Below are 56,476 nucleotides of genomic sequence, written 5' to 3'. Positions count from 1 at the left end.
CGGTACCATCGGCTGCGCAGTCGGACGGCCAGGGCCGTCTGCCGTGGTCCGGCTCCTCAGGTCGCGTGCAGCATTTCGCGGAGCCAGGCGCCGGTGACGGTGAAGGCGGCGACGGCCAGGGCGATGGCGACCGTTGCCTCGGTCCGGCCTGTGAGGTGCCAGCCGGCCAGGGCGCCGACGGCGCCGAGGGCGGTGCCCGCGGCGGCGCAGCGAAGTTGCCAGCCGCGGGGGAGCGGGGCGTCGGTCACGGGCGGGGGGTCGGGAGCGTCGGTCCAGCCGCGGGGTTCGCGGGAGCGCAGGCGCCCGGTGGGGACGAGTGAGGTGCCGTCGGGCAGCACCAGGACGACGCGTCCCCCGAGTCGCCGCTGGTGGACGGTGACGCGGGCGCCACCGGCGGCGTCGCTCCCGGCTGCGGCGCGCAGGGCCGCCTCCGCGGGGCCCGACATGACCGGTTGCCACCCCTCGCGCGGCCGTCCCGACGCCAGCTGCCACTGGACGTGAACCACCGGCCGGGAGGACCGCCCGGTCGGGGCCAGGCCGACCCGGGCGCGCCCCTGCCGTGCGGGGGCGCGTCGGGTGACGAGGTGGAGTGCCGCCCTGGTCGTCCAGAACAGGCACAGGGCGATGCCCCCGACCACCGCCAGGACCAGGGGCACCAGGTCCTCGTCCCGCCGGTCGGCGAGGTCCTCGGCTGCGGCCGGCAGGGCGCTGGGCGACGGTGCGGCGGGGTCGTAGTGCAGCGGGTAGTTGTCGCCCGGGCGGTAGCGGTCGGTGTCCGTGAGCGGGAACCGCTGACGGTGCCGGACGCCTCCGGCGTCGGTCCAGGCCACCAGGACGGTCGCCCCGCGGCCGGCGTCGACCCGCTCCACCCGGCCGACGGCGTCGGCGCCGGCCCGGGCCCGCGCGTCGTCCAGGTCGGCCAGCCGCAGCCCGAACACCACCGCGACCGCGGCGCACAGGGCCAGCCCCGCCGCCAGCAGGCCGAACCCGGCCCGAACCTCCACCCGCAGGCCTGCCACCGGTGCCTCCCCGACTTGCGTCCGAGAAGTGTGCACGACCCAATTTCTCGCCCCGCTCCCGGGGGGGGCAGCCTGCGCGCCTGCCTCGGCCGCAGGCCATGCGGGTGCGGGGGTCTCAGGGCGTCCGGTCGGCGTTCCGCTTCCTGGGGGCGCGCTGGGCCGTAATCATGACAGCGAGGCCGGTGAGCAGCATCGCGGTGCCCGAGAGGGCACCCCACTGCCGGGTGCCGGGGGTGTCGATCACGAACACGAAGAACAGTTGCCAGCACAGCGCGAAGGCCGTCACCAACTGGCCCCAGCCGTGGCGGCGCGGAGCGTGGATGTGGCGCCGGTTCATCGGCAGCACCCAGCCGCGGCTGACCGCCGCCACACCGGAAGCGGCGATGAGCAGGGCCACCAGGAGCACGGGCACGGACAGGTAGAGCTTCACGGTTCCGTTCTTCCACCCCCGGTCACGCGCCGAAGGGCAGCGCGATCATGGCACCCGGCGAGCCGGGCGTCCATCCCCGGCCGGTCGTACGTGCCGGGTGCAGGGTGCCGGGTACCGGCGCGGCCCCGGCCGTGGACCGGTTGCTGCCGTTCAGGGAGACTGGCCTGCGCCGGCCATGACAGGCCGTCGGGTCATGGAAGTACGGGGGACGGGTCATCGCACACCATCACATGCGCCGGGTGTGGCCGACTGCGCTGCTCGGCGCGGCGGTCCTCGCCGGCTGTTCGACCGCGACGGGCACCGCCGGTGGCGTCGGCCCGTCCGCCACGGTCACCGCGTCGAAGCGTCCGCTGCCGGCCGACGCCATCGTTCCGGTGGCGGGGGCCGACCTGTGCGCGCTGCTGGGGCCGGCCTTCCTGGACCGGTACGCACCGGGTCACACCTCGGACGCCTCGCGGTCGGCCGCGCAGGTCCGTCCCGAGGACCGGGTGCTGCGCACGGAACGGGGCGGCACCGGCCCGCAGCTGAGCTCGGCCGGGTGCCAGGTCAGTACCGAGAACGGGCCGGGCGGTCTCGGAGTCTCCTTCACCCGCGCGTTGCCGGGGCCGTACACCAGCATGTCGCCGGAGCGGCGGTGCGCCCTGGTCGCCGAGGACCGGCACGACCGGGAGTCCGCCGAGACCTCGTCCTCGGCACCCGGCTTCACCTTCGAGGACATGCCCGCGCTCGGCCCCGGCGGCTTCCGCCAGGTCGAGACCAGGGACGGAAGGGTCCAGTTGGCCAGGGTCCAGGGCTGCCACGGCACCGACTGGGTCATGCTCTCGATCGTTCCCGGCCCGCAGAGCGACGGCAGCAAGGCCGCGAACGACGCGGTTGCGGCCCTGCAGGACATCTACCGTCGCCTGGGCGACGTCTGAGGCCCGCCGCATCCCGGACCCGCCGGCCCCGTGCGCGGTCGCGGGGGCCCTGCGGGAGGGCCGCGTCCCGGGTCGGTGATCCGGACCGGTTGACTTCGCGTGCACTCCAAGATCCACACTTCCTGCCGGGGGCCGTCGTCGGCGGCTCCGGAGGGAGGATCGGTATGGAGTACCGCACGATCGGCACCGACCCGCGGACCCGCCGGGAGGTGAGCGTCCTGAGCCTCGGCGCGATGTTGATGGGGACGCTGACGGACGAGGAGACCTCGTTCGCCGTGCTGGACCGCTTCGTCGAGGCGGGTGGCACGTTCATCGACACGTCCAACAACTACGCGTACTGGATCGACGGGAGTCAGGGCGGTGCGAGCGAGGAGGTCCTCGGCCGCTGGCGCCGCAGCCGGGGCGTGACGGACGAAGTGGTGATCGCGACGAAGGTCGGCGCTCGCCCGCTCGCGCCGGGCACCGGCTACGTGGAGAACGGGGAGGGCCTGTCGGCCGGGACCATCCGGGAGCAGTGCGAACGGAGTCGGGAACGGCTGGGGGTCGAGAAACTGGACCTGCTGTACGCGCACATCGAGGATGCCACGGTGCCCCTGGCGGAGACGGTCGCGGCGTTCGGTGTGCTGGTGAACGAGGGAGCGGTGGGACTGCTGGGTGTCAGCAACCACTGGAGCTGGCGGGTGGAACGGGCCCGCAGCCTCGCGGCGGCCGCAGGGCTGCCGGGGTACGAGGTGCTGCAGTACGGCCACAGCTACTTCCGGCGGCGGGCCGATCTGCCCGGGGCGCTCGGCCCCGACGGTGATCAGGGCGTGGTCGCGGGCGACCTGCTCGGCTACGTCCGCGAGGACCCCTCGCTGACGCTGGTGGCGTACTCGCCGCTGCTCGGCGGCGGGTACGTGCGGGCCGACAAGCCGCTCGGCCCGGCCTTCGACCACGCGGGCACCCGGGCCCGGCGGGCCGCGCTGACGGAGGTTGCGGCCGAGTGCGGGGCCACCGTCAACCAGGTGGTGCTCGCGTGGCTGATCGGCGGTGAGGTGCCCGTCGTGCCCCTGGTCGGAGCCTCCTCGGTGGCCCAGTTGGAGGAGAGCCTGGCGGCCGTCGACCTCACACTGACGGCCGACCAGCGGGCCCGGCTCGACGCGGCCCACTGACCGACGGTCCCGAGCCGTCCGTGGCCGCGGAACCGCGGAAAGGGCTCCCCCGGGGCGGCGGGGAAACCGGCTGCGGGCGCGGACCGGGCGCGGCTAGCCTGGCGGTCCTTGCGGACCGAAAGGGGGGCGCGGTGCTGGTCATGCCCGGTCGGCGGACGTCGACGATGGAGTTGCTGGCCGTTGAGGCAGCGGGACGGGGGATGGAGGTCCGGACAGCGGAGGACCTCGGCCCGGTGACGGGTCCGGCGCACTGGTACGGCGGGCCGATCGCGGGTGCCCGACTGGCCGGCGAGCTCGGGTTCGCCCTGCTCGAACCGGACGACGACTGGCTCGCCCGGCTGCCGGAGGAGTTCACCGGCCGTCGGATCCGGTCGGCCACCGCCGTGGACGCGTGGGCGCTCGACCGGCCGACGTTCGTCAAACCGCCGCGCGACAAGTCCTTCCCGGCCGACGTCTACGCCGACGGCTCCCGCCTGCCCGCGGACCTGGACCCGGCAACACCGGTGCTGCTCTCGGAGGTGGTGACCTTCGCGGCCGAGTACCGGCTGTTCCTGCTGGACGGGCGGATCGCCACGGCGAGCCGGTACGCCGTGTTCGGCCGGCCGGACCCGCGCCCACTGCCCCTGGACGGGACGGACGGCGCGGACGGGGGCGCCGCCGCGGAGATCGCGGAGTTCGTCGACCAGTTGATCGCCACGGCCGGCGACACCCTGCCGAGCGCCGTCGTCCTGGACGTCGGGCAACTGCTCGACCCGTACCTCCCGGGCCACCGCTGGGCCGTGGTGGAGGCGAACATGGCGTGGTTCTCCCACGCGTACGCCGCCGACCCGGGCCGCGTGCTGGACGTGGTGCTGCGCGCGGCGGGTCCGCGCGAGCGGGTACGTCCGGCGGACCTGGCGTTCGTGCGCGGCTGACGGCCGGGCGGCACCCGCTGCGGGACGCCGCTGCCCCGTCTCGGACGGCACACCCGCGGCCCCCGCGCCCGGGTCTGCGGGGCGGCGGCCTCACGCCGTGCAGGGGAAGGCGGAGAGCGTGTACGTCACGAACGCCTCCTCGCCGACGGCGCCCTTCTCGGCCGTGTCCATCAGCTCGAACGCCGGGTCCGCGACGAGGGCGGGGTACGGGGCGGCCGTGGCGGGTGTCTTGCCGATCATCCTGCGCTCGATGTCGTAGAGGAATTCCTCCTTGGTCACGCGCCCGTCCTGGTGGTCCCTTCCGTGTGGGTGGTGCCGGTGCGGAGAACTCTTCCGGCCCGACCGGAGTGATCACCGGTGCCACAGTCACGACGGGGCCCTGTCCACCCGACGGGGTGCGGGGTGACGGCCCACCGGTGGTCGAGGGGGTGGTGCCTGGGGGCCTCGCACCCGGCCCGGTGCCCGGACCGCCGTGCCCGGACCGCCGTGCCCGGGAACGCGGTGCTCCGTACGGCCGGTGCGGCCGTACGGAGCGGGTTCGCCGGGCGGTCGGGGGGGGTCAGTCCTTGCCGGGGGTCGCGAGGATGCAGAGCAGGGAGCAGGCCACCGCCGAGGAGGGCGCGGTGGTGGTGGGGGCCGTGCCCGGCGGCGAGTTCGCGGGGACGAAGCTCGCCGAGGCGGTGTTCTTCAGCGGCAGTGCCACCAGCAGGGAGTCGCAGTAGACCGCGCGGCTGGTCCCGGCCGCCAGGGCGAAGGTGCCGGCGGCCTGCCTGCAGGAGGGCGTGACCGCGTCGTTGACGGTCACCGCGGCGGCGTCGACCGGGCCGGCGTTGGTGACGGTGATCCGCCAGTGCGCGTGCCCGAGCAGGCCCAGCAGACCGACGGGGCTGGTCTTGGCCCAGGGGCCCGGGCCGCCCGGTCCGCAGTCGTGCGGGTTCCCGGAGCCGCAGATCTCCTTCTCGACGCTCACCCGGGGCTGGCAGCCGGCGCCGGGGACGACGGCGGTGGTGACGGTGTTGGAGGTGAGGGCACCGGTCGCGTCGGTGCCGGTCGCCGTGTTGGTGACGGACGCGGTCGCGCAGTCGGCCGTGACCGTGGTGCGGAAGCAGATCTGCGGGGCGTCGCCCTGGTACTCGACGACCAGCGCGGGGTGGTTGTCGGTGCCGAAGTCCGCGGTGGAGGTGAGCACCAGCTGCGCCGTGACGGTGATCGCCGGGTGCGCGGTCGTTGAGACGCCGGACAGGTCGACCGTGCCGTCCGCGGCGAGGGCCGGGGCGGCGACGGGCGTGCCGTCGGGGTCCGTGACGAGGGCGCGGGACGCCGCCAGGTCGACGTGCGAGAGGTCGATGTCGGTCAGCCGTGCCCGGGTGTAGCCCTGGACGTGGCCGGTGGCGCCGTCGCAGTAGAAGTCGGCGGGCTTGAGGGTGACGGCCGCGCCGCTGTGGACGCACGGGGTGGCACCGGACGCCGGGTCCAGGGAGAACAGGACGCCGGCGTCGCCGAGGCCGATCAGGCAGCGGGTCGTGGCGTCGTACGCGTAGCCGTAGTCACGGGTGGCTCCGCCGTTGACGCCCGGGTGGGACGCGGGCATCGGGAACCCCGCGCACGGTGCGGCGGTCGTCCAGTCGTGGCAGACCGTCGCCCCGGCCACGGAGCCGCCCCAGACGGGGAAGTAGCTGCGCGTCCCGGTGTCCGTGGTGACCGTCTCGGGGTTGAAGGTCAGCACGCTGCCGGCCAGCGACGCGAGGGTGGCGGGCGCGGCGTGCGCGGAGCCGTCGAGGCCGTAGCAGGTGGTCAGGACGTGGGCGCCGCCGACGGTGCTGGTGCAGACGCCGTCCGGGTGCCCGGCGGTGTCGTAGGAGGTGTAGGCGTCGTAGGTGTAGTAGCCGGCGTTCGGCCCGGCGGGGTGCGGGGACTCCCAGCCCGCGCAGACCGCCCTGGTGGCCGTGTCGAAGCAGCCGAGCGCGGGCGGTCCGGAGGCCGTGGAGCCGCTGCTCTGCGGCGAGGAGGAGGCGAAGACCTTGTCGCCCACCACCGTCAGCGCGCCGAGGTAGAGGGCGCCCGGGGTGCTCGGCAGGTCGTGGTTGGCGGCGACGACCGGCGCGAAGGGCTGCCCGGCGCACGGGGTGCGGTCGGCCAGCGAGAGGCACAGCACCTCACCGGTGGTCGCGACGCCGTAGACGCTGTCGCCGGCCCGGACCAGACCGGCCAGGCTGTTGGCGCGGCTCGGCGTTCCGCCGGTGTTCTCCAGGGCGACGAAGCCGCAGTTGGCCTGCGCGGCGAGGTCCAGGCAGCCGACGCCGACCGCGGTGGCGGTGACGGCGGGGTAGAGCACCTGGCCCGGATGCTGCGGGTCGAGCACGTACTGCGGGGTCAGCGGGCTGCCGATGTCGCCGGCGGCACCGCTGCCGAGCGGACCGGCCGTGGTGTTCAGCGGCCGCGGCCAGGGACCGCCGGTGCACGGCTGTCCGGTGGACAGGCTGCTGCAGACCGCCTGCGGGGCGGTGCGCGCGGCGTGGTGGTAGATGTTCCACGACTGGACCTCGCCGGACGCCGTCCGGTACAGGATCGGCGTGAACCCGTCGCCGCCGGTGGACTGCGGGGTCGGCCGGACGGGCGCCAGCAGCGGGGCGGCGAGGCTCGTCCCGGTGCCCCGGACCGTCGCGTTCTCCGCGCGGACCGCGGTCGTCGCGGTGCCCGGGTCGGTCGTGGCGAAGCTGCTGCCGTCGGTGGACCACGACGGCGTCCAGCCGGGCGGGACGCGCAGCGAACCGGGGACGTACGTCTGGGCCGTGCCCGCCCCGGTGATCGGGTCGGTGACGGTGGCCGCGGAGCCGGCGGCCGTCACGGCGCCGTCGTACCGGACGGTCCAGTTGACGGTGTCCCCGTGGTCGGCAGCGGCCGCACCGGGGTGGGTGACGTTCTGGGCGCTCTTCACCAGCGCGGACGCGGTGGAGCTGTCGTTCTCGGCCGCTCCGGCGGCACCGGGAGCGGTGGCTCCCAGCCCGAACAGGAGGAGGGCCGAGGAGAGAGCGGCGGCCGTGACGGCTCGCAGCGGACGGATCGGATGGGGCGGACGCGGGCTTCTCAGCACTGGTTTCTCCACCTCGGATCAGCGGCGGCCTGACGGAAGGTCAGGTTGGGCCGTTGATCAGGCTAAGTCGGTGGAAGAAATGTGAAGGGCCCAGTTTTTCGTATTGGTCTTATAGTGACCGAATCTGACTGGACGTCGAATCGAGTGCCAGGCATGCCGGGAGTGCGGCCGCGGCGCCGGCCGTGGAAAGGGCGGATCGGCGGCCCGGTAATTCGCGCACATCTGGGTCGAGCGTATATCTGGTCAGTGGTCCATGAGTTCGATGGCGATTCGAATCCGCGATGTCGGCGCCCGCTCGGGCGCACCGAAGCGGTTCCGGCGGTCGGGCCGGGTGGCGGGAGGGCGTGCTCCGGAGCCTCGTCGTGTCGATCGCCCCGGGTCGGCCGCCTACCGCACCACGCCGGGGGCGGCGCTCGACACCGGACCGCGGAGAGCGAGCTCAGGGCATGTTCTTGATAGATGTTCCAGCCGGTGCCGGCCTTGCAGGTCGAGGCGCAGAGGTACAGGTCGCCGTTGGCGGTGCGGGTGGGCATGTCGGGGCGGCGGTCGCGGCAGCGGCCGGCAGAAATACAACCGCCTCATCGCCACCGGCGACATCACCGGCATGACCACGGTCGGAGACCCGCCGGCGGGTACGGCGCGCCGTCGGCGGTCAGGACGCGCAGGCGTCCGCGGTGCGGTGTGGTCAAGATCCCCCTGGGGATCGAGCGGTGGGAGCCCGCCCGGGCACGTCGGCCGCGCCACCGGGGCGCGCGTCCATGCGTGAACGGCCCCCACCAACTGCCGCGGAGCGTGGGCCGCGCTCCCGGCGGCGGCAGTGGAACTCCAGCCCTCCCGAGCCTGCAGGAGGTTGCCGAGCCGGTGGCGCGGCTGCCCGGTCCCCGCGTGGGAGGGCCGTGGCCTCCGGCGGGTGGTGTCGTGGGCGGGCGAGCCGTCCGTGCAGGGGCTGATGTGCGGAGTGCAGTTGGCGCGGTACCGTGGGTAGTTCGTGCCCGGGGTTCGCACTGCAGCGCGTGGAAGCGAGGCGTCAATGGCCGCAGAGCCCACCACACCACCCGCCGACCTGGATCGTACCGTGGTGGATCCTGCCGATCCGGATTCTGCGGTGCCGGATCCGGGGCTCCTGGATTCCGCCGCATTGGACCGGGTCGATCGTTCGGTCTCGGTCCGGCCTTCGTTGGCCGCTCTTGCGGCCGATGAACGGACGCGCGAGCTGGGGCGGGCGCTCGCGGGTGGCGAGTCCGGCGAGGTGCCGGTCTCGGAGTTCTTGTCCGCGATCTGATCGCCGGGGTCGGGCCGCTCTTCCCACGGTGGCCGTGCGGTGCCAGAGTGTCGGGCATGACCGGTTTCACCGAAGTGGCCCTGAGTGACGGTACGTCAGTACTGCTGCAAGTATTCGACCTTGAGTCGGCATCGCCCTCGCCCTCGCCGTCGCCCTCGCCGTCGTCCCTGTCCGGGACCGGTGGACCTGGCGGCTCCGGGGGCGGCGGGGGAGCGGATCTCCCCGACGGGGCCGGTGAGGTCGTGGCGGTCGGGCGGTTGCGCGATGCTTCCCGTACTACCGGGGAGGCGTTGCGGGAAGCACTCCAGCCACTCGGTTCGGTGCTCGACCTGGTGCACGGTGCCGTTCGTTCGGCCGCCCGGCCGCCGGAGCAGGTGGAGGTCGAGTTCGGCGTCAAGTTGTCGAAGGATCTGAGGCTGGGCATCGTGGCAGCGGGTGGCGAGGCCGCTCTCACCGTGCGCGCGACCTGGCGGGTCCGCCCGGACCGCGCTGTGCCGCCGCCTGCGTCACCCGTTGAGGTGGCGGTGTCGACGGCGTCCTGACGTCACTCATCGGTGGGAAGCGTTGTGCAGGGGCCGGCTGCGGGTCGTGATCCGGACGCGCCCGTCAAGGCCGCGCATGTCGCCCTGTACCGGGCCGGCGAGGAACGGGCTTACGGCGGCGGTCTGTTGATTGCCGACGGCCGATTGCTGACCTGTGCGCACGTGGTCAACCAGGCACTGGGGAGGCATCCGTTCGAGCAGTTGCCGCCGCCGGTGGACGGACTGCGGGTCGCGCTGCCGGGCCAGGCCGCAGCCGGCCGGTTGCGGGTGGTGGTCGAGCAGTGGTGGCCGGCCCGCCGCAGCGGTGACCTCCCGGCGCGGGAGGGCGACAGCGAGTGGTCCGGTGATCTGGCGCTGTTGCGGGTGGTGGACCGCCTTCCGGACGGCGCGGCCACCGTCCCGTTCGGATACCACCGGTACGGGCCGACAGCGTTCGCCTGGTACGGGAGCGGGCACGCCAGCACGGTGGCTGCGGTCGTGGTCCAGGGCCGGACCGAGGACTGGCTGGTGCTCGACACCCCCGCCTCCGCCCAGGGGGTCGTGGAGGGGTACAGCGGCAGCCCGCTCTGGGACCGCGAACGGCAGTGCGTGGTCGGCCTCGTGGTGAGCCGCCGACGCGAGCGGGCCTTCGCGATCCCGACCGAGGCGCTCCAGGCCCTGCTGCCCGACCTCACCCCCGTCCCGGGCCCGGTCGCGGCCGGCTCGGTCGCTGCCGGACGCCGCGAAGACGCGCACGGGACGGACCGTGCGGCCCCCTACCATGCGACCATGTCGCTGCAGCTCATCGATCCGGTCGGCCGGATCCTCGTCGATGCCGCCGACCGGGCAGACTGCGCAAGGGAGTTCGCCGAGCAACTCGGCGTGGCACTGCCCACCGGCGACCCGTCGGCCGAGTGGTTCGTCCTGACCGCTCTGACCGCCCGGCACGGCATTCCCACACTGGCCGCTCTGCTGTCCGACCGCACCCCGGGCCCGAAGGAGCGGCTCGGTCTCCAGATCCAGGCGCTGTACGCGGCCCCCGACGAACTGCTGACCTGTGCCGAGAACCGTCAGCTGCTGGACCTCCTCGCCACCCACCCGGCGAGGCCGCGGCGAATCGCCGCCCGGGCGCTTCCACTCGGACCGGCACTCGACGACGTCGACTGGCCCGAACTGGTCCGGCTGCTGGAGAGCTACCGGCCGCGTTTCGGCAAGGTCCCGAGCCTGCTGCGAGTCGTCGAGTTCGCCGCGGCGGAGGCCGCCGACATGGCCGCCCGCAGCGCCCTGCGCGCCTGGAACGACGCCGTCGCCGCGCGACTCGAACTGGCCGAGGAGCTGGCCGAACACCGCATCACAGCGACAGAGGCCACCCACGGCCGCCGCGCCCGTACAGGAGACGAACCACCGGCCGTACAGGTCCAGCTGTGGCGTTCAGGAGCCACCGACAGCTTCGGCTGCACCGTCCGACTCCACGGCGCCGACGGCTCGACCGTGCACCGGAGCTTCCACGACGCGCCGATCGGCCGGACGGCGCTGCTCGATCTGCTGGCCGAGGTGCTGGCCCAGGTCACTCGGGAGAGTGAACCGGGTGCGCTGCCGCGCGTGGAGTTCTTCGTCCAGAAGGACGAACTCGACCTCGACGTGGACCAATGGGTCTACCGGCCCGACGAGTTCTTCCCCAGCGTCCTGGGCCAGGACTTCCTGGTCGTGCTGCGCTGTCCGGAGCTGCGCCGCCCGGAGTACTGGCCGGAGCTGCGCTACCGCTGGCAGACCCGGCACACCGGGGACGTCCTGGTGCAGGAACGGCGCGACCCGGCCGTCCAGGAACGGGGCCGGGCGACACCGGTGTGCGGCGTGGCCCTCTGCTGTGCCCCGCCCGGGACGAGACCGCTGCGCGCGATCGCCCTGGCGGTCGGAGTGCCCGGCGTCGTGTGGCCCCGGCCGGGCGCCGACCCGCGGGCGGGTACGCTGCTGCGCGAGTTGGCCGCAGGACTGACGGCATCCCAACTTCCGCGCGCCGTATACGAGGCGCGGATTGCGGCGGCCGGCGGCGAGGGAATAGGGCGGCATCTGGCGTGCGTCTGGGACGGCCCGACCGGAATTCCGGCGTCGCTGCCCCTCAGTGACCCTCCGGAGTGACAGAGTGTCGGTGGCAAATCGCCCGTGACGGGCCGAGCACGAAGAGAGGGTCAGCGAGAGATGAACGCCGATCGGGGAGACTGGCGGCTGTACCGCGCCGACCGGGTGCCGCGCCCCCGCCCCCTCCCGAAGGCCCCGCCCTGGCGGCGCTTCCCGGCCGACGACGTCCAACGGCACGCCCTCCACTACCACATCACCGATGCCGAGGCGGACATCGTGAACGCGGCGCTCCACCTCCGCCGCCCGCTCCTGGTCACCGGCGCGCCGGGCACCGGCAAGTCCTCCCTCGCCGCCTCCATCGCCTACGAGTTGGGCCTGGGCGACGTCCTGCGCTGGCCGGTCAACAGCCGTACCGCCCTCGCGGACGGCCTCTACCGCTACGACGCCGTCGGTCGCCTGCGCGACGCCAACCGGGCAGGGCAGCACGGCGACGATTCGGACATCGGAAGCTACCTGCGCCTGGGCCCACTGGGCACGGCACTGGCCACCGGAACGCCCGGCCGGCCACGGGTCCTGCTGGTGGACGAACTCGACAAGGGCGACATCGACCTGCCCAACGACCTCCTGGTGGTCTTCGAGGAAGGCACGTTCGAGATTCCCGAGCTCGCCCGGCTCGGCGAGCGGCACACGGACGTGGCGGTCATGGTCGACGGCACCTCGGACCGCCACACCGTGCGCCACGGTCGCATCTCCTGCCAGGAGTTCCCCGTCGTCGTACTCACCAGCAACGGCGAGCGCGACTTCCCGCCCGCGTTCCTGCGCAGGTGCGTGCGCCTGGACCTTAAGCAGCCGACCGGCGAACAACTGCGCAGCATCGTGGCGGCGCACCTCGGCCCCGACGGCCTGTCGGCCGCAGACGACCTCATCAACACCTTCCTGGAACGTCGCGACACCGGCCAGGCCATGCTGGCCACCGACCAACTGTTGAACGCCGTCCACCTGAGGGTGAACGGTGTCGACCTCGAACGCGAGGGCCTGGTCGCAGCCGTCCTGCGCTCCCTCGACGAGGCCGGGCCCCAGGAGTGACCCGACGTTCCCCGGTGGAGCGCCTGCAGGACACCCTGTCCGCGGCCGGCCTCGGCCTGACCGCCCTCGAACTCGCCGAGGTGCTCTGGCTGGCGGCCCGCATCCCCGCGCCAGGAGCCGCCGGCGCCACCGGCACACCGACCGCCACCACGTCCCCACCACACCGCCCGCCCGGCAACCCATCCGGAGCGGACGCCCCTGCCCACGGTTCGGTTCCCGGAACCGCCGGAGGCACCGACGTGTACGCCATGGCGGGAGCCCCGGTCGAGGGCACCGCCGCCACCCCCGTACTGGTCAGGGCCGAGCGGGCACTACCCGCACCCAGGCGACTCGCCCGGGCCCTGCGCCCGCTCAAACGCCCCGTCCGCTCCCCGCGGGAACAGGAACTGGACGAGCGGGCGACGGCCGACCTGGTCGCCGACACCGGCGTGTTCGACCTCGTCACGCGCGCCCGGCGGGAGCGCTGGATGGACGTCGCGCTGGTGATCGATGACGGCCTCTCCATGCACATCTGGCGCGAACTGTCCGCCGAACTCCGAGTACTGCTGCAGAACGCCGGAATCTTTCGCCGGGTCCGCACCTACGGCCTCGACACCCGCCACCCCGAAGGACCACGGCTGTACAGCCGGCCCTTCGACCCGCACGGGGTTCGGCTCCCGGCCGGTTCGCCCTGCCCTTCGGACGGACGCGGCCTGGTGCTGGTCCTCTCGGACGCCGTCGGCGCCGGCTGGCGCGACGGCCGACTGGACCGGCTGCTCGCACACTGGGCCCGCAGCTGTGCCACCGCAGTGCTCCAGCCGCTACCGAAACGCCTCTGGCCCGGCACCGGGCTGCGAACCGAAACCAAACAGCTCCGGGCCGGCCGGGCAGGAACCGCCAACTCCGCCTGGCGCGTCACCGACCCCGTCCTGCCCGCCGACCTGGCGCCGTTCAGCGGACTACCCGTCCCCGTCGTGGAACTCGACCCCGCGTCCATCGCGGCGTGGGCCCTCCTGGTCGCCCACGGCACCGGGACCTCCGTCCAAGTCGCAGAGGTCACCCCGGCAGCACCGCAGGAGCGGCCCACACCCGCGCCGGCCGGCACCGGCCCGGCCACCGACATGCGCTCCCGACTGACCCTGTTCCGTTCCGCGGCCTCCCCGGAGGCCTTCCGGCTGGCCGGCCACCTCGCCGCCGTCCGCCCGCTGACACTGCCGGTCATGCGCCTGGTGCAGCGCGCCGTACTCGGCAACCAGGGCAGCCCCGCCCACCTCGCGGAAGTACTGCTCGGCGGCCTACTGCGCCGTGCCCCCGCCGATCCGGCACCGACCGGTCACCCCCACCCACAGCGTTACGACTTCCGTCCCGGACTGCGCGAACTGCTCCTCGAGTCCGTGCCCACCGGGGCGGCCCTGTCCACAGCGGCACTGGTCACCGACCTATGGCGCAGCCGGACCCCCGACGGACGCGACACACCCGCCCTGCGCGCCGCACTCCACGGCACCGGCGCCCTACCCCCGGGCGCCGGCGCCTTCGCCCGCACGGACACCCCGCTGCTCGGCCACTTCGGCCCCGGCGGCCCGCCCTCCACCGGCGACCCGATCGACGACGTGCCGTTCGGTGCCCTGGCCGACCACCACCCGCAGCTCGCCACCCTCGTCGCCGACCAGCGCTGGCCGGAGGCCGTCGAACTCGGGGAGCACGTCCTGGAACAGTTGCTCACCGAACTCGGCCCGCACCATCCGACCGTCCTGGGCGGCCGGTTCGACCTCGCCGAATGGATCGGCGCAGGAGGAGCCCAACAGACCGCCCTGCAACTCTGCCGTGAACTCTGCACCCACCTCGCCGCACGACTCGGTCCCGACCACGACCGGGTCCTGACCCTACGGGCGAGAACCGGCCACTGGACCGGCCTCGGCGGCGACCCGGCCGCTGCCGCTGCCGTCTTCCGCGAGCTCCTGCCCGACCAACAACGACTCCGCGGCCCCGACCACCCCGACTGCCTCACCACCCGCCACCAGATCGCCTTTTGGACGGCCCAGAGCGGCGACGTGACCACCACCCTCGCACTCTTCCAGGAGCTGCTACTGCTCCAGAGGAGAGTGCTCGGCCCGGACACCCGCGAGACGCTCAGTACCAGGGCCAACATCGCCTCCTACACCGGCCAGTGCGGCCGGTCGGCCGAAGCCCTGGAACTCTGGCAGGCCCTCCTGCCCGACATCCGCCGGGTCCTCGGTCCGGACGACCTGCTGCTGCTCGTCACCGAGGCCGAGATCGGCCACTGGAGCGGCATGACCGGCGACCCGGCCGCCGCTCTGCGACTGATCCCACCTGCCATCCCCCGCCTCACCGAGCTGCTCGGCCCGCACCACCCGTCCCCGTACGGCTTCCGCCGCAGACTCGCCCAGTGGACCGGCGAGCTGGGCGACACGACCGAGGCCCTCCGACTCCTGCGCGACCTGCTCGGAGACCTCGGCCGTGGTCTGGCCCCCGAACACCCCACCTTCCTCGGGGTGCGCGCAGAGTTCGCCTACTGGACCGCCCGGTCGGGTGACCTCGACACGGGACTGCGCCAACTGCGGGACCTCCTACCCGAACTGACCGGTATCCTCGGCCCCGACCACCCCGACACCCGCTGGGTCCGGGAGACGATCGACCACCTGACCACCCCGCAGGACTGACGGCCGAGCGGAACGGGCCCGCGTCGGCCGGGACGAGGCGGAAGGCTGACCCGGAGCAGGTGCCACCGTCCCGGCGGGCTCGAAGTGCAACCCGCCGTCCGGCCGGTCCGCGATGCGCGACGACGGTTCCGGGAGCAGCGCCCCGCCGTCACCGTTCCGGACGGTGATCGGCTCCCCGCGCGGTGTGCGGCATGATCGCGTCGTCCGGGATCACCCCGAGCCGGCCTGCCTCGTAGTCCTCCATGGCCTGGATGACCTCGGCCTTGGTGTTCATCACGAACGGCCCGTAGTGGAAGACCGGCTCCCGGATCGGCTCGCCGCCCAGGATCAGCACGTCCAGGTCGGCCGTGCCGCCGTCGGGCCGGCTGCTCGCCGTGACGGTCAGGGCGCCGCCCGGGCCGAGGACCGCGAGCTGGTGGGCGGCGAGGGGCCGGTCCTCGGCCCCGACCGAACCGTGTCCCGCCAGCGCGTAGACGAGGGCGTTGAAGTCGGGGCGCCAGGGCAGGACCAGGCGGGCTCCGGCGGTGATGGTGGCGTGGGCGAGGGTGATCGGCGTGAACGTCGAGCCGGGGCCGGCGTGTCCGTCGAGTTGCCCGGCGATGACCCGTACCAGCGCGCCGCCGTCGGCCGAGGACAGCAGGGTGACCTCGCGCCCCTCGATGCTCTGGTACTTGGGCGGGTTCCACTTGCTGGCCCTGGGCAGGTTCACCCACAGCTGGATGCCGTGGAACAGGCCGCCGGAGAGGACCAGGGCCTCGGGCGGCGTCTCGATGTGCAGGATCCCGCTCCCGGCGGTCATCCACTGCGTGGCGCCGTCGGTGATCAGACCGCCGCCGCCGTGCGAGTCCTGGTGCTGGAAGAGGCCGTCGATCATGTAGGTGACGGTTTCGAAGCCCCGGTGCGGGTGCCAGGGCGTGCCCTTGGGTTCACCCGGTGCGTAGTCGACCTGGCCCATCTGGTCCATGTGGACGAACGGGTCGAGCGACCGGGTGGGAACGCCGGCGAAGGCCCGGTACACCGGGAAGCCCTCACCCTCGAACCCGCTGGGCGCAGAGGTCACCGCCGTGACCGGCCGCTGCGGGGCGACCTGCGGATCGGGCTCGGCGATACGCGGCAGGTCCAGCACGTTTTCCACGGTCACAGCGGGCATGACACCCTCCCCGAGGGGGTCGGAAGGTCCGGTCCAGTCTAGTGGCCGGGCGGCCCGCGGGCATGTCACGTCCCGGGTATTCGATCTTCACGACCCGGGCCCCTGGAGCGTGCCACCGCCTCCGAGCGGTGGGTCCTGGCCTCCGTGGTCCGCGCGTCGCACCCCGGGTGGTCCGAGGTGTCGATCCGGGCACGGCCGAGCAGCTGCGCATGAACGGTCGATCCCCGGAGGGGACGTCGGGAGGCGTCCCACGGGTGGACCGCACCGCGCTGTCCGGCCGCGGCCGGTCGGGGCTCAGCCTGCCCGGACGCACTCCGCGCGGGCGGTGGAGAGGTAGGTGCCTGCGGTCAGGTCACCGCCCACGGACAGCATGTCGATCTTGTGCGTGCCGCCCGGGCCGTAGCCGAGCCCGGTGATCCGCCGGCACAGCACGAGGGTCTGCGCGCGGGTGGTGCCCCCGACGACGTTCACCATCAGGGAGCGCCGAGGCATCGCGGCGTCTCCCGTGGCGGCGGGGATCCCGCCGTGCGAGACCGACGGCAGGCATCGGATCTCGTCCGGGAGTCCCTCGCTCGCCAGGCCTTCGACGGACCCGGCGGACGGCTCGCCGTCGGCCCCGGACTTCGGTGCGCAGGTCGCCGGCGCCGAGCTGCTGCCCGGCGTACCGGCCGCGCCCGCCGTGCCCGTCCGATCGCCCGGCTCGTCCGCCTGGCATCCCGCCACTGCGGCCAGCACCGAGATCGCCGCGCACGCCGCCACCAACCGCCGTGCACGCACGCCGTGGACCCCCCGACATCCCGTTTCGATGATCATACTGGCGTCACGGCGGCCCCTGGCTCCCCGTCACCACCTCACCCGATCGAGGCGCGGGCCGTTCTGCACGGCGCCCGCACCCGGCCGGACCGTCGCCCGCCGGGGTGTTCGCGGCGGGGCCGCGCCGCGGTCTGACATACGGTGAAGGGGGCGCGGGGGACTCCCGGGCCGGGGGGAAGGGATGAGTTCGTGTGGGAGATCGAGGCGCGCCCGGGGACGGTGCGCGGTGCCGTGTCCGGGCCGGGGGAGGCCGGCCGTGGCGAGGCCGGGGACCCGCCGACGGCGGTGGGGCAGATGCTCGCGCTGTCCGGCTGGGTCGGCGGGGGCAGGCAGTTGACGACGACGGGGCAGCTGCTGCGCGCGGATGCGCGGGAGCTGGTCGAGCTGCTGGAAACCGGCAACGACGAGAGGGGTACGCGCTCGGTTGCGCCCCTGCGCGGCGTACAGGTGCTGATGGCGTGGGCGCACTTCGCCGGCCTGGTGACGACGGACGGTCCGTGCCTCGGCCCGGGGCCGGCTGCCGCGCGGCTGCGGGAGGATCCCGGTGCGCTGCGGGACGCACTGTTCACGGCCGTGCCGCGGCTGGAGGACTCCCGCAGCGGCTGGCAGTCCGTGCGCCTCCACCTGGAGGGCTCGGTGGACTTCAGCGCGGGCCTGCCCGCCCTGTGGCGGCGTCTCGACGCCGGGTCACTCACCGAGGAGGAGGCCGCGTGGACGGTCTGGGACGAGCTGACGGGCCGCCACCACGTCGAGGAGCGCCAGCCGCCGGGCCTGACCTCGTGGAGGGTGGTGGTCGCCCGGGACGTGGCCAGGGCGCTGGGCCTGTACCGGGCCGTGGGCGCGGTCCGGTTCGACGACGGCCGCATCGCTCTCACCGGCTACGGCCGCGACCGGCAGCCGGTGGCGGCGCGCCACGCGCCGGCGGGCGTCGGGGGAGCCGAGGGGGCTGTCCGGGGAGGATGAGGGGGTGTCGCCGACGGTGTCGTGCCTGGCGGGGTCCTGAAGCACGACAGCGCCGTCCTTCACGGAACCCGGGCTGATACCGGTGGCGGTCGCCGTGTCGGGTTGGGCGGTCACGGTGCGCCGGCCGACGGCGGGCCGACGGGCGCGGTCGACCAGGCCGACGCCCTCCACCGGCTCGCCGCCGGCTGCCCCAACGAGTCGCCCACCGTCACTCCGGCCCGCTGAGCCTCCTGGCCGGGCCGGCGAGGAGCGGGCAGGTCGGCGTGGTCCGGTGGAACGGCGGCCCGCAGCCGGGTGTGCTGCGGGCCGTCCGGGCCCGGGTGCATCGCATCGACGGTACGCACGGCCGGACCTCGCATCCGCGCATGGACCCGGTCGACTCCTCCGGCCCCTCGGAATGGAGAACCGGGGGGACCGGGAGGCGCTCTACCGGCGTACCGCCGAGATCAGTCCGCCGGGCCGCTCCTCGCGCTGCGGCGGGGTTTCGACCGGGCGGCCGTAGGCGGCCGCGCGCTCGCGCAGGGTGTGGCCGTCGGCCTCCCAGCCGTGCCCGGCCAGCCAGCCCACCGGGTCGTCGGGCATCTCCGAGACCCACATGGAGGCCGCCGATCCCGGCACGGCGTCCGAGCTGAAACGCTCGATCACGCCGCGCGAGCCCAACGTCAGCCCCAGCCGACTGCCTGCCGCCGACTGCGCACCGATCCGGGCCAGCAGCAGTTCCACCGCGTCCTCGGGCAGGTAGATCAGCAGTCCCTCGGCGATCCACACGGTCGGCAGCGCCGGGTCGTGCCCTGCGGCGGCCAGCGCGGCCGGCCAGTCCTCGCGCAGGTCCACCGCGACGGTGATCCGCTCGCAGCGCGGGACGGCCCGCTCCTGGCGCAGTACCGATGCCTTGAAGTCCAGTGGCACGGCGGTGTCGACCTCGAACAGCCGGGTGCCCTCGGGCCAGTCCATCCGGAAGGCCCGGCTGTCCATGCCGGCGCCGAGCAGTACGACCTGCCGGACCCCGGACGCGGAGGCCTCCAGCAACAGATCGTCGAGGAACTTCGTCCTGACGACGATGGAGAACGACACGGCCAGTCGGCGGCGTCGCGCGGCCTCGTCCTCGGGTGGCGGCGAGGACGGCCACAGCCCGCCGGCGGCGGCGAAAGCCTGTGCCAGTGGGTCGCGGAACAGCGGATTCTCCCGCTCCGTCTCCAGCGCCCGCACCCTGGCCACCCCCACCGCCGTGGCCCACACTCCCGACGGCTGCACCCGCCCCTGCTCATCAGTCACCCGCCCAGCCTAAATGATCGATTTCCAGGGCGACCTGATGATGAGTCGGATTCATTCGTGGCCGGCCGGTCAATCCGTGCACTGACCACCTACCGTCACGAAGTCGCCATGAGGCGACATCGACAGTCACCCTGCGTATGCGACCGTACGGCAGGGGGATCTCGTCGGATTGCACTGGTCCAGCGGGGAACCCGGCGCGCCGAGACCGGAGTTCAGATCGTGGGGCTCGTCTGCAACGGGCGGGGGGCGCCCCACCCGCCGTTCCGCGCGGGCCGTCCCGTTCACGGCGCCCGCCCGACCGTCGAGGAGCAACCGCCGGATGCCGAACCACACCACCGGCCCGGCCGCCCCGACCCCGGAGGAGGCCTGCGCGGACGCCCCCGAGCCGCACGTGGAGACGGCGGCGATGCTCAACCTCGCCCGCGCCCACCACGGCACCCCGCAGATGCACGACCGGGAGTGGGTGCCGCGCCACGCCGCACTGCTCGACCGCATGCTGCTGCCCGCCGGGACCCCGGTCGGGATGGCCGGCCGGCCGAACCCGGCTGCCGTCGGCGTCGCGGTGCAGCTGCGGCAGATGGATCGGCACGGCGGCACCGGCCGCGGCCCGCCCGGCCCGGCCGCGGCCGCGTGGGACGGCGAGGACTGCGAGGACGGCCCGATCGGACACCTGCGGCAGGAGTACCCGGCCCGGCGCAGCGGACAGCTGCCGGACGTGGCCGCGGTCGGGGCAGCGGTGCGCACCATGTCCGAGGTCGCCGGCGGCGATGTGGGTTCGGGGCGGGCGGCCCACCGCGCCGAACCCCGGCCGCACGGGGAGCTCCTCGATCTCACCCGGCGGCGGCTCGCGGCGTACGTGCGGGCGGTGGACTTCGGGATCGACGCGGTCGACGACCGGCGCCGCGCCGAGCGGGAACTCGGGGAGCCGGCGGCGGCAGCCGGCGACGCCCGCGCACAGGCGCCGCCGGCTGATCGGCCTCCGCGAGGAGTTTGCCGCCGGCGTCGACCTGGCCGACCTGTACGGCACCGAGGTCGAGGACGATGTCCGCCGCCGAGTGGAGACCCTTGCCGGGGTTGCGGCGGTGCTGCGCGTCGCCGGGGCGGCGGTTGCGGCCGGAGCCCTGCCCGACGGCCGGGATGTCGACCCGCCCGGCCCCCGTTCTGCTGCCCCGTCCGGGTAGGGCTGGGGTTGGGCGGCCGCGCCGCGTGGGACATGCGGGGGATGACGAGCTCACCTGCACAACGCCCGCAGCACCGCCGTCCGGCCCCACGCACCGCCGCGCCCGCCACTGAGCCGCCCGCGGCAGAGGCGTCCGGCCAGCCCCCGGCGGTGGTCTGCTGTCGGACCTGGAACACGGAGCGCCTGCTCCCGGGCGGGGCCGTGGTGGCCACCACGTGGCACGAACCGGTGTGCCCGGCCGCCCGGACCCGCCCGTGACCGGCGACGCCCCGGCGGAAGGTGACGATGCCGGCACCTGGGCGACGCCACGTACCGGCCGACTGCCCGGTGACATCGCGGCCAGGGTCCGGGCGGCTCGGGAAGCGGGCGTGGAGGAACGCCACATCCGCCTCATCCTCGCCGAGGCCTTCGCCGTGCCCGGTGCCGCTGCCACGGGACCCGATCAGGGCCGGGTGCGTGATCGCCGCTGAACCCTTGCCGGACACCGGGCCGGGGCCGAGCGGCCCCGGCCCTCGGACATCGCCGCCCACCGGCGCTCCGACGGGCACTCCGCGGTCGCCGGCCGACGGTGGTAGGGGCCGACGGTGGTAGAGGCCGGCGGTGTGCTGAAGGTTGCACCGGAGCAGGGCGAGCGGGCGTGCCGAAGTCGCCGGGGGACGGCCCGGCGACGATGACCAGGGCGGACGTACGACACGGCCGGGTGGCCGTGGTTCGCCTGTGCACCCTGCTCCGCCGGGACCCCGGGCGCCCCCGGCGGCGACTGCTCGGGACTACTGGCAGAACTCCTCGAACACGGCGGTGAGGTCGGCGGCGACCGCTCGCGCGTCGCGTCCTTCGATGCGGTGGCGGGGGATGAAGTAGACGAGCTCGCCGTCCTTGAAGACGGCGAACGACGGGTCGGAGGGCGGGATGTCGGGGAAGTAGCCGCGCATCTTCGCGGTGGCCTCCAGGTCCTGCTCGGCGAAGACCGTGAACAGCCGGTCGGGGTGCTTCCCGTCGCCCTCCAGGGCGAGGCGGACCCCCGGGCGGGCCATGCCCGCCGCGCAGCCGCTCACGCTGTTGACGGCCACCAGGGTCACGCCGGTGTCCGCGCCGTCCATGGCGGCATCGACGTCGTCCGCGGTCAGCAACTCCTTGAACCCGATCGACGTCAGCTCTTCCTTCATCGGCTTGATCAGCAACGGCGAGTACGGCATGGCACACGCTCCTCACGCAGAGAGATGGATCCTGCACGAAGAGTATCCGCGGCTCGGCCGCCGCGCCCGTATCCGGCTGCCCGGCCCGGCCGGCCACCGACTGCCTCGCGCGGGTGCCGGACGGGTCACCGGCTCACCGCTGCGGGCAGGGTGGTGCGGAACGAGGTGGTTCCGGACGGGTCGTCGACGACGGTGAGGGTGCCGCCGTGGACGGTGGCGATGTCGCGGGCGATGGGCAGGCCGAGGCCGGTGCCGCCGTCGTTGCGGCTGCGGGCGTCGTCGAGGCGGGTGAACCGTTCGAAGATCTTTTCGCGGTCGTCGGGGTCGACGGGCGGCCCGTCGTTGGTGACGTCCAGGACCGCCTGCCCGGATTCGCCGTCCACCTCCAGACGCACGGTGATCCGGTGCCGGGCGTGGCGCTGGGCGTTGTCGAGGAGGTTGGTCAGCAGCCGGCCCAGCCACAGCGGGTTGCCGGGGACGGTGATCTCGGTGGTCGCCCGCACGGTGACCGGGTGCTGTTCGGTGCCGCGGGAGCGGACGGCGGTGTGGACGAGTTCGGTCAGGTCGACGGGCTGATCGGGCCGGTCGTGCGCCCCGTCGAGGCGGGCGAGGAGCAGCAGGTCGGTGGCGAGGGCCTGCAGGCGTTCGGTGTCTTTCAGGGCGCCGGCGACGAGGTCGGCGCGCACCTCGGGGTCGGGGTGGGTGAGTGCGACCTCGAGCTGGGTGCGCAGGACCGCGAGGGGGCTGCGCAGTTCGTGGGAGGCGTCGGCGATGAACCGGCGCTGGCGTGCGCCGGCGGCTTCGAGGCGTTCGAGCATGGCGTTCATGGTGTCGGCGAGGCGGGAGATCTCGTCGTCGCTCCGCGGGTCGGGGACACGGCGGTCCAGGGCGCGGTCGCCGATGGCAGCGACCTCGGCGCGGATCGCCTCGACCGGCTGCAGTGCGCGGCCGGCGGCGCGCCAGGTGAGGAAGGCGACGGTGAGCAGCAGGACGGCGGAGAGGGCGGCGAGGGCGGCCGTGGCGAGGTCCTCGGCGGTGTCGGCGGTCCGCAGCGAGGCGCCGACGTGGATGGTGACGGGGCCGGTGGGGGTGCTGGTGGTGAGGGTGGTGACCCGCTGGTGGTGTTCGTCGCCGAGTTCGTCGAGGTCGTAGCTGGAGTGGCCGTTGCGGGGGCCGGCGGTGGTGAGGACGGGGCGGCCGGTGATGTTCTGGCTGGCGGCGACGACCTTGCCGTCGGCGTCGAGGACCTGGATGAAGTCGGTGCCGTGGTCGAGCGGGAGGGTGTCGGTGAGGTGCCCCTCGTTGGCGAGCCGGGCGACGGCCAGGGCCTGTTCGCGGGCGCCGGTCTGCACGGTGCGTTCCAGGGTGCTGCGCAGCAGCAGGAGGACCGCGGCGGAGGCGATGAACAGGACGATGGCGACGCTGGCGACGGCGGCGATGGTGGTGCGGGTGCGTACGGAGCGCGGCTGCAGGCGGCGGACGGCTGCGGCGACGCGGGGGTGCCGGGCGAGACGGTGCAGGACGGCCCGGACACGGCGCCGGCCGGCGCGCAGCGGCCCGCGTGCCGAGGCGGGGCCCGAGACAGGGGCAGGGGTCGAGCCCGAGACAGGGGGCGGGGTCGGGTCAGCCACCGTCGGCCGCCAGCCGGTAGCCGGCGCCGCGGACGGTCTGCAGCGCGGAGCGGCCGAACGGGGTGTCGATCTTGCGGCGCAGGGAGCTGACGTGGACCTCGACGGTGTTGGGGTCGCTGTCGGGACCGCTGTCCCAGACCTCGTCGAGGATCTCCCGCTTGGAGACGGCCTCGCCGGCCCGCCGGGCGAGGTGGTCGAGGATCGCGAACTCGCGGGGCGTGAGGGGAACGGTGACGCCCGCCCGCGTGCAGGTGCGGGCGGCGGAGTCGACCACGAGGTCGCCGAGGACGGTGCGCCGCGGTGCCCGGCTGCCGATCCGGCGGGCGAGTGCCTTGAGACGGGCGACGAGGACGACGAAGGAGAACGGCTTGGACAGGTAGTCGTCCGCGCCGGTGTCCAGCGCCTCGGCCTCGTCCCACTCGCCGTCCTTCGCGGTGAGCATCAGGATGCCGACGTCGTTGCCGGCGGCCCGCAGCCGTGAGCACACCCGGTAGCCGTTGAGGCCGGGCAGCATGATGTCGAGGACGATCACGTCGTAGGTGTGGTCGGTGGCCCTGGCCAGGCCCGACAGGCCGTCGTGGGCGATGTCGACGGTGAAGCCCTCGGCCGTCAGACCGTGCTGCAGGGCCAGGGCCAGCCGCTGTTCGTCCTCCACCACCAGTACGCGCATGACCACCAGCGTCGCAGGTCGCAGCCGCTGGAAGCTGAAGGAACCTTCAGGTCTTCAGCGGGTCTTCAGCAGCGTTTCGCCATGCTGACCTTGTTGCCCGGGGTCGGCCCGGGCCATGCCGAAGATCGGGGTGGGTACCGTGAGCGAGTCCGTTGGCACCGGGGGACCGCAGGAGCAGCCGGGACGCAAGGCGCGCGCCGGCCGGTGGGTGCGCGGCCGCTCGGCGCGCTGGGTCGCGGTCGGCGCGGCCGTGGTGGTGCTCGGCGGCGGCGCGGCCGCGGCCGCGATACACCACGAGGAGGAGGGCCACGGCGACCGCCACAGGGTGTCCGCGGCCGACGGCAGGCACCACCGCATGGTGACCGGGGGCGACGAGGAGGCCGGCGGCACCCGCGGTCCGGAGGACGGTCGCAGGGGCCCCGACGGCGAGGCCCGGGACGAGGTCGGCGCGAAGGCCGCCCCGGCGCCGCTGCCGTCGCTGGCGGCGGCGGACGCGCTGGCCAAGGCCCAGGCCGCCGTTGCCGGCGGCCGGGTCGAGTCGCTGACGACGGTCGCGCAGCAGGGCGGCGGCCGGGCGTGGCAGGCGGTCGTCGTCGGCCCGGACGGCGTCCGGCACGTGGTGACCGTCGACGGCACGAGCGGCGCCCTGACCGGCAACACGGTCCTGAACGGCTGACTCGACGGATCGGCGCGGCGGGGCCGCGCCGTGCAGAAGGGAGTGCGCCGTCTTGGGCGCCACGACAACCCCCATCGCGGCCCACCGCCGCCAGGACCTGTCCCCGCGGCCGGTGTGGAGCAAGGTTCCGCAGGTCACGGCCGTGTTCTGGATCGTCAAGATCCTCACGACCGGGATGGGCGAGACCACCTCCGACTACCTCGCCCGCACGCTGGGGCCCGTCCCGGCGGTCGGTGCTGCCGGTGTGCTGCTGGCCGTCGCCCTGTTCGCGCAGGCCCGCACCCGCCGTTACGTTCCGGTCGTGTACTGGGCGGCGGTGGTCATGGTGAGCGTGTTCGGCACCATGGCCGCCGACGTCGCGCACGTCGCGCTCGGCGTGCCCTACACCGCGTCCGCGTTCGCGTTCGCCGTGGCCCTCGCCCTGGTCTTCGCCGTCTGGCGGTGGACCGAGGGCACCCTCGCGGTGGAGAGCGTCGCCGGCGGGCGCCGCGAGGTCTTCTACTGGCTGGCGGTCATGGCCACCTTCGCGCTCGGCACGGCCGGCGGCGACCTCACCGCCGCCACCCTCGGCTGGGGCTACCTGCCCTCCGGGCTGCTGTTCGCCGCGCTGATCGCCCTGCCCGCGCTCGCCCACCGCCTGGTGCCGGGCCTGTCGCCCGTCCTCGCCTTCTGGTGGGCCTACGTCCTCACCCGGCCGCTGGGCGCGTGCTTCGCCGACTGGGCCGGCGTCAGCCACCGGCGCGGCGGCCTCGACCTCGGCACCGGGCCGGTCAGCCTCGTCCTCGCCGTCGTCATCGCCGCTGCCGTCGGCGCCCTCGCCGCCGGCGAGCGGCGCGCACCCGCCGCGGCCTGAACCCACCGGGTGAGCGGGTGCGACGGGCACGCCGCACCCGCTCACCCCCCAGGAAAGGCGCCCATCGATGCACCTCTCGTCCACCCTGCTGGCCGTCAACCCGCTGGACGCGGGTTCCCTCCTGGGCGCGTTCGGCGCCCTGGGCATCGCCGCGGTGCTCTTCGCCGAGACCGGCCTGCTCGTCGGCTTCTTCCTCCCCGGCGACTCCCTGCTGTTCACCGCCGGCCTGCTGTGCACCACCGGCGCCCACAACGGCCCCCACCTCGACCTCGCCCAGGTCCTTGCGGCGGCCGCCGTCGGCGCCCTCGCCGGCGCGCAGGTCGGCTACCTCATCGGCCGCCGCGGCGGCCGCACCCTGCTCGCCCGCTCCCGCAACAAGCACCTCCACGAAGGCGCCGTCCGTGCCGAGGAACTCCTCGACCGCTACGGCCACGGCAAGGCCGTCGTCCTCGCCCGCTTCGTGCCCGTCGTGCGCACCGTCCTCAACCCGCTCGCCGGCGCCCTCGGCGTCAACGCCCGCACCTTCACCCTCTGGCAGGTCGTCGGCGGCCTCGTGTGGACCTTCGGCCTCGTCCTCGCCGGCTACGCACTCGGCTCCTCCGTACCGAACGTCGACCACTACCTGCTCCCGATCGTCGCCGTGGTCGTCGTCGTCTCCCTGCTGCCGCTCGCGCTGGAACTGCTGCGCTCCCGCCGCCAGGCGAGGGCGCGATGACGGCCGCGCACAGTCTGCTCGCCTTCGACGGGCGCCCGATCGACGGCGGCCTGTACCTGCGCGCGGACCACTTCGCGCAGCACCTGCCCGCCGCCGCGCGGGAGGCGGTCGCGGTGTTCTCCGCCTGGGGCCTGGGCCTGCTGGCGGTACTGATGCTCGCCGCGTGGTGGCGGGCCCGGCGCACCGACAGCGCGGCGATGTCCCGGGCCCTGGCCGCGCCGCTGTGCGTGATCGCGGCGTTCGCCGCCGACACCCTCCTCAAGAGCGTGCTGCGCGAGCCTCGCCCCTGCCAGGTCCTGCCCGCCGGACCCACGCTTGAGGCGTGTCCCGCGCCGGGTGACTGGGCGCTGCCGAGCAACCACACCGTCATCGTGTTCGCCGGCGCGGCCGCCCTGTGGCTGGTCGACCGCCGCATCGGCGCCCTCGCCCTGCTCCTGGCCGCGGCCATGGGCGTCTCGCGCGTCCTGGTCGGCGTGCACTACCCGCACGACGTCGTGCTCGGCGCGCTGGTCGGCACCGCAGCGGGCTACGGCCTCGGCCTCCTGGCCGGCCGTGGACGGGCGCTGGTCGACCGCGTCCGGTCGGGCCGCCTGCAGTGGTGGCTGGCCGCATGAGTGGCATCGGGCGCGGCGGCCCGGCCGCCGGGAAGGCGGCGCCGGCCACGGGTGTCGCGGGTGTCGCGTGGGCGGGCTTCGCGGCGCTGGCCGTGCTGCTGGCAGGCCACGGACGGGCACCGTTCGGCTTCGAGCAGGACGCCGTCGACTGGGCCGTCGCACACCGGCCGCCCGCCGCCCGGGCCGCGGCCCTCGCCCTCACGTCGCTCGGCACCGGCGTGTTCCCCTACCTCCTGGCCCTGGCCGCCGGAGCCGTCACCCTGCGGGACGCACCGGGCCCTCGATCCCGTGCCCGCACGGTGCTGCTGCTGGCGGCACCGGTGCTGTGGCTGATCGCGGGCCAACTCCTGCGCCAGGGGTTCATGCACGCCTTCGGCCGTCCCCGCCCACCGGCAGCCGACTGGGCGACCGCGGCGGCCGGCTTCGCCTTCCCCTCCGGGCACGCGTTCACCTCGGCCGTCAGCGCCGGCCTGCTCGCCCTGGCCGTCGCCCGCACCGGACCCGCCGCGGCCCGGACCGCAGCGGCGATCGCCGCCGTGTTCGCCGCCGCGATCGGACTCAGCCGGATCTACATCGGCGTGCACTGGCCGCTGGACGTCCTCGGCGGCTGGCTCCTCGCCACCGGCTGGCTGGCCGCCGCCGTGGCGCTGCGCGGCCGCTGGGGTGCCGTGCCGAAGCCTCGACCTGCACCGACGGAACCCGGCGACGGTGACGGCGCCGGTTCCGTTCACGCACGGGGCCGGTCCTGACACCCCCGCGCCGGTCCTGACACCCCGTGCCGGCCCTGCCGCTGACGCTCGGATTCCTCGGCCGCGGTGACGCGGGCTGCCCGATCCGCACGGCCCGCGACCTGTCCCGGCGTGACCGGGGGTTCCTCAACCCGCCGGGCCGGCGGGTCGGTTGGAGACGGTCGGTGGTGCGAACAGCGCCCGGACGATGTCGGTGGCCGTCTCCCGCAGCCAGGTGTGGGCGCGGTCGTCGTCGTAGCGCTGGTGCCAGAGCAGGTACAGCGGGACCTCGGGCAGCGGGAACGGCAGTGGCAGTGTGGCGAGGCCGAGGTGTTCCCGGGCCGCGCGGGTGACCGCGTGGGGGAGGGTGACGACCAGGTCGGTGTCGCGGGCGAGCTGCAGTGCGAAGGCGGCGGTGGGCCCGGCGGCGACGACGCGTCGCTCCAGGCCGTGGGTGGCCAGGGCGTCGTCGATCGGGTCGTGCAGGCTGCCGCGTCGCGAAACGGTGAGGTGTTCGGCGGCCGCGTAGCGCTCGATGCCCAACGGGCCTTCGGTGAGCGGGTGGCCCGGTCGGACGGCGACCACCAGCCGGTCGCTGCCGACGAGGCGGTGGCGGATGTCGGGGAGCGTCGGAGGGCCGGCGCTCGATTCGAGGTCGACCTCGCCCCGACGCAGTTCGGCGTCGTCCGTGCCGGGTTCGGCGGACAGACGGAGCCGGACACCGGGAGCCCGGCGGTGAACGGCGGTGATCAGGGCGGTGCCGCAGGCGGTGGTCAGCGCGTCGTGCCAGCGCACGGTGAACACCCGGTCCAGCGCGGCCAGGTCGAGTTCGTGCTGCGCGGACAGCAGCTGGTGGGCCTGCTGCACGAGGGTGTGGACCTGGGCGCGCATGGCCAGTGCGCGGGTGGTGGGGACCATGCTGCGGCCGGTGCGGACCAGGATCTGGTCGCCGGTGGCCTTGCGGATGCGGCCCAGGGAGCGGCTCATCGCCGGCGCGGTGACGTGGAGGCGGTCGGCGGCGCCAGCCACGCTGCCCTCCTCCAACAGTGCGTCCAGGGCCGTGAGCAGGTTCAGATCCAATTGCATGAAAGTCAATCTACAACTGAACAGCATGCACTTGTTGTTAATGATCCGGGCGCCTACCTTCGAAGTGCAGGCGCGGGGCAAGCCGCCCGCCCACATCGAATCCAGGGAGCCCCTCATGAGCACAGCCATGCCTTTCGCCGCCGACACGACGCTCCTGACCGAGGTGACCGCCGCGGTGGAGACCGCGGGCCGCACCCTGCGCGACCGCCACACCCCGCACGCCCGGGGCGTGAGCCTGGACGAGGTCGTCGCCGAGATCCACGCCAACGACGACGCAGTGCTGGACGTCCTGCGGGAGCCGCTGCTGCGGGCCCGGCCCGGATCGCAGTGGGCCGAGGACGAGCTGGCCGGCGGTGAACTCCCGCCGGGGGAGTGGTGGGTCGTCGACCCCGCCGAGGGCAACATCAACCACGTCCACGGCATGGAGGACTGGGCCGTGACCGCCACCCTGGTCCGCGACAACCGGCCGGTGCTCACCGTCGTCCACCTGCCACTGACCGGCGACACCTACACCGCCGTCGCCGGCGGCGGCGCCCGCCTCAACGACCGACCCCTGACGGTCTCCGCCAAGACCGATCTGGGCGCCGCCCTCGTCGGCACCGGCCAGGGCCGGCCCGGCGAGGACGAGCGCACCTTCCGGCGGATCGGCGACTCGGTCACCGCCATGCTCGTCAACGGCCTGGTCGTACGCGTGTCCGTGCCCGCCACCATGCAGCTCATCCACGTCGCCGCCGGACGCACCGACGCCTTCTGGCAGTTCTCCGACGTCCGCTCCGGCCTCGTTGCCGGTGCGCTGCTGGTCTCCGAGGCCGGAGGCTCCGTCACCGACCTGACGGGCGAGCCCTGGAACACCGGCAGCCGCGACTTCCTCGCCGCCGCCCCCGGCATCCACCCCGCCGCCCTCGAAGTCCTGGCACCGATCGCCTGACCGGACACCCCGGACCGCCCCCCTCACACCGCAAGGAGCATCACCGCATGACCAGCATCGGCATCCTCGGCGCCGGCCGCGTCGGCGCCAACCTCGCCGGCAAGCTCTCCGCAGCCGGACACCGCGTCACCCTCGGTGTCCGGAACCCGGAAGTGACCGCGGCCCTCGCCACCGGCATCGACCCGCGCATCGCCTTCGCCGACCAGCGCACCACCGCCCGCACCGCACACATCGTGATCAACGCGACGCCCGGCGACACCTCCCTCGACCGCCTCGCCGGCCTGCGCACCGAGCTCTCCGGCAAACTCCTCGTCGACGTCTCCAACGCCACCCACGACGCCGAGGACGGCCTGCCCGGCGACCTGTGCTACCCCGGCAGCAGCCTCGCCGAGCGACTCCAGGCCGCCCTCCCCGACACCCAGGTGGTCAAGACCCTCAACACCATGCTGTTCATGGTCATGACCGCTCCCGACCTCCTGGCCACCCCACCGACCGCCTACCTCTCGGGCGACGACCAGAACGCGAAGAGGACCGTCACCGGCCTGCTCGGCGACCTGGGCTGGCAGCCCGCATGGATCGAGGACCTCGGCGGCATCACCACGGCCCGCGCCACCGAGGCGATGGTCCTCGTGGTTCCCCCCGTCCTGCGCCGACACGGCTTCAAGCCCTTCGCCGTCTCCCTCGCCCGCTGAGCCCCACGTGACGCCGGTACTCCTCGGCAGGAGCGCCGGTCAGATCGCGGTCGGTGCCTGCTCCTCCAGCTCCAGGCCCTCCGGCAGGGCCGCACGGTGCACCACACCCAACCGCTGCGTGGCGCGGGTCAGGGCGACGTACAGCTCCGCGCGGCCGAAGTCGGCCGGCTCGACCACCAGCACGCTGTCGAACTCCAGGCCCTTCGCCTGTGCCGGGGAGAGCAGGACCACCGGGCGGGCGAGGTCAGGCTCGGGCCCGGAGTCGGCCTCCGGCAGCGCCGCCGCCAGGCCCCCGAGCAGATGCCTCGGCGCCACCACGGCCAGCCGCCCGCCCGTCCCGTCCGCCGGGACGGGCTCGGCCGCGACGCACGCCGCCACCACGTCGGCCAGCTCCGCAGCGTCCGCCACCCGCCGCGCCCACGGGCGGACACCCGTGGACCGCACCGAACGCGGCGGCCGGAAGCCCGGGTCCGTCGCCCGGACCACGCCCGCCGCGACGTCCATGATCTCGGCCGGGGTCCGGTAGTTGACGTCCAGCAGCACCCGCTCGAAGCGCTCGCCCACGTGCGGGCCCAGCGCGGCCGACCAGGTGCCGCAGCTGCCCGGCTCGGAACTCTGCGCCGGGTCGCCGACCAGGGTCATCGAACGGGTCGGGCAGCGCCGCATCAGCAGCCGCCACAGCATCGGGGTCAGCTCCTGCGCCTCGTCGACGATGACGTGGCCGAAGGCCCAGGTCCGGTCCGCCGCCGCACGCTCCGCGGCGCTGCGCCCGTCCGCCTCCTCCTGACGGTCCGCCAGCCGTTCGGCGTCGATGAGGTCGTGGGCGGCCAACTGCTCGGAGTCCTCGTCCTCGCGGTCGGCGAACTCGTGGCTGCGCGAGCCGTAGGAGAGGTCCAGCACGCCCTGGGCGTAGGCGATGGCCTCCTGCCGCTGCGCCTCCTCCGCGGCGAGACGGGCGGAGTCGTCCTCGCCGAGCAGTTCCGCCGCCTCGTCCAGCAGCGGCACGTCCGCCGGGGTCCACGGCCAGGCCGTGAAGGGACCGCACGGGGCGCGGCGGATCGCCGCCGTGTCGGCCTCGGAGAGGTGGGTGGGCTCCTCCAGGAAGTCGGCGACCAGTCGCTCCGGCGTGAGCAGCGGCCACAGCTCGTCGATCGCGGCGTGGACCTGGGCGCTGGCGGCGACGCCCTTGCCGATCAGGGCCCGGTCGTCGGCGCCGAGCAGGTTCGGGCCGCCGTAGGGGTCGGCGCCGATCCGCTCCACCAGCTGGGCGGTGAGCCCGTCGATGACGGCGAAGGCGAAGTGCGGCCTGGCGAGGTTGTGCGGCAGGTGCGTCCTGCGGGCGCGGTCGCGGGCGGCGGTGACCAGCTCGCGGTCCAGTACGAGCTCGCCGTCCTCGTGGTCGATCCGCAGCTCCGGCCAGCCGGTGGCCTGCCGGTCGCTCAGGTGGGCGGCGAGGGCGTCGGCCATGGCGGCACCGCCCTTGACGGCCGCCGCCTCGGGCGTGTCCGTGCCGGTGGCGCGCACGCCGGGGAAGAGTTCGCCGGGGGTGGCCAGCAGCACCCCGGTCTCGCCGAGTGCGGGCAGCACCTGGCCGATGTAGCCGAGGAAGGCCGGGTTGGGCCCGACGATCAGCACCGCGCGCCGGGCCAGCAGCTCGCGGTGGGCGTAGAGCAGATAGGCGGCGCGGTGCAGGGCCACCGCCGTCTTCCCGGTGCCGGGACCGCCCTCGACGACCAGCACGCCGCGGTGCGGGGCGCGGATGATCCGGTCCTGCTCGGCCTGGATGGTCTGCACGATGTCGTGCATCCGGCCGGTGCGCGCGGCGTCGAGCGCGGCGAGCAGCACGGCGTCGGCGGTCGCGCCCTCGTGGCCGGTGCGTTCGGTGTCGTCGAGGTCGAGGATCTCGTCGTGCAGGGCGGTGACCCGGTTCCGCTCGGTGGTGATGTGCCGCCGCCTGCGCAGGCCCATCGGCTCGTGGCCGGTGGCGAGGTAGAACGGGCGGGCGACGTCGGCGCGCCAGTCGACGACCAGGGGCGTCCGTTCCTCGTCGTCGGCGCGGATCCCGATCCGGCCGATGTGGTGGTCGGCCCCGTCCCGGAAGGCCAGCCGGCCGAAGCAGAGCCCGTGCTCCCCGGAGGAGTACAGGGTGAGCAGCCCGCTCTGCTCGGCCACCAGCACGTCCCGCTCCAGCAGCATCTGGGCGTTGGTCGCCCCCTGCGCCAGTGCGGCACCGACTCCGGCGGCGGCCCGCGCCTCCAGCTCGGCGAGGCGTCCGCAGAGCAGATCGATGAATTCCTGTTCCCGGAGAATTTCGCCGTTTGACAATTCCGCTCCCGCTCGCATATACTTACGCCATAAGGTTTCCGGAGTTCGCATTTCGGGTCGTTCCGAATGAACTCGTGGAACCCACTAATCTACGAGGGAAATGCCCGGGACGCCAGTGCGCCCGGGTTTCTTGTTGTCCGGAAACCGTGCCTGTTTGCCCGGAGGCCGCGTCCGGCCGCGGGTCGGCGCGGGCGGTCACGGCTCGACGGACAGGACGCGGATGTCGTCGCGATGGCGGCGGCGCCGAACTCCCGCTCCGGGGTGTTGAAGCGGGTGGGGGTTCGCGTCCGGCGGCATGCCGGTGATGGCCATTCACGTGGCGCCGAAACGCTGCTGGGCCGTGATGCCCGCCACGTCGAGGCCATGGCCGGCGATGTCGGTCGACCGACATCGACGTGATCTCCCTGGAGGCAGCCCGGTCCCGGATGCAGGTCGCCGGCGAACTCGGCGAAGCCGGCTGTCCGCGCGAGGTCGGACCGGGTGTGTGGGGTCTCCGTTCCCCGTGGATCCCGGGCGCCGGGGAGGTCGTGGAGGTGCTGCGGGGCCGGGCCCGTCGCGATCCCGGCCGACCGGCTCCGGGCCAATTCGGACTGCGGTCTGAAGGCCTGCGGGTGGCCGGAGACCCGTGCATCGGTGGACTGCCTCGTTGCCGCAGCCCGGCGCCTGCGCAGGGAGCTCGCGACTGACCCGCCGGCCGGCCTCCGCGTTGCGACTCAGGACACCGGCTGTGGCGAGTGGGCCGGCCGTGATCGATCAGAACTTTGCCAACAGTTGTTCCTCATGTCCTGGATTGTTCAACATGGAACCTTTACGGTTGTTTGCATGCAGATAGCCTTCCTGGCCCCAGCCTTCGGCAGCAGCCCGTCCGGTCCCGCTCCGGCGCGGGACTGCTGTGGGTGCAACGGCTGGGGCACCCTGGTCGCGCCGGACGGTCGAGGGCTGATCGTCTGCCCCGAGTGCCGGGGGAACGGCCACTGACCGGTGCCCCACCGGGCGGCCGCGCCGGCTCGCTGTGCTGCCGCCCTGTGACGGCGGCTCCGGTCCCGGCGTGTGGGCGGTTCCGGTAGGGCGCTGCTGCAATGCGCCCCCCGGCGTGGAACTGGTTGCCGGCCCGCCGTCCGCGCGCCACCCGCCACGCCTACGGGTCGGCTGTGCTCGTCGTCGCCGCCCGCCAGGTGGTCGACACCGCGCCTGACGACGTCCCCGCCGAGTCACTGCACCGGCCCGCCCGGCTGGCGGCCGACTACGACCGGCAGCCGGGCGCCCCGCCGAGGGCGGCACCTCCGGCAGGGTGAGCCGCGCGGCCGCCGGGAGCGTGTGCGCCCTCGGGGGCGCGGCGAGATGGCGGGCGATGTTCGGCGACGTCGTCAGCGTGTGGGGGGTGTGGGGATCTGTTCGACGAGGGTGGCGGTGGCGCGGTCGAGGAACTCGCAGAACTGCCGGTGTTCTTCGGGGCCGAAGCGGTCGGTCGGGGCGCGTTCGAGCGCGATGACCTCCCGGTAGGCGCGGTCGAGGAGGGCGCGGCCGGTGTCGGTGAGGGTGGCGAGCATGACCTTGGCGTGGGCCTCGGGCGCGGTGCGGGTGATGAGGTCCTTGGCCTGCATGCCGTTCAGGACGGTGGCCATGCTCTGCTGGGAGGCCCCGCAGGCGCGGGCGAGCTGGGCACCGGACCGGCCGTCGCCGCGGGAGAGGGCGAGGAGCACCGTGTACTGCGTCATGGTCAGCCCGTAGCCGCGCAGGACCGCCTCGTGATGGGCCATCAGGGCCTGTTCCGCGACGCTGGGCAAGAGCATCGTCCGCATCCGGTAGCGCCGCACCGCCGCGTCGGCCGCAGTCCATCGGCCGTGCGGAGAGCGGCCATCGTGCCCACCGTGACCGCGCCGCGTGGGCCTGACGTGGGCGCCCGCCCCAGGCCCAGCCGGGACGGGGCCACCCGCACGGCCGGCGCAGCTGGGCCCGAGGGCTCCGCGTCGTGGTGCCCGGGCTCCTGCTGTCCGGGTCCGGCCAGAGCCCGCAGCGCGCCCGCGGGCCCGGCTCGATGCCGATCGCGGTCAGCAGGTCGTACTGGCCCCTCTCCGGGCCGGGCCGGGCCGGCCGGCTCGCTGCGCCCGGACCCGGCGGCGGAGCTGCTTGCCCTCGCACGCGGTCTCCTCGGGCAGCTGCGCCCAGTCCACGTGGCCGTCAGTCCGACAGAGCGGTGGCCAGTGATCGTCTGCGCCACGAGCTGCTGCAGCTGCTTGCCGAGCTCGACCGGGTGGGACAGGTCTGCGGCGAGCAGGCCGGTCCGGGCGCCCGGTGCGCCGTAGCGCGGAGCGCTCGGCGGAGTTGCCGAGCCGTTGGATGCGTCACCTACTTCTCGTTCGCGCAGACATAGCCCCGATCCGGCGTCGTGGGCTGATCTCCCGAACACAGGAGGGTGTCGTACAGGTTGGCACCCGCGAGGTCTGCGTTGACCAGATAGGTACGGTCGAGGTCTGCTCCATAGACGTAGGCGTTCTTGAGGCTCGTGCCGGAAAGGTACGCGTCGGTGAGGTTCGCACGGAGGAGTTGGGCATCGTCCAGGTGTGCATCGAGGAGCGATGTCTTCGTGAGGTCCGCATTGTTGAGGACTGCCTCGCTGAGGTTCGCCTGGTCGAGAACGGCGCCCGCGAGGTGCGCATACTGGAGATCGGCGCCGGCAAGGTTCACGGCGCCGAGCTTCGCAGCCTCCAGGTGCGTGCTCTCGAGAATGGTGTTCGTGAGGTCCGCGCCGGTGAAGTTCGCGTTGGTGAGATAGGTGCCGGTGAGGTCTGCGCCGACGAGGTTCGCGTTGGCCAAGTCGGCGTCTGCGAGTTGAAGACCGCTGACGTCCATGTGGGAGAAGTCGGTGCCGTGCAGGTCGATGGACGCATAGGCGTCGTGATCGGGGTTACGGCCGCTGAGGACGTCGAGAGCGGCGTCGACGTCGGTGGGCGGGCTGTTGACGGTGGCGGCGCCGGGGCTGCCCGGCGCGTGATTGCGGATGAAGGCGCACAGGACCGAGACGATGGTGGGCTGGTCCGCAGGGGAGTTGTTCATGATCCGTTGGAGGGCGTAGATGCCACCCAGCCGGACGTCGGGGACGGTGGACCCGAGCTGGCTGATGGTAGCCGTGTACCGCTGGGTGATCTGGCCCTGCTCGGCGATGCTGTTCTGATGGGAGTTCTGGCAACTGGTCAGGCCGAGCGAGATCGATGTGAGGACTAACGCGCCGATCGCGGCGATGCCGGTGGCGGTCTGCCCCCAGCGCCCGTCCGAACGGTCCTCCCGCTGGCGCCGACGGTGGATGCGGGCGCCCGGCCACAGGCGTCTGCGCCTGACAACGCGGGGCTCGTGTTCGGGACGGCGTGCGTTGCGCGGCCCGGGACGTGCGGCCACGTTGTCACCCCCTGGGCGGCCGTGGGAGCGTTTGTGCCTCTTTTCCAGCGTGCGCCGGGTCGGTCGACCGCTCCACTTGAGACAGGTCGCGGACCGTGGTGTCCAGCAGTGGAACCCCGTCCACGAGACCGCCTGGTACCCGGGAGGCGTCCGTACCGGCACCCGGACCCCGACAAGCCTCACCCCCGCCAAGGCCCGCCTCCTGGGCATCGCCGGACAGCCGCCCACCACACCCTGAGCAGCCGCCCCGAAGCCCGCGAACGCCCCCTTCGCCCCCTGGGTACGACGGGCCGGGGGAGGGGGTGCCCACGGGCCGAAATTCCCCTGCGCCCCTGGCCTCGACCAGGCCGCGCCACCGTCCCGAGAGCACAACCTCAGCCCGCCACCACGGACCGCATCGACCGCTTCCGCAAGAAGGGCTGGACGACCGTCGGCACCATCACCTACGCCGCCGGGAATGAGGCACGCCGCGTCGAGTGGACCGTCTCGCGGAAGCTGCGCACCGAGAACGAGCTCACCGCCCACCTGACCCTCGCCCAGACGGCCGCCGTGGGCGGCAGCACGGAGGCCTTCGACGCCCTGGACCTGCCACCGGCAGCCCTGTCGGATCCGGTCCTCAGGGCCGCCGGGCGGGTTACGGTGCAGCACCCGACCGGACCTCGGTCAGTCGATGCCTTCGACGATCCGGAAGTCGCGCTCGACGCCGTCGGAGAGGGCGACCAGCGCCTCCTGGTAGGCCGCGCTCTCGTGCGCCGCGACGGCCTGCTCGAAGCTGTCGAACTCGACCAGGACGGTGCGCTCGGCGATTCCGGCGTCATGCGCCACGACCCGACCGCCGCGGGTGAGGACCCGACCGCCCCCGGCCGCGACGGCCGGGCCGGCCAGCCTGTTGTAAGCAGCCAGCTTCTCGGGGTCCGAAGTGGCGCGGTAGGCGCTGACCCAGTAGCCCTTGGGCATGGAACCTCCAGTGTTGGGACGAGTGCGTCCGACTTACGGGTTGGTCGCGGACGGGCGTCGGCGGGCGAGGGCGAGGCCCGTCAGCATCGTGATCGCCATGGCGCCGATGCCGACCAGCGCCGCGGTGGTGTAGGCGCCGTCGTCGGGGAAGAGGTGGCCGGGGCCGGTGCCCGCGGCGAGGATCAGGCCGCCGACGGCGCTGCCCAGGGAGTACCCGACGCTGCGGACGACGTAGTTGAAGCTCATGGCGCTCGACGTCTCGCTCTTGGGGGTGACGGCCAGGATGACGCCGGGCATCGCGGCCGAGAAGCCGCCGACGCCGAAGCCGAGCACGCCCATCGCCGTGAACAGTTCGGCCAGGTCCGACCGGGCCGCCGCGAACAGGGCGAACCCGCCGCCGACCACGACGGCGCTGCCGGCCAGGAGCAGGGGGTCGGCGATCCGCGTCCGGACCCTCGGCGTGAGCCTGCCGGCGACGAACCCCAGCACCGAGAACGGGATGAGGACCAGCCCGGCGACGAAGGTCGTCAGCCCGAAACCGTAGCCGGCGTCGTACGGCGTCTGCGCGTACCGGGTGATGAGCGTGAGCAGGAGGTACATGCCGATCCCGCCGACGAACATGGCGAGGTTCGCCCCGGCGACCGCCGGGTGCCGCACCGCCCGCACATCGACCAGGGGCGTCGTGCTGCGCAGCTCGATGACGGCCCAGACGCAGAGCAGCACCACCGCGACGACCGCGAGGCCCGCCGCCACGGCGAGGTGCCGACCCCACAGATCCCGTTCGCCGGCGAGGAACAGCACCAGGAGCAGCGCAGCGGCCAGGACGACCGCGCCTGCCACGTCCACGCGGGCGGAGCGGCCTTCGGGGGCTTCGGGCACGGAGCGCCACGCGGTCAGGAGGGCGGCGGCGGTGACGACCAGACCGAGGCCGTAGGCGGCCCGTACCCCGCCGAGCTCGGCGAGCAGTGCGGCCAGCGGGTAGCCGACGCCGGCCCCGATGATCGAGACCACCGAGATCAGGGCGATCACGGCCGCGCTGCGCTCCTCGGGGAGGTGGTCCCGGGCCACGCCCATCATCAGCGCCGTCAGCCCGAGCCCGACGCCCTGGGCCGCCCTGCCGGCCAGCAGCCACCCGAACGGCAGCGGCAGCACGGTGAGCGCGCTGCCGGCGACGACGACCGCCAGCGTGGCGAGGATCGTGACCCGCCGGTGCGGGCCGGCTCCGAGCCGGCCCAGGACCGGCGTGGCGACGGCGCCGCTGAGCAGCGCGACGGTCAGCGTCCACTGCGCGCTGCCGAGCGGGACGTGGAACGAGGTCGCCACGCTGGTGATGAGCGGCGTCCCGAGGCTGGCGACCGCCGCCACGACCAGGGCGATGAACAGCAGGGCGGGGACCAGCAGCCGCGCCTCGGAACGCGCCACCGGGAACGCCTTCGCCGCGACCCCGCCGGCCGGCTGCCCGGTCACTGCTTCGGCCCTTCGCGGTCCTGGCTCTCGAGCTCTGCCAGATGCTGCAGCGCCGGAAGGGCCGCCACCAGCGCCTCGACCTCGTCGCCGGTGAGCCCGCCGATCAACCGCTCGAACGCGTGGACGCCCGCCTGACGCCGCGTCCGGACGTAGGAGGCGCCGGCCTCGGTCAGGCACACCAGCGCGACCCGCCTGTCGGACGCGTCGCCCCGCCGCTCGACCAGGCCGGACTCCTCCATCACCCGGACCAGGGCGGTCATCGCGGGCTGGGTGACGCCCTCGACCGAGGCCAGATCGGTGATGCGCCGCGGCCCGGTCCGGTCCAGGGTGGCCAGCGTGGCGGCGGACGTCAGGCTCATGTCCCGCGGCAGGCGTCTCGCGGCCCTGGTGGCCAGGCCGTAGAGGGCTGCCCCGATGGCGGCGGACGCGCCAGGAGCGGTGTCTTGACGACTCATGGCCGAAGCATAGAAGTTTTATATTCATTGTTTATGTAAGTGCCCGGCCGGTGCGGGCTGCGGACGTGCTGCCCGGCCGAGTGCCGGACCGCGTCCCGCCGCAGCGAGGCCGCCCGGCGGCGATCCGGTCGCGGTCCGAGGCGGGCGAACGGCGGCCGTACCGGTGACGGGACGCCGACGCGGCGGCGGAGGCTGCCGAACGTCCTCGGTCCGCCGGTTCCTGCGCGGTCCGGGGCCGTCCGCGCCCACGCGGCGGAGTCGCCGGTCGACGGAGTCCCCGGTCCCCGGCGGCATCGCCTCGGCGCCCGCGGTGCGTCGCGCGCTACGGCAGCGCTACCGGGACGATACGGGCCGTCCCGATGATGGGGCCGCAGCCGCCGGGAGGTCGCCGACGGGACCGCTCGGACCGAACGCCGGAGGTGCCGGCGTCGTAAGGAGGAACCGGATGCGTATCAGGAAGCTCCTCACCGCGGCCGGCGTGGCCGCCGCCGTTGCCACGACCGGCCTGGCCACGGCGGACACCGCCTCGGCGATCAACTACGACTGCAGTGGCGAGACCCACGCCGTCTGCCTCTACTACAACTCCAGCGCCTACGGCTACGGCGCCTACTTCCAGCAGAGCGGTGACATCCACGACTACGGGGCCTACTGGTTCCAGCCCGGCCTCAACGGCAGCAACGGTGTCGGCAACACGGTGAAGAACCACGCCGCGGCCGTGGACAGCTGGTACGGCGGCAACTTCGTCGTCTACTACAACAGCTGGTACGACTGCAGGTACGCCTGCCAGACCATCCCTGCCTGGAAGACCGTGGACCTCAACAGCGCGCTCAAGAACAACAACGCCTCGGGCGCCTTCCACTGAGTCCGTCGGAGCCGGCCCGGGTCCGCGTCCGGGGCCGGGCGGCTCCCGCGGTGGTCCTCGGCCGTCCCACCGGCCGAGGACCACCGCGGCTGCCGATCCACCGAGTCCTCCTCGCGAGAGAGATCCGACCCGTGTCACGACGCCCGCGCCGTACCGCCCTGCTGACCGCCCTGCCGCTCCTGCTGGCCGGTTGCGCGGGCGCAGTTGCGGAGCCGAAGCCCGGCACTGCCTTCCCGTCGCGCACGGACCCCGTTCCTTCGGTCCCCGCCGTGCCGGTGCTCGACTCGGCCAACGACAAGCCGCTGCCCCTCGACGGCTACCTGCTCACCTACGAGCAACAGACCCAGGTCGAACAGGCGCAGGCCAAGCTGGTCACCGCCTGCATGACCCGGCTCGGGTTCACCTTCACCTTCCCCGCGTCGCCCAGGGAACTGCGTGGCAGCGACGCTCCCACCACGCGGATCGACGGCCGCTACGGCCCGCAGAACGCCGCGACGACGGCGACCTGGGGCTACCACCCGGAGGGCGGCGTCCCCGCGGAGAAGATGCAGCCCCGTTCGGCCCCGGCGCCGACGTCACGGGAGGAGACGGTCGCGGAGACCGGCTCCTCGGACCCGAAGCAGCGGTTCGGCCCGGGAGGCCAGGTCGTCAACGGCCGGAAGGTGCCCGACCACGGCTGCTTCGGTGAGGCCAACCAGCGGCTCACCGGTGCTGTGGACGGGCAGATCGGCGACCCGCAGACGGCCGTGACCCTCAAGTTCCGCACACTGAGCGAGTCCCAGCAGGACACGCGCACCCAGGCCGCGTTCGTCCGGTGGTCGCAGTGCATGAAGGGGAGCGGCTTCGACTACCCGGACCCGGTGGCGGCGATGGGCGACCCGGAGTGGAACAGGACGCCCATGCCCACCCCGCACGAGATCCGGGTGGCCGCGGCGGACGCGGCCTGCCGGCACGAGCACAACGTGGTGGGCATCTGGTACGCGGTGGACTACGCCTACCAGCAGGAGGCGATCGCCGCCGAGGGGAAGGCGATGGCCGAGACCAAGGCCGCCCTGGAGACCCAGATCCGGGCCGCCCGTCAGGTCCTGGCTTCCTGAGAAGCCATCTCATGCGGGCCTGTGGGCTGCTCGCGTGGCGATCGTGGAGCGCCCGGTGCCGGACGAGTTGGGGGAGTCGTTTCGGCGGGTGGTGCCGGTGGCGCCGACGCGCCCGCAGGGCGGTGGCCGTCGGCGTTGCGGGATCGGGAGGCCGGCGGCGATCGTGTTCGTGGCCACGTCCGTGTGCACGAGGGAGCAGTTGCCGCCCCGTTGTGGGCCGTCCGGGCCGACCGCGCACCGCCGGTTCGCGGAGTGGACCGCGGCCCGGGTGTGAGCGAAGCTCCACCGCCCGGCCCCGGGCGAACTCGGCGCCCGGGGCGGGCTGGACCGGTCGAGGTGCGCGGTCGACTCGGTGAACATGCGCGCCACGAAAAAGGGGACCTGACGGGTCCGAATCCTGTCGATCGGGGCAAGTTCGGGTCGAAGATCCACTTGCTCACCGAACGCACCGGTCTGCCCGTCTCGCTCGCGATCTCCGGCGCGAACCTGCACGACAGCCAGGCCCTGATCCCGCTCGTCGAGGCGATCCCGCCGATCCGCTCCCGCCGCGGCCCGAGGCGCCGCCGGCCCGGCAAGCTCCACGGCGACAAAGCGTACGACCACCGCTTCATCCGCTCCTACCTGCGACGACGGCAGATCACCCACCGCATCGCCCGCCGCGGCATCGAGTCCTCGACTCGCCTCGGCCGACACCGCCGGGTCATCGAGCGGCCGTCGCCTGGCTCGGCGGCTTCCGCCGACTCCACCGCCGCTACGAACGCAAGGCTGACCACTTTGCGGCCTTCGCCACCATCACCGCCGCCCTCATCTGCCACCGCAGAATCACCAAATGAGATGACTTCTTAGCGCGGCCAGTCGGGTGCGGGGTCGGTGGCGAGCAGTGGACGGACGGCGCCCAGCACGGCGCCGATGCACACGTCGCGCAGTTCGGCCCGACTGCAGGTCTGCTGTGTGAGCCAGTCCACGCACAGCACCTGGACGAAGACCAGCCAGCTCTTCAGGACGCCGGAGACCGCCTCGTGAGCGCCGTCGTCGGCGAGGGGGAGCACGCCCAGCAGCCGGGTGCGGAGGGCGTCGAGCTCGTTGGTCATGATCGTCTGGATCACTGGGTCACCGGCCAGCACCCGGTTGGCGGCGAGTACGGCGTTGCGGTTCGCGACGAAGTAGTCCAGGTGGGCGTCCAGGCCCTGGCCGAGCTGCTCGACGAGGGAGTCTGCGGGGTCGAACCGGGTCTCGGCGAGCAGCTGGTCGGCCGCCTGCTGGTAGACCGCCGCGAAGAGCTCGTGCTTGCCGGCGAAGTGACGGTAGAGCAGCGCGCGGGAGACGCCGGCCTGCTCGGCGACCTCCTCCATCTGCACCTCGTCGTACGGGTGGGCGGCGAAGAGCTGCGCGGCGACGGCGAGCAGCTGGGCGCGGCGGTCGGCGGGGCTGAGCCGTTGGCGGGGAGACACGGCTGAAGGTTACTTGACACGTGTCTACCGGCGCGCCCTACCCTAGTAGACGTGTGTCAACTAATGCTGGTGGCGGGACTCGGGGAGGGGCCATGGCCAGGACGCTGAGGGTGCTCGTGCTGATGATGGGGATCTCGTGCGTGGCGATCGGGCTCGGACATGTGCTGCTCGGCAACGCCTCCATCCCCGGCGCGGGCGCCGCCGGGACGACGATCGACAGTCTGGGGCGCTTCTTCGGTGCGATCTTCGCGGGGTACGGACTGGCCTGGCTGTGGGTCGCCCGGCAGCGGCCGATCCCGGCGACGGCCGTGCGCCGGCTGGCTGGGGTGTTCCTGCTGGGCGGGGTGAGCCGACTGCTGTCGCTCGCCCGGTACGGCTGGCCGCACTGGTTCCAGGTGGTCCTGACGGTGATCGAACTTGCTCTGCCGCCGGTCTACTTCTGGCTGGCCGACGCCGAGGAGCGGGTACGTGCGGGGCGCGCCTGATCCCCGCCCGTCCGCGGCGCGTGGCGCCGGGTCGAGTACGCGCGGGACGCCTCGGTGGCCGTCGGCTGCCGGCGCGGAGTCATCCTGTGGACAGGGCCCGGGCTTGTCGGGGTCGGCCAAGGTGTACCGGGCCTGCCGAGTACGTGGTCTCGCACCGGCCTGTGCTGGTGGGTCCGGCTGTTCGATGTTGCGGAGCGCCGGGAGATCGGGGGCTCCGCCGACGGCCGCAGCCAGGACCAGCCTGGTGGGTTGTGCGACTGTGCACCTGTTCGCCCTGTGCAATTGGTCCACAGGCGCAGGCGCGCACCGACCGCGGTCGGCGTCGGCGGTTTCGGTGGCCGTGGGGAACCTTCGCGTCGCTTCTGCGGGTGCGCGGTTCTGTCTGCGGTGGGGGTCGGGTCGGGTGGCGGTCCGTGCCGGTCGTGGCCGGCCGGGCCGCCGGGCAGGTGCCTGGTTTGCGGGTGTGGTCGCTTGCGGTCAGTGGTCGGCCTCGGCACTTGCGCGGGTCTGTTGGTGTGGTTGCCCGGGGGTTGTCCGGTCGGGTTTCCGTGGAGGACTGCGCTCGGTCCGCGCAGGGGGTCGGGTTCGTGTCGGCCTGCCGGCCTCCGTGGGTTGATGTGCCGGGGCCGGCCGCCCCTTGTGGGGGGTGGCCGGCGGTGGTGGCTGGTGGCGTGAGTGGGGGTCAGAGGGTGAGTACCTGGTCGGGGTAGATGAGGTCGGGGTTGTTGCCGATGGTTCGGATGTTGTTGGTGTACAGGCTCTGCAGGTCGGTGTGGAAGGTGTGGGCGATGTCGCTGAGGGTGTCGCCGCTCTTGACGGTGTAGGTGCCGTCGGGGGTGGTGTTCCTCGGGGGGTTGGTCGGGGCGGGCGAGGTGGTGCGGGCGGAGCGCGTGGCGTCGGCGGAACTCGGGTCGGACTTGTGGGCGGGCCGGTTCTGGGCGGGCCGGGACTTGGCGGGCTTGGGTGCGGTGGGCTTGGCCTTGGTGGTGGTGTCGACGTGGGCGGGTGCGCCGCCGCGGGAGAGGCCGGCTTTGTGGGAGCAGACGGGCCAGGCGCCGGGCCCCTGGGAGGCGAGGACCTTTTCGGCGACGGCGATCTGCTGGGTCCTGCTGGCGCGGTTGGCCTGGGGGGCGTAGGCGGTGCCGCCGTAGGCGCGCCAGGTGCTGGCGGTGAACTGGAGGCCGCCGTAGAAGCCGTTGCCGGTGTTGATCGACCAGTTGCCGCCGCTTTCGCAGCGGGCGACGGCGTCCCAGGTGGTGGTGGAGGCGGCCGAGGCCGAGGGGGCCGGGACGAGTGCGGCCACCGGGAGTGCCGCGACGGCGGCGCCGGCCACGACGGCGGCGCGGAGTCGGTTGCGCTTGGTGGTGATCCTGGTGGGGGTGGTGGCTGCGGTGGTCTCGTGACCGGGTGTCATGAACGTCCTCTCGACGCGCCCCGGGCGGGCGTGCGGAACCAGGCCCCGGTGGGGCCCGTGTTCCGTTCGCCTCTCTCGACGGGCGGCGGGCACGTGGTGGACGTGCCGTGCCGCGCCGGTCTCCCCTGTTCGCCGCCGGCCGTTGCGGGCTCGGCCGGGCGGCGGGCGCGGCCCTGGTGCCGGGGGTCGGCCGGCGGGCCGTGCGTCGGGGTGGACCCGGGTGGTGCTCGTTGCACCGCCCATGAAGCTACGGGTGATTGCGGTCGGTCATCAAGCAATTCCTTTACGGTGCAGGTCAGTTGACTGTTACCGGCGGTAGGGATCAAGAAATCGTGCCGGGAATAGAAGCTTTTGCGGCGTTTTTCTTGATCGAAAGGGCCGTGAATGCGCCCCCGGTCACACCAATGCCTCGGCGAAGCCGCCCGCCGGCTCGACCCGAAGTGGCCGTCGTGTGACGTTCCGTCACGGATGTGGGTGGAGTTCCCGGTTCCGGTGCCTGTCTTGGTGGCACCGGCCACAGCAGTCACCCGTCGCGCCCAAGGCCGTCACGGGATGTGATGGCCCGTCGGGCTGAGCCCGGCGCAGTGGGCCGGGCGCCGCGCCTCGGGCGGGAGGCGTGCGCCCGTCGACGCCCCCCGGCCACCACCGGGAACTGCCGTCACGTCGGCGATGCCACGCACGCCCCGGCCGCGACCCCGGCCCCCACCCACACCACCCCTGTGGGCCACGCTGCCAACCCGGTCGGCCGTGGTGCCGGCCCTGCCGTGTGCGGCCGTCGCGCCTGCGGGGACGCCTGCACCTGCGTGGACGCCGGCCGGCGCAGCTCCCGACGGCCCCCCATGCCGCGACTGTCGTCCGCCTGCGTGGGCGCCGGCCGGCGCAGCTCGCAACGGTCGGCGTGCCCCGATCACCACCGGCGGGAGCGCCGCGACCGCCGGCGTCCACGGCTGGAACCCGGCGGGCGCGTGCGACGGCTGCGCCCCGGCCGGGTGTCGTGCGAGCGCCGCGCACCGCCGGGGGACACGTGGGAGGGCCTGGGCGCGCCGGGTGAACGGCGCCGCTGTTCGGGATGGTTCTGTGCTCGGGCTCGATCGGTGGTCGGATTGCGTGTTGAGTGGCGGGGTGGCGCGGGTACGTCGATCCGTTCGGGCCCTCACCACTCGTCCCGCAGTACTCGTCCCGGAGTGGACTCCGTGCGGCCGGTCGTCCTCGCCTTTGTCGACGCCTGCTTGATCGTCGGAGCTGTCGCCTGCGGTGCGGCACCGACCGGTCCCGCCTGGAGAGCGCTGTGGTGGCCGTCATCGACCGGCTTGGACCCCTGCCGTTGGCGGCTCTTGTCGTGGCGGGTGGCGGGGCGCGCGATTGCTTGAACTTGTTGATGCAGCGTCCGACGGTGTTGCGCTGTGTGTGGGCCTTGCGGTCGAAGGCGGGCGGTTGCCCGCCGTGCGCCGGGGTTTCGGCGTTCGGCGGTCTGGTGGGTTCGGGTCGTTGTCGGTGTCGGATTGTGCAGGGAGTGGAGTGCGGTGAGCGCGTGCTCCCGGGTCTCCCGTGCGCGGCCCGGGTCTGCAGCGGGTTGTGGGCGTCTTTCCGGGGGCCGGACTCCGGGGGTGGGGCTGTCTGCGGTGCCCCGTGCGGCAGGTCCGTGCGATCGCGTCGTTCGCCTGCCGGTGCCCCCGCCGGCGCCCGCCCGTCCTCGGCGGCGGGTCCGGCAGCAACGGCTCTGTCCGCGTCCACTGCGCTGCGCATCGGGCGACGGCACACGTCGACCGGCGTTCGGATGATCCGGAGGTGACTGCGTATGGCTCCGCGGCGCCGAGTGGCGGAAGGCCCTCGGCGCCGCTACCACTGCCTGACGGCCGCGCAACTTCCGCAGGTGCCGGTTCTCATGCTCGGGCTGGTGCGACAGGGTCTGGGCCGCCTCGTGGTCGGGCCTCGGGCTCGGCGCCCGGGCCCGTTGGAGAGATGCGTCGGTATGTCCTTCGGCCCTGGCGCCTGGACCTGTTCGGGGACGGCGTCGGGATCTCGGGGGCAGGTTCGGCAGCGGCCCGGCTGTTGCAGTTCGGGTGCAGTGTCTGTGTTCCGGTGTCCTGTCGGGTCGGTGGTGTGGGTCCTGATGGTGTGTGGCCTGATGGTGTGTGGCCTGGTCAGCCTTCGGCGTAGACGGTGTCCTCGGGTTGTGCGGTCATTCGGACGGCTGTGTCGTTGATGATCTGGACCAGGGGCGCGAGGCTCAGCTGTTTCGTCCTTGTCGACAGGATTTCGACGTTGTCCTCCTTGCCGGCGAGGTAGGCGGGGAAGCAGGTGAGGGATTGTTCGACGAGGTTGAAGTGGTCGACGAGCCTGCGGAACAGCTTGGGGAGGATCACGACTTCGGTGAGGGAGGGCATTCCGGTGATCGGTGCTCCGCCCGGGGTGGTGGTGGTGTCGAGCGGCCACAGGCCGAGGCCGGCTTCGCGTGCCTGGCGGGTGACGGCGGCCAGTTCTTCGCGGAGGTTGCGGAACAGTTTGTCGTAGAAGCCGGGGTAGACCAGGCCCGTCTTGAGCAGGTGGTGGTTGACGGTGGTCTGCAGCAGCGGGGTGTCCACCTGTACCTCGGTGCCGTCGGCGCCGGGAGGGGTGCCGGTGCCGAGCAGGGCGACGCAGCGCTTGAACGGGTCGCCGCCCTGGGTGAGGACCCATGCGGGGGTCTGTGGCGGGTTGGCCGAGACGACCTTCTGTCCGATGCGCTGGACGTCGGTGAATCCGAGGAAGGTCAGGAGTTCCTGTGCGGCCCTGTCGCCGAACTCGGCGGGCTGGCGGATCCTGGGCCCCGTCCGGTCGTAGTGGGTCTCCAGGGCGTCGATGCCTTCGAGTCTGAGCCTGGCGATGCCGTTCTTGACCTCGACGGGGGCGTCCTTGAGCTTGTCGAAGGCCAGCGGGTTGGTGGGGACGAAGTGGATGGTGTCGCCGTCCGGTTCGGTACCGATGATCCGGCACTCGCCGAGAACAAGCAGCATGGACATGGCATCCCCTTGGATGGGAGGGCGGCGCCGCATGCGTGATCTGTCGGCGTCCGCCGGTTCGTGCGGTGTAGTTCACCGTGGGTGTCCGCCTCGTCACGGGATGACGAAGGCGTCGCCACTGTACGTTCGTATCCGATCGGCCTCAATGACCGCCGCGCCGTCGGCGGATCGCGGAGCCGGGTGGTGCCGGCTGCGGCGGCGCGGGTTGCGTCGGTGTGGGGCGGCCCGGTCGGTGTTCGGCGGTCGGTTGCCGGATGCGCTCGGCGCGGGGTGGGCCCCTCGTGTGGTCTCTCTTGCGGCTGTGGGCGTCGTGATGTCCCGGTGTGGCGGCGGGTGCACGGCATGCAACCGCGCCCCGTTGGAGCTGTGTGCGCCGGCGGCCGGGAAGGAGTCGGCGACCTGGTGGGGCCGGTATCCGCTTCGGTTCGGTGCGGGGCTGCGACGCCGGGTCGCCGGTGGTGCTGGTGCAGGCCCGTCATGGCAGGGAACGTCACGCCCCTGGCGGGGCCGGCTGTAGGCGGTGCGGGCAGCCCCGCAGCCGGGCACCGGCGACAGCCGGCCGACCCGGCCGGGCGGCTTGGCGCCCGTTCCGGCTACCGGCCGCCGTGCGCCGGCTACCGGCCCTCGGCCGCCGTGCGTGGTGCGTGGCGTGGATCTGAGTGCGCGTCACCGGGGCGCTGCCCGGCGCGGTCCCACTGTGTGCCGGGCAGCCCTGCGAGGCCGGCTCTCCGTCCGGCGGTGTCCGCGGACTCGATGGCCGGCGAGCGGTTCGCCGGGCTCGGCCCTGCGGAGCGGGCGGCTGCCTTCCCGTCGTTGTCCGGTGTTGCGCCGCTGCCGAGCAGGAGTCGGCCGCCGAAGGGGCACATGGTGGCGCAGTCCAGGTGGTGCACTCACAGGGGGTCTCCAGGCGTCTCGGACGCCTGCGGGCGTCGTAACCGGCCACCGTGACCGGTCGTCATGAGCTGCGGACGGTGCAGGGCGTCGATGCCGCGCGGCTGCGTACCGGCGGGTAGGAACCGGCGGCACCCACGCATGCCCGGCGGCCGCGCCCTGCACGCCCTGCTGCCGGCCTTCGCGACCCGGACCGGCATGCTCGGCGGGCGGACGGCCGGGGACATCGTCAGCCGCTCCGCCGGCGGCGCCGGCCATGCCGGGTCCTGGGCCCTCGGCTCGGAACGCGGCAGCCCCGGCATCTGAACCGGCGGCCGGGTCGTCGGTGTCACCGCTTCGGTGCCACTACTGGGCGAAGTGCTTCTCGAGCCAGGTCAGGAGGGTCGCGAACGCCGGGGACATGGCCGCGTCCGACTGGGTGAGAACCGTCAAACGGCCGCCCTCCTCGACCGTGATCGTGTAGCTCATCGCATCCCTGGCACGGCCGGTCCCACTCTCCTGGGGCATCACGGCGGCCTCCGCAACCAGCCGGGCGAGTTCCGTTGCGGTGTTCTCGGGCAGGGCGTCGCTGTCCAGCGCCCTGGGCCGGTGGCCTTGGTCGACCGCCGCCGCCAGCCCGCCGTGCTCCGCCAGCGTCACCTTCATCGCGCACTACCTCCCGGTCGATCGAGCGGCGCTCCTGCCGTCACGATCGTCCGAGGACCGGTCCGCGGCAATTTCTGGTGGTCACCCGGCCCGCTTCAGTGCGGCAACTTCCCTGGCCAGTTCCGTCACCTGTGCGCTCAGCGCCCCGAGCTGCCTGTGGACGCCTGCCAGGCCGTCCTCCCGACCCGCGGCACCGTTCCTGTCGACCTCGAGGATCCGCGCCCGGGCGACCCCGGCCGGGATCCCGCTGATCTGGATCCCCACTTCCTGCCATGCCGCCAGCACGGCCAGCTGCTCGGCGCTGCCGTCGCCGTAGAGCTCCCCGGCCTTCCGGTACGTGACGTCCGCGAAGTCCTGGAACTGGAAGTGCGCTTCGGAGGCCTTGAGCGACTCGTACCAGAGGTGCCCGGCACGCTCCCAGGCGTACCCGCCGATGCGCATCGCGGTCAGGTAGAACGCCTTGTTCGGAATGCCGGAGTTGTAGTGCACGGCGCCGTTGTCGCCCTCCTCGGTGTCCGGCATGTGGACAAACTTGCTCATGCGGTCCGGCTGCGGGTCCCGGCCGAACAACGGGTTGTCGTACGCCGTGCCCGGGGCCTTCATCGACCGCAGGGCGTCGGCGTCGATTCCCGGGGTCCACACCTCGGTCCCGATCAGCCAGTCCGCCTCCTCGACCGACTGCTTCAGCGCCCACTGCTTGACCAGCGTCCCGAAGACGTCGGAGATCGACTCGTTCAGGGCGCCGGACTGGTTGTGGTACTCGAATTCCGCGGTGAAGTCGGTGACTCCGTGGGTCAGCTCGTGGGCGATCACGTCGAGGGAGCCGGTGAAGTCGCCGAACTTGACTCCGTCGCCGTCACCGAAGACCATCTCCTGTCCGTCCCAGAACGCGTTTTTGTACTTCACGCCGAAATGTATGTACCCGTTCAGACGCATCCCCCGGCCGTCGATCGAATTGCGCTGGAACACCTCGCGGTAGAAATCCCGGGTCAGACCGAGGGCGTCGAACGCCCGGTTGGCGGACGCGTCCGCGGACTCGGGTCCGTCCTCCGACCGGGCGAGGTCGGCGAGGTCGAGGAACCTGCTGTGCTTGCAGTCGAAGATGGTCCGCCGACCGTCACCGGGGGCGGCCGCGCCGGCGAAGGACGACCGGACCGCCCGCTCGCCCCGCAGGCGGGCGGTGGTCAGCAGGGTGTCCAGTGCGTCCTGGCGCACGTCCCTGTCGTCGCTCTCCAGGAGCTTCTCGAGAATGTACGGGGGGATGATGCAATTGACGGGGCGGGTCCCTGTCATGGGACACCTCCTGGGAATGGAAGCGGAGGTTGAAGGATTAACGGCTCCGGCTGCGGGCTCGCGCATGCTCATGTCGCCGCCCGGGCAGGTGGAGCTCGAGAAAGCCTTCGGGCCGGCGAACGCGGGATCGGCGACCGGCTCTCACCACCGGCGCACGACCGGTTTCAGCGGCAGGGCCACGCTGATATCCCCAGCTTCCTGCCGCCGGTGGCGACCGGCAAACGAAACGCGGGACACAACGGATCAATTCCGCGCATCTCCGGGAGAATTCGACTACGCAGCGGCAGCGGTTCCGTGGTGACGGGACGTCGACCCGACCGGCATGATCCGTCGACCGGTGCCGACAACGGCCTCGTACCGGCCCTGCAGCGGCCCGCGGGTCGTCTCCGGGCCGGGAGCGGGATTCCCCGACGGTCACTCACCGGCACCCACGCGCAGAACGTAAAGATCCAGCAAAACATCCCGCGGCCCGCGGCGAAGGTTGCCGGCATCGACCTTGCTGCCCGGTGCCGGGCGTGCGGCGGCGACCATGAGTCGGGTGTCGGCCTCGATGACGACCTGCACGTTCGCCGAGAACCGGTAGTTGCGGCCGGAGGCCCCGACGGTGCGGTCGCGCACCGGGACCAGGGTGCCGTCCACGATCCACAGCCGCTCGACGCCCGGCTGCCGCCGTAGTGCGGGCTCCAGCGCGAGCAATGGACCGAGGCGCTGCACCACACGGCACACCGTGGCGGTGGAGATCCCGAACAGCGGCGCCAACTGCCGCATGGTGAGGTTCGTGCGGTAGTGGACCGCCACCGACAGCACCCGGTCCGCCAGCGGCAGACACCACGGCCGACCCCCACCCGGCCCGTTGCCACCCCGCTCACGGACCACCCGCACCAGGCCCTCGAACTGCCGCATCCGCAGACCCGTGAACGTCTCCACCCACACCGACTCGGCCTTCAACACCCCACCAATACAAGGGAGATGCCCCCCAGAGACATCTGCAACAAGCTTTGGGGCGAGGTGATCGGGCCCTGTGGGACGGCCGCAGGGTCGCAGTCGGCGCGCCGGCCAACGTGCCGACCGGCGAGGTGTGCGGCTGCGCGCAGCGGCCGCGACGGGCAACTGGGCTGACGTGCTGTTCGCGGCCGGGCCCAGGCGCGGGAGGCGCCTGCAGCGGCCGGCATTTCGTGCGGCTCGACCCGGCGGGACGCCGGACTTCGGCGCCGGACCTGCATCCTGTGGAGGTGCCTGGCGCCTGGGATCACAGAATGGGAGTCCGGCAGGGTGGCGTAGAGCGAGCCGACGGACCGGCGCGGGTGAGAGGCGCTCCAGCCTGCCTGCACGCTGGGAGGATCGCGGTGGCCACGGGCACGGTCGGACGCCCGCTCGCCAACGATTCCCGGCCGCCGTCCATGGCGGGGGTGGTCGTGTCGAGTCGGCCGGCTGCAGCCGTGACCGGCAGCCGATGATGGAGCACCCCGGGTGAGTGGGCGTCAGGACAGGCGGAGGGCCCGTCCCGTGTTCATGGACGTGTGGCCGGTGTCCGTTGCGCGTGGTCACTGCTCGTGGGCGGCTGCGCGGGTATGCGCCCGGTTCACCGCACCTGCAGGTCCCGGTCGGTTGATGTCCCGGCAGGTCGGTGTGCACGCTGCCGGCGCCGGTCGGGCCGCCCGACTGCTGCTGTCCGGCGAGCACGGCCGGGTCGCCCGATGAGGAGCAGGCGCGTCATACCTGCTCTGCCCGCTGTCCCCATCTCGTACCGGCCGCCACACATGCGGATACCCAGTCAGGCGGGGCGGGCCAACCTGTGCCGGAAGGAGCCGTGAGGCGTCGACCGGACCGTACGGTCGGCCGTGTAGTAGCGCTGGGTAGACTTGTCATGTACCTTGCGTAGCGGCGATGGGCAAGACGAAGGCCGCCTCTGCCTCCGTGGGGGGAGCGCTGGGCGGCCCTGGTCCCTCGCCTGGGCCCGGCTGTGTGTTCCGTGGGGGAGTGCCGGCCGGGTCCGACCTTTGACATACCCGTTCGAACCCCAGGCCATGCCGACGACCGCGGTGTCGGCCCGAAGACGCTGTCGCCCGGGGCCGGTTGCTGCCCCTCGACAGGTACAGTCCGCGGTCCGACAGCGCCGGCTCCGGCGGAGGGGCCACCCCGGAACCGCCCTGCTTGTGCGGCCCGAATCGAGGTCCAGCACATGGCAGCGGGCCCACCATCGGTCTTGGACCGAGCCGGCCGGCTGGTTGCCGCAGGGTTGGCCCGATTGAAGCGATGTCGCTCTACCCGGTGTTCTGGCTGAGAATCTTCGAGGGGCGGGGCGACGGGGTCGGGCGCCGGTGACGTCGGTCGGGGGGAGTCGCGGCCGATCGGCGGGACAACCGTCCCCTGGCCGAACCACCTGGGGAAGATTCGGCCGCCTGCGATACAACGGCTGCGTGTTAGTCGGACGGCGGTTCCGGCCACGGAATCGCCAGTGTGACGGCGATCGGACGGCTCGGCGGTGGAGCGGCGTCGGTATCGCCTCGGCACCGAAGGGCGGCCCGCCTCCTCCCGGGGCACAGTGGAGCCAGCACACCCGGTGGGTGAAGCCACCGACGTGGGACCGGGAGGTCACGATGACGTTCGTGCAGATCGTCGAGTGTCGCACGGAGCGGCCGGACGAGCTCAACCAGCTGATGGACACCTGGATCGAGCAGACCCAGGGCAGGCGCACCGCCACCCACGCGATGGTCGGATCGGACCGTGAGGACGGCCGGCACATCGTGGAGATCGTCGAGTTCCCCTCGTACGAGGCCGCGATGCGCAACTCGGGCCTGCCGGAGACCGACCGGATCTTCCGGGAGATGGTGGCCCTGTGCCAGGAGCCGCCCACGTTCACCAACCTCGACCTGGTCCGCGACGAGCAGCTCCTCAAGGACGCGGCCCGCCGACTGCTGATGGAGCCCGCGGCCGGCGACATGACCGCCATCGACGAACTCGTCGCTTCGGACTACCGGGACCACGACCCGTCGATGGACGCCGACATGGTCGGCCCGGCGGCTGTCAAGGAGATGATCGAGGGCTACCGCCGCGCGTTCGACTTCACCTTCGACATCCAGAGCCAGATCGCCGAGGGGGACCAGGTCGTCACCCGCTGGATGTGGCGTGGCACCCACATCGGCGAGTACATGGGCATGCCGGCCAGCAACAAGACAATCGAGGCCGCAGGCATGACGATCTGGCGGTTCGAGGACGGCATGGCCAAGGAAGGCTGGTGGAGCTGGGACGCCGTCGCAATGATGCGGCAGATGGGCATGATGCCCGGCTGACCGGAGCCACCACACCCGCCTGGCCGCGAGCAGTGTGAGCAGCAGGTGAAACGCGGTCCGGCGAGGCTGCTGACCGGCGCCGCCTCGCGCGAATCCCACCACTTTTTCCTGCGGGTGGAGAGTGAGGAGGACGTGGTCGCCGTCGTGGTCTGCCGCAAGTCCGCCCACGCCGCGATGCTGTTCGCCCGGGGCAGGCGGGTTGTGAAGCGCCACGGCCACATCTGATGCGCCGGCCGTGCCCCGCGTTTCCGGTCACAAGGCCGGGGCCGCAGGGCGCGGCCGCGATTATGCGAGGCACGCCCGGCACACACGCCCGTGCCTCGCCGGATGTGGACAGTGGTCGGGGTGCCGACGAGGAGATGTCCGTGCGTCGCCGGCACGGCACCATGTCCGCGGTGACTCGCACGCACGGAGCCACCTCGGCGCTTCACTGCCGAGGCGAGCCCCGGGACAGGTGCAGGTCCGCGCACGGTCCCATGGCGCCGCGGGCGGATGAACCAAGGCCCGACCGCGGCTGTGGACGTGTGAACAGACGGTCACCCCCGCTCACGCTCACACTTCGGTCCCGACCGTGTGGCAGGCAGCCCGCGCCCGCGGACATGATCGCGTTGCCGGTGGTGATCGTTTGGCTCGGCTGCGTGACCTTCGTCTCTTGCCGGGGCGCGGGTGCCATGGTTTGATCACGACGCGTTCCCGGCCGGTGACCGCCGGAGGTGGGGCATCGGGCCGGGGACCTGCTGGTGTACGGCGGCGTTGTCGGGGGTGAGTGGTTTGTTTGCGGATGCCGAATCCGCCGCAGGCGATGGTGAGCCGACGCCTGCGGAGTTGCGGGATCTCCAGGCCCGCGCCGACGCACTGGCGCGGGACGTCGCCGCCGTGCGGGAGCGACTGAAGCAGCAGACCGGTCTGCCGCGGGCCGTGCGAGGAGCGCTGCCGGGCGATGTGGGCGAGACGCTCACCCGGGCGGCACGGCGGATCGGGGAGGCGGCGGAGAAGCTCGCCCGGGTCCGGGCCGCCCAGTGGCCCGGGTCGTGCACGGCGTGGTGGGGAGTATGTCCGCGCTGCGGACCGACGCTGAGAACCGAAAACGGTCGCTCGTGGTGCGAGGAGTGCGGCGCGGGATGGGGCTACGACCGTACCCGGAGCCCGTGCGGTGAACCGGCGACCTTCCTGGCGATGGACACGCAGGGCGGCACCGTCGTCGTCTGCGCCGCGCACGGCCGACACATTCAGGACCGCCTCGAAGGCGGCCTCCTCCTGGTCATGCCCACGTCCTGACGCCACGGTCCGCCCCGCGGCCGCGCAGGCGGACGCCCGCCCAGCCGTGGGGCGGTGGACGCCCACGAAGCGGCGCACGCCGGACAGGCCAAGAGCCGGCCCGTCCCGGATCAGGAGAGCCGGCCGATCAGAGCCTCGGCGAGCCGCTGCAGGCTCTGGTCGTACGCGGTGGGCGGCCACCCGGTCCGGGCCGGTGCGCGGGTGGTCGCCACCGCACAGGGGCAGTCGGTACCACCACGGCGCCCGGCGACAGGCCGCCCGTTCCCGAGAAGCCGTCTGTTCCGGGGGAGCCGAGCCGCCCCGCGCCGTCGACCCGGCGCTGCAGCGGCAGGTTCGCCATCACCGGTGCGCCGTTGGCGTCGGTGCCGATGGTCGCCGGCTCGGGGTGGGGGCCGGGACGTCGCGGGGCCTCGTCCTTGCCGAGGAAGGGGGCGCGGCCGCCGCGGCTGCCCCACCGGTCGGCGGGGCGGCCGGTGAACGAGCGAGCGGCGCGGCGACTCCTTCGCCGGCGGTCAGGATTTTGGCACCTCGTCCTCGCCGCCGACGGCGCCGCACTGCGCGAACGCCTGCTCGGGCTCCTGGCCGCCGCCCCCTGGCCACCCTCGCCCCGCAGGGCCAGCAGGTCCTCCACGGGTTCCTGGGACGGGCCGTCACCCGACCTGAGCGGCTGCACGCCGGCCCCCGGCCTCCGGACGCCGAGGGCGGCGTGACCAGGGGCCGGGGGCCGGGCGGCGGCGGGGGATCAGCCGCCCTGTTGCTGGAGGATCGAGGAGGCCTCGGCGACGTCCTCGATGACCTGGGAGATGAAGGCGTCGAGGTCGGCCACGGCGAGGTTGTTGACCCCGGCGAAGAACGTCCGGATCTCGCCGGAGGGGGTCACCAGGTAGCCGGCGACGGTCTCGGCACCCACCGCCAACCGCTCGTTCAGGGCGTCGAAGCCGGCGACCGTCCCGGTCTTGGCGAAAACCTTGCCGACGCCCGCGCAGCCGGTGCAGAAGCCGTCCAGCGTGCCGTCCTCGCCGAGGACCGGCAGGGTGTCGCGGAACGCCTCGGCGTCCGGGGTGTGCAGCCAGTACCGGAGCAGCTGGTTGGCCGCCGCGGGGGTGGCCCGGTCGACCGGGTCGCCGCCGCGGCCGTCCGCGAGCTGTACCTGCTCGCTGTCGACCCCCGCGGCCTCCAGGAACGCCCGGAGCACCGGGAACCCGGCCGCGCAGTCGGTGCTGCCCGCGGTCACCGCCATGAGGCAGAGGCCGAGGTTGGCGCCGAGGTTGTGGCTGACCTTGAGCACCAGCCGGGCGTACTGGCTGAACGGCGGCGACACGTAGGAGGCGACGTCGGAGCCGGGCGCGTACGCGGCGGGCAGGCCGTCCTCGTCGTTGGCGCCGCCCGGGTCGGCGGTCACCATCACGCCGGCCCGGGTGAGCGCCTCGATCAGGGCCGTCCGTCCGAAGGCGGCCGGGTCCACGACCGGGCTCACCCGCAGCACGGGTGCCGCGTCGGCGGCGATCGTCCACACCATCACCGACCTGGTTGCGCTCCTCGACAGCCCCGCCGCGGGCAAGCCGCAGCCCGCCGACGACGAGGGCGACGAGGACGGCGAACCGTGGGGCGCCCTCGGCTGGGACCTGGCCATCGCCGAACTCTGCCTCGCCGACCCGGGAACCGGCGGCCCGTCCGTTGACGAGGACCCGGCTGATGTCGACCAGGAAGCCGAAGCCCACGCCAACGGCACCCTCTGATGACACTGTGGCCCGGGGGAGTGGTGTGGTGCTCGTGGGTGCGCATCCCCGCTCCCGTGGAACCGCCGGAGCGGGGATGCGAGGGGTGCTGTGCCGTCCCTGT

50 protein-coding genes and 3 pseudogenes are annotated in these 56,476 nt (G+C 73.4%); 29 read left to right on the top strand and 24 right to left on the bottom strand.

The annotated features are described in order from the left end of the window. Positions 1 to 56: 56 nt before the first annotated feature. Positions 57 to 1,019 (bottom strand): DUF3592 domain-containing protein, encoded by a 963-nt coding sequence (locus IE98_RS0117115; protein WP_030269797.1) that lies wholly within the window; start codon positions 1,017 to 1,019, stop codon positions 57 to 59. Between the two features lie 115 nt (positions 1,020 to 1,134). Further along, positions 1,135 to 1,449 (bottom strand): hypothetical protein, encoded by a 315-nt coding sequence (locus IE98_RS0117110; RefSeq protein ID WP_030269795.1) that lies wholly within the window; start codon positions 1,447 to 1,449, stop codon positions 1,135 to 1,137. Between the two features lie 239 nt (positions 1,450 to 1,688). Between IE98_RS0117110 and IE98_RS0117105 the strand changes: the two genes are divergently transcribed. From IE98_RS0117105 to IE98_RS0117095, 3 genes are all read left to right on the top strand, one after another. Next, complete coding sequence (locus IE98_RS0117105; RefSeq protein ID WP_234443573.1) at positions 1,689 to 2,366, top strand: hypothetical protein; 678 nt, start codon at positions 1,689 to 1,691, stop codon at positions 2,364 to 2,366. A gap of 164 nt (positions 2,367 to 2,530) precedes the next feature. Beyond that, on the top strand, positions 2,531 to 3,517 hold the full coding sequence (locus IE98_RS0117100) for an aldo/keto reductase (protein WP_030269792.1): 987 nt from the start codon (positions 2,531 to 2,533) through the stop codon (positions 3,515 to 3,517). Between the two features lie 164 nt (positions 3,518 to 3,681). Further along, positions 3,682 to 4,431, top strand: coding sequence for an ATP-grasp domain-containing protein (locus IE98_RS0117095; RefSeq protein WP_052390620.1), 750 nt, complete (start codon positions 3,682 to 3,684; stop codon positions 4,429 to 4,431). Between the two features lie 90 nt (positions 4,432 to 4,521). Here the strand turns inward: IE98_RS0117095 and IE98_RS0117090 are convergent, their stop codons facing one another. Further along, the gene (locus IE98_RS0117090; protein WP_030269789.1) at positions 4,522 to 4,710 is read right to left on the bottom strand and encodes a hypothetical protein; all 189 of its coding nucleotides are present in this window, start codon (positions 4,708 to 4,710) and stop codon (positions 4,522 to 4,524) included. 280 nt (positions 4,711 to 4,990) lie between these two features. Continuing rightward, the gene (locus IE98_RS0117085) at positions 4,991 to 7,525 is read right to left on the bottom strand and encodes a DUF7617 domain-containing protein (RefSeq protein ID WP_078661081.1); all 2,535 of its coding nucleotides are present in this window, start codon (positions 7,523 to 7,525) and stop codon (positions 4,991 to 4,993) included. 1,030 nt (positions 7,526 to 8,555) lie between these two features. Between IE98_RS0117085 and IE98_RS49140 the strand changes: the two genes are divergently transcribed. The 5 genes from IE98_RS49140 to IE98_RS44695 are packed head-to-tail and all read left to right on the top strand — an operon-like array spanning position 8,556 to position 15,153. Continuing rightward, a complete protein-coding gene (locus IE98_RS49140; RefSeq protein ID WP_159400950.1) occupies positions 8,556 to 8,807 on the top strand; it encodes a hypothetical protein in 252 nt (83 codons plus the stop codon). A 56-nt stretch (positions 8,808 to 8,863) separates the two neighbouring features. Further along, on the top strand, positions 8,864 to 9,349 hold the full coding sequence (locus IE98_RS49135; RefSeq protein WP_063748946.1) for a CU044_2847 family protein: 486 nt from the start codon (positions 8,864 to 8,866) through the stop codon (positions 9,347 to 9,349). Between the two features lie 12 nt (positions 9,350 to 9,361). Then, positions 9,362 to 11,467 carry a trypsin-like peptidase domain-containing protein gene (locus tag IE98_RS0117070; RefSeq protein WP_106976605.1) on the top strand — a complete coding sequence of 702 codons (2,106 nt, stop codon included), beginning with the start codon at positions 9,362 to 9,364 and terminating at the stop codon, positions 11,465 to 11,467. A gap of 60 nt (positions 11,468 to 11,527) precedes the next feature. Beyond that, on the top strand, positions 11,528 to 12,493 hold the full coding sequence (locus tag IE98_RS0117065; protein ID WP_030269782.1) for an AAA family ATPase: 966 nt from the start codon (positions 11,528 to 11,530) through the stop codon (positions 12,491 to 12,493). 14 nt (positions 12,494 to 12,507) lie between these two features. Further along, positions 12,508 to 15,153: a tetratricopeptide repeat protein gene (locus IE98_RS44695; protein WP_052390618.1), complete on the top strand. Its 2,646-nt coding sequence runs from the start codon at positions 12,508 to 12,510 to the stop codon at positions 15,151 to 15,153. Positions 15,154 to 15,301: 148 nt separating this feature from the next. Here IE98_RS44695 and IE98_RS0117055 read toward each other — a convergent pair whose 3' ends face one another. Both IE98_RS0117055 and IE98_RS49130 read right to left on the bottom strand, forming a co-directional pair. Continuing rightward, positions 15,302 to 16,303: a pirin family protein gene (locus IE98_RS0117055; protein WP_030269778.1), complete on the bottom strand. Its 1,002-nt coding sequence runs from the start codon at positions 16,301 to 16,303 to the stop codon at positions 15,302 to 15,304. 294 nt (positions 16,304 to 16,597) lie between these two features. Continuing rightward, complete coding sequence (locus tag IE98_RS49130; RefSeq protein ID WP_159400948.1) at positions 16,598 to 16,795, bottom strand: hypothetical protein; 198 nt, start codon at positions 16,793 to 16,795, stop codon at positions 16,598 to 16,600. A gap of 510 nt (positions 16,796 to 17,305) precedes the next feature. Here IE98_RS49130 and IE98_RS44685 point away from each other — a divergent pair. Further along, complete coding sequence (locus IE98_RS44685) at positions 17,306 to 18,079, top strand: hypothetical protein (protein ID WP_030269775.1); 774 nt, start codon at positions 17,306 to 17,308, stop codon at positions 18,077 to 18,079. A 426-nt stretch (positions 18,080 to 18,505) separates the two neighbouring features. On the opposite strand, the gene IE98_RS0117035 is transcribed toward IE98_RS44685, so the two are convergent. Beyond that, entirely contained in the window at positions 18,506 to 19,318 is an 813-nt protein-coding gene (locus IE98_RS0117035) for a class I SAM-dependent methyltransferase (protein WP_043174374.1), read from the bottom strand. A 1,470-nt stretch (positions 19,319 to 20,788) separates the two neighbouring features. Between IE98_RS0117035 and IE98_RS0117025 the strand changes: the two genes are divergently transcribed. After that, entirely contained in the window at positions 20,789 to 21,004 is a 216-nt protein-coding gene (locus IE98_RS0117025; protein WP_159400947.1) for a hypothetical protein, read from the top strand. Between the two features lie 300 nt (positions 21,005 to 21,304). On the opposite strand, the gene IE98_RS0117020 is transcribed toward IE98_RS0117025, so the two are convergent. The 3 genes from IE98_RS0117020 to IE98_RS0117010 all read right to left on the bottom strand — a co-directional run bounded on the left by IE98_RS0117020 (position 21,305) and on the right by IE98_RS0117010 (position 24,031). Continuing rightward, positions 21,305 to 21,730: a BrxA/BrxB family bacilliredoxin gene (locus IE98_RS0117020; RefSeq protein ID WP_030269769.1), complete on the bottom strand. Its 426-nt coding sequence runs from the start codon at positions 21,728 to 21,730 to the stop codon at positions 21,305 to 21,307. Positions 21,731 to 21,855: 125 nt separating this feature from the next. Then, positions 21,856 to 23,361: a sensor histidine kinase gene (locus IE98_RS0117015; RefSeq protein WP_052390617.1), complete on the bottom strand. Its 1,506-nt coding sequence runs from the start codon at positions 23,359 to 23,361 to the stop codon at positions 21,856 to 21,858. Beyond that, positions 23,354 to 24,031, bottom strand: a complete 678-nt coding sequence (locus IE98_RS0117010) for a response regulator transcription factor (RefSeq protein WP_030269767.1) — start codon at positions 24,029 to 24,031, stop codon at positions 23,354 to 23,356. The genes IE98_RS0117015 and IE98_RS0117010 overlap by 8 nt, the downstream gene beginning before the upstream one ends. Positions 24,032 to 24,170: 139 nt before the next feature. Between IE98_RS0117010 and IE98_RS0117005 the strand changes: the two genes are divergently transcribed. The 5 genes from IE98_RS0117005 (at position 24,171) to IE98_RS0116985 (ending at position 27,638) form a co-directional block, all read left to right on the top strand. After that, positions 24,171 to 24,707, top strand: coding sequence for a hypothetical protein (locus IE98_RS0117005; RefSeq protein WP_159400946.1), 537 nt, complete (start codon positions 24,171 to 24,173; stop codon positions 24,705 to 24,707). Between the two features lie 52 nt (positions 24,708 to 24,759). After that, entirely contained in the window at positions 24,760 to 25,560 is an 801-nt protein-coding gene (locus tag IE98_RS0117000; protein ID WP_078661079.1) for a hypothetical protein, read from the top strand. A gap of 67 nt (positions 25,561 to 25,627) precedes the next feature. Further along, positions 25,628 to 26,275, top strand: a complete 648-nt coding sequence (locus IE98_RS0116995) for a DedA family protein (RefSeq protein WP_030269764.1) — start codon at positions 25,628 to 25,630, stop codon at positions 26,273 to 26,275. Further along, on the top strand, positions 26,272 to 26,889 hold the full coding sequence (locus tag IE98_RS0116990) for a phosphatase PAP2 family protein (RefSeq protein WP_030269763.1): 618 nt from the start codon (positions 26,272 to 26,274) through the stop codon (positions 26,887 to 26,889). The genes IE98_RS0116995 and IE98_RS0116990 overlap by 4 nt, the downstream gene beginning before the upstream one ends. Then, positions 26,886 to 27,638, top strand: coding sequence for a phosphatase PAP2 family protein (locus IE98_RS0116985; protein ID WP_052390616.1), 753 nt, complete (start codon positions 26,886 to 26,888; stop codon positions 27,636 to 27,638). Before IE98_RS0116990 ends, IE98_RS0116985 begins: the two co-directional genes overlap by 4 nt. A 126-nt stretch (positions 27,639 to 27,764) precedes the next feature. On the opposite strand, the gene IE98_RS0116980 is transcribed toward IE98_RS0116985, so the two are convergent. Next, on the bottom strand, positions 27,765 to 28,703 hold the full coding sequence (locus IE98_RS0116980; protein ID WP_043174372.1) for a LysR family transcriptional regulator: 939 nt from the start codon (positions 28,701 to 28,703) through the stop codon (positions 27,765 to 27,767). Between the two features lie 115 nt (positions 28,704 to 28,818). On the opposite strand from IE98_RS0116980, the gene IE98_RS0116975 reads away from it, so the two are divergent. Then, entirely contained in the window at positions 28,819 to 29,631 is an 813-nt protein-coding gene (locus tag IE98_RS0116975) for an inositol monophosphatase family protein (protein ID WP_030269760.1), read from the top strand. A 47-nt stretch (positions 29,632 to 29,678) separates the two neighbouring features. Then, positions 29,679 to 30,323, top strand: a complete 645-nt coding sequence (locus IE98_RS0116970) for an NADPH-dependent F420 reductase (RefSeq protein ID WP_030269759.1) — start codon at positions 29,679 to 29,681, stop codon at positions 30,321 to 30,323. 39 nt (positions 30,324 to 30,362) lie between these two features. Here the strand turns inward: IE98_RS0116970 and IE98_RS0116965 are convergent, their stop codons facing one another. Then, positions 30,363 to 32,666, bottom strand: coding sequence for an AAA family ATPase (locus IE98_RS0116965; RefSeq protein WP_030269758.1), 2,304 nt, complete (start codon positions 32,664 to 32,666; stop codon positions 30,363 to 30,365). A gap of 368 nt (positions 32,667 to 33,034) precedes the next feature. On the opposite strand from IE98_RS0116965, the pseudogene IE98_RS50850 reads away from it, so the two are divergent. From IE98_RS50850 to IE98_RS0116960, 3 genes and pseudogenes are all read left to right on the top strand, one after another. Beyond that, positions 33,035 to 33,332: pseudogene (locus IE98_RS50850) on the top strand (5-methyltetrahydropteroyltriglutamate--homocysteine S-methyltransferase); the annotation flags it as partial. A 138-nt stretch (positions 33,333 to 33,470) separates the two neighbouring features. Continuing rightward, complete coding sequence (locus tag IE98_RS50845) at positions 33,471 to 33,626, top strand: hypothetical protein (protein WP_234443571.1); 156 nt, start codon at positions 33,471 to 33,473, stop codon at positions 33,624 to 33,626. A gap of 101 nt (positions 33,627 to 33,727) precedes the next feature. After that, entirely contained in the window at positions 33,728 to 33,943 is a 216-nt protein-coding gene (locus IE98_RS0116960) for a hypothetical protein (RefSeq protein ID WP_159400945.1), read from the top strand. A 72-nt stretch (positions 33,944 to 34,015) separates the two neighbouring features. Here the strand turns inward: IE98_RS0116960 and IE98_RS0116955 are convergent, their stop codons facing one another. Further along, a complete protein-coding gene (locus tag IE98_RS0116955) occupies positions 34,016 to 34,441 on the bottom strand; it encodes a MarR family winged helix-turn-helix transcriptional regulator (protein ID WP_234443570.1) in 426 nt (141 codons plus the stop codon). A gap of 556 nt (positions 34,442 to 34,997) precedes the next feature. Next, entirely contained in the window at positions 34,998 to 36,044 is a 1,047-nt protein-coding gene (locus IE98_RS44680) for a pentapeptide repeat-containing protein (RefSeq protein ID WP_052390615.1), read from the bottom strand. A gap of 76 nt (positions 36,045 to 36,120) precedes the next feature. On the opposite strand from IE98_RS44680, the gene IE98_RS49125 reads away from it, so the two are divergent. Then, the gene (locus IE98_RS49125; protein ID WP_159400944.1) at positions 36,121 to 36,282 is read left to right on the top strand and encodes a hypothetical protein; all 162 of its coding nucleotides are present in this window, start codon (positions 36,121 to 36,123) and stop codon (positions 36,280 to 36,282) included. 425 nt (positions 36,283 to 36,707) lie between these two features. Here the strand turns inward: IE98_RS49125 and IE98_RS0116945 are convergent, their stop codons facing one another. From IE98_RS0116945 to IE98_RS0116935, 3 genes are read right to left on the bottom strand one after another with little or no spacing between them, the layout of a single operon-like run. Then, positions 36,708 to 37,001, bottom strand: a complete 294-nt coding sequence (locus IE98_RS0116945) for a DUF1330 domain-containing protein (protein WP_030269754.1) — start codon at positions 36,999 to 37,001, stop codon at positions 36,708 to 36,710. Positions 37,002 to 37,034: 33 nt separating this feature from the next. Then, positions 37,035 to 38,468, bottom strand: a complete 1,434-nt coding sequence (locus IE98_RS0116940) for an MFS transporter (protein ID WP_030269753.1) — start codon at positions 38,466 to 38,468, stop codon at positions 37,035 to 37,037. Then, complete coding sequence (locus tag IE98_RS0116935) at positions 38,465 to 38,827, bottom strand: MarR family winged helix-turn-helix transcriptional regulator (protein WP_030269751.1); 363 nt, start codon at positions 38,825 to 38,827, stop codon at positions 38,465 to 38,467. Before IE98_RS0116935 ends, IE98_RS0116940 begins: the two co-directional genes overlap by 4 nt. Positions 38,828 to 39,368: 541 nt before the next feature. Between IE98_RS0116935 and IE98_RS0116930 the strand changes: the two genes are divergently transcribed. The 3 genes and pseudogenes from IE98_RS0116930 (at position 39,369) to IE98_RS47935 (ending at position 41,715) form a co-directional block, all read left to right on the top strand. After that, entirely contained in the window at positions 39,369 to 39,785 is a 417-nt protein-coding gene (locus tag IE98_RS0116930) for a hypothetical protein (RefSeq protein ID WP_043174371.1), read from the top strand. Between the two features lie 269 nt (positions 39,786 to 40,054). Then, the gene (locus IE98_RS0116925; protein WP_052390614.1) at positions 40,055 to 40,882 is read left to right on the top strand and encodes a hypothetical protein; all 828 of its coding nucleotides are present in this window, start codon (positions 40,055 to 40,057) and stop codon (positions 40,880 to 40,882) included. Positions 40,883 to 40,916: 34 nt separating this feature from the next. Then, a pseudogene (locus IE98_RS47935) lies at positions 40,917 to 41,715 on the top strand (IS5 family transposase). A 9-nt stretch (positions 41,716 to 41,724) separates the two neighbouring features. Here IE98_RS47935 and IE98_RS0116915 read toward each other — a convergent pair. Continuing rightward, positions 41,725 to 42,333 (bottom strand): TetR/AcrR family transcriptional regulator, encoded by a 609-nt coding sequence (locus tag IE98_RS0116915; RefSeq protein ID WP_030269746.1) that lies wholly within the window; start codon positions 42,331 to 42,333, stop codon positions 41,725 to 41,727. A gap of 92 nt (positions 42,334 to 42,425) precedes the next feature. On the opposite strand from IE98_RS0116915, the gene IE98_RS0116910 reads away from it, so the two are divergent. Further along, complete coding sequence (locus IE98_RS0116910) at positions 42,426 to 42,818, top strand: DUF4345 domain-containing protein (RefSeq protein ID WP_030269745.1); 393 nt, start codon at positions 42,426 to 42,428, stop codon at positions 42,816 to 42,818. A gap of 682 nt (positions 42,819 to 43,500) precedes the next feature. Here the strand turns inward: IE98_RS0116910 and IE98_RS52260 are convergent. Both IE98_RS52260 and IE98_RS0116895 read right to left on the bottom strand, forming a co-directional pair. Continuing rightward, positions 43,501 to 44,232, bottom strand: a complete 732-nt coding sequence (locus tag IE98_RS52260; RefSeq protein ID WP_030269743.1) for a transglycosylase family protein — start codon at positions 44,230 to 44,232, stop codon at positions 43,501 to 43,503. Between the two features lie 2,144 nt (positions 44,233 to 46,376). Beyond that, positions 46,377 to 47,234, bottom strand: coding sequence for a thermonuclease family protein (locus tag IE98_RS0116895; protein WP_030269741.1), 858 nt, complete (start codon positions 47,232 to 47,234; stop codon positions 46,377 to 46,379). Between the two features lie 1,032 nt (positions 47,235 to 48,266). Here IE98_RS0116895 and IE98_RS49120 point away from each other — a divergent pair. Further along, on the top strand, positions 48,267 to 48,431 hold the full coding sequence (locus IE98_RS49120; RefSeq protein WP_159400943.1) for a hypothetical protein: 165 nt from the start codon (positions 48,267 to 48,269) through the stop codon (positions 48,429 to 48,431). A 39-nt stretch (positions 48,432 to 48,470) separates the two neighbouring features. Here the strand turns inward: IE98_RS49120 and IE98_RS0116885 are convergent, their stop codons facing one another. The 3 genes and pseudogenes from IE98_RS0116885 to IE98_RS0116875 all read right to left on the bottom strand — a co-directional run. Further along, positions 48,471 to 48,770: a protealysin inhibitor emfourin gene (locus IE98_RS0116885; RefSeq protein ID WP_030269738.1), complete on the bottom strand. Its 300-nt coding sequence runs from the start codon at positions 48,768 to 48,770 to the stop codon at positions 48,471 to 48,473. Between the two features lie 81 nt (positions 48,771 to 48,851). Further along, positions 48,852 to 50,063: a M4 family metallopeptidase gene (locus IE98_RS0116880; protein ID WP_030269736.1), complete on the bottom strand. Its 1,212-nt coding sequence runs from the start codon at positions 50,061 to 50,063 to the stop codon at positions 48,852 to 48,854. A 486-nt stretch (positions 50,064 to 50,549) separates the two neighbouring features. Then, positions 50,550 to 51,023: pseudogene (locus IE98_RS0116875) on the bottom strand (IS5/IS1182 family transposase); the annotation flags it as partial. A 1,640-nt stretch (positions 51,024 to 52,663) separates the two neighbouring features. Here IE98_RS0116875 and IE98_RS0116865 point away from each other — a divergent pair. Continuing rightward, positions 52,664 to 53,356: an ester cyclase gene (locus IE98_RS0116865; protein WP_030269732.1), complete on the top strand. Its 693-nt coding sequence runs from the start codon at positions 52,664 to 52,666 to the stop codon at positions 53,354 to 53,356. Between the two features lie 771 nt (positions 53,357 to 54,127). Continuing rightward, a complete protein-coding gene (locus tag IE98_RS0116855) occupies positions 54,128 to 54,634 on the top strand; it encodes a hypothetical protein (RefSeq protein ID WP_159400942.1) in 507 nt (168 codons plus the stop codon). A gap of 742 nt (positions 54,635 to 55,376) precedes the next feature. On the opposite strand, the gene IE98_RS0116845 is transcribed toward IE98_RS0116855, so the two are convergent. After that, positions 55,377 to 56,099: a D-alanyl-D-alanine carboxypeptidase gene (locus IE98_RS0116845; RefSeq protein ID WP_052390613.1), complete on the bottom strand. Its 723-nt coding sequence runs from the start codon at positions 56,097 to 56,099 to the stop codon at positions 55,377 to 55,379. Here IE98_RS0116845 and IE98_RS49115 point away from each other — a divergent pair. Continuing rightward, positions 56,053 to 56,373, top strand: a complete 321-nt coding sequence (locus IE98_RS49115) for a hypothetical protein (protein ID WP_052390612.1) — start codon at positions 56,053 to 56,055, stop codon at positions 56,371 to 56,373. The two genes, IE98_RS0116845 and IE98_RS49115, sit on opposite strands and share 47 nt — an antisense overlap. Positions 56,374 to 56,476: the final 103 nt, after the last annotated feature.

The organism is Streptomyces sp. NRRL B-24484, assembly GCF_000717715.1.
GTDB lineage: Bacteria > Actinomycetota > Actinomycetes > Streptomycetales > Streptomycetaceae > Kitasatospora.
The sequence above is the reverse complement of the archived record's forward strand: the minus strand, read 5'-3'. Positions and strand labels throughout refer to the sequence as shown.

What these genes read in the sequence shown, in the direction of transcription:
- IE98_RS0116975 (WP_030269760.1), top strand. Translation starts at nt 28,819, where the DNA reads ATGAGCACAGCCATGCCTTTCGCCGCCGACACGACGCTCCTGACCGAG.
- IE98_RS0117020 (WP_030269769.1), bottom strand. Translation starts at nt 21,730, where the DNA reads ATGCCGTACTCGCCGTTGCTGATCAAGCCGATGAAGGAAGAGCTGACG.
- IE98_RS49130 (WP_159400948.1), bottom strand. Translation starts at nt 16,795, where the DNA reads ATGCCTCGGCGCTCCCTGATGGTGAACGTCGTCGGGGGCACCACCCGC.
- IE98_RS0117055 (WP_030269778.1), bottom strand. Translation starts at nt 16,303, where the DNA reads ATGCCCGCTGTGACCGTGGAAAACGTGCTGGACCTGCCGCGTATCGCC.
- IE98_RS0116910 (WP_030269745.1), top strand. Translation starts at nt 42,426, where the DNA reads ATGGCCAGGACGCTGAGGGTGCTCGTGCTGATGATGGGGATCTCGTGC.
- IE98_RS0116970 (WP_030269759.1), top strand. Translation starts at nt 29,679, where the DNA reads ATGACCAGCATCGGCATCCTCGGCGCCGGCCGCGTCGGCGCCAACCTC.
- IE98_RS0117065 (WP_030269782.1), top strand. Translation starts at nt 11,528, where the DNA reads ATGAACGCCGATCGGGGAGACTGGCGGCTGTACCGCGCCGACCGGGTG.
- IE98_RS0116965 (WP_030269758.1), bottom strand. Translation starts at nt 32,666, where the DNA reads ATGCGAGCGGGAGCGGAATTGTCAAACGGCGAAATTCTCCGGGAACAG.
- IE98_RS52260 (WP_030269743.1), bottom strand. Translation starts at nt 44,232, where the DNA reads ATGACACCCGGTCACGAGACCACCGCAGCCACCACCCCCACCAGGATC.
- IE98_RS0116985 (WP_052390616.1), top strand. Translation starts at nt 26,886, where the DNA reads ATGAGTGGCATCGGGCGCGGCGGCCCGGCCGCCGGGAAGGCGGCGCCG.
- IE98_RS0116895 (WP_030269741.1), bottom strand. Translation starts at nt 47,234, where the DNA reads ATGTCCATGCTGCTTGTTCTCGGCGAGTGCCGGATCATCGGTACCGAA.
- IE98_RS0117100 (WP_030269792.1), top strand. Translation starts at nt 2,531, where the DNA reads ATGGAGTACCGCACGATCGGCACCGACCCGCGGACCCGCCGGGAGGTG.
- IE98_RS0116930 (WP_043174371.1), top strand. Translation starts at nt 39,369, where the DNA reads ATGCGTATCAGGAAGCTCCTCACCGCGGCCGGCGTGGCCGCCGCCGTT.
- IE98_RS49120 (WP_159400943.1), top strand. Translation starts at nt 48,267, where the DNA reads ATGCCCGGCGGCCGCGCCCTGCACGCCCTGCTGCCGGCCTTCGCGACC.
- IE98_RS0117095 (WP_052390620.1), top strand. Translation starts at nt 3,682, where the DNA reads ATGGAGTTGCTGGCCGTTGAGGCAGCGGGACGGGGGATGGAGGTCCGG.
- IE98_RS0117010 (WP_030269767.1), bottom strand. Translation starts at nt 24,031, where the DNA reads ATGCGCGTACTGGTGGTGGAGGACGAACAGCGGCTGGCCCTGGCCCTG.
- IE98_RS0116885 (WP_030269738.1), bottom strand. Translation starts at nt 48,770, where the DNA reads ATGAAGGTGACGCTGGCGGAGCACGGCGGGCTGGCGGCGGCGGTCGAC.
- IE98_RS50845 (WP_234443571.1), top strand. Translation starts at nt 33,471, where the DNA reads ATGCAGATAGCCTTCCTGGCCCCAGCCTTCGGCAGCAGCCCGTCCGGT.
- IE98_RS0116980 (WP_043174372.1), bottom strand. Translation starts at nt 28,703, where the DNA reads ATGCAATTGGATCTGAACCTGCTCACGGCCCTGGACGCACTGTTGGAG.
- IE98_RS0116960 (WP_159400945.1), top strand. Translation starts at nt 33,728, where the DNA reads ATGCGCCCCCCGGCGTGGAACTGGTTGCCGGCCCGCCGTCCGCGCGCC.
- IE98_RS0116995 (WP_030269764.1), top strand. Translation starts at nt 25,628, where the DNA reads ATGCACCTCTCGTCCACCCTGCTGGCCGTCAACCCGCTGGACGCGGGT.
- IE98_RS0116990 (WP_030269763.1), top strand. Translation starts at nt 26,272, where the DNA reads ATGACGGCCGCGCACAGTCTGCTCGCCTTCGACGGGCGCCCGATCGAC.
- IE98_RS0116955 (WP_234443570.1), bottom strand. Translation starts at nt 34,441, where the DNA reads ATGCTCTTGCCCAGCGTCGCGGAACAGGCCCTGATGGCCCATCACGAG.
- IE98_RS0116945 (WP_030269754.1), bottom strand. Translation starts at nt 37,001, where the DNA reads ATGCCCAAGGGCTACTGGGTCAGCGCCTACCGCGCCACTTCGGACCCC.
- IE98_RS0116865 (WP_030269732.1), top strand. Translation starts at nt 52,664, where the DNA reads ATGACGTTCGTGCAGATCGTCGAGTGTCGCACGGAGCGGCCGGACGAG.
- IE98_RS0116935 (WP_030269751.1), bottom strand. Translation starts at nt 38,827, where the DNA reads ATGAGCCTGACGTCCGCCGCCACGCTGGCCACCCTGGACCGGACCGGG.
- IE98_RS49135 (WP_063748946.1), top strand. Translation starts at nt 8,864, where the DNA reads ATGACCGGTTTCACCGAAGTGGCCCTGAGTGACGGTACGTCAGTACTG.
- IE98_RS49140 (WP_159400950.1), top strand. Translation starts at nt 8,556, where the DNA reads ATGGCCGCAGAGCCCACCACACCACCCGCCGACCTGGATCGTACCGTG.
- IE98_RS0116880 (WP_030269736.1), bottom strand. Translation starts at nt 50,063, where the DNA reads ATGACAGGGACCCGCCCCGTCAATTGCATCATCCCCCCGTACATTCTC.